A 54,802-nucleotide genomic window follows, 5' to 3' on the forward strand; every position below is an offset into this window, starting at 1 on the left:
AAGGCCGGAGGAACCCGCATGGATGCGGGTTCAGGGCGCGTTTTGCAGGGACGCTACCTCGCGCCCGCCCCGGTAGCCTGAAGGAATAAGCGGAGGGTATTGCGAAGCAACAATTTTCCTGCCGGGAGCGGGGATTGTTAAGGGGGCAAAGATAGCCCCCTTAACGCGTTCACGGGTGATGAAATTCCAGAGAACTGCTGAACCTAAAGTGAACGGAATCACGCGTCAGAATGAAATGTTCTCCGTAAAGATTTAACGGCAGGCATGACATACAAATTTACGCGATGGATTCCAGGCGCTGCACGCAATCGGCGGTCAGCGTGAACGGTGTCGGCGTGCAGACCGCCAGACTCAGGGTATCGAGCTGGCACTGGCTGACCGACAACGCCGAGTTGAGCGTGCTGTCCACGCTGACGATTTGCCAGGCGCTGCCGCCGCGCTGTTTTACGATAGCCTCTTTGCGCGTCCAGATGCGCCAGAACGCCGCCAGCTGTTGTTCGGGATGTTCGGCTTCTACTTCCGCATGTTCGCCAAGGCTGAACACCGCGTTGGCCAGCGACCGCCAGTTATCTCGCGGGCGGATCACTTCAATGTCGCAGCCGACTTCGCCCTCGTCGCTCAGCAGCAGGGCGATATCGTCCCCGCTATGACTCAGGTTAAACCAGAGCCGGGTGTCAGGAGAAAAAGCAGGTTTTCCCTGTTCGCCATACACAATCTCCGGCAATGGCGAAAGGGCATGGGAAAGCAGCACGCGACCGGCCAGCCAGCGCGCGCGGCGAGCGCCCTGTGGCGCCTGTGCGTACAGTGGCGACGGCAACGCGCCTGTGCTCAGTGTCGAAACTTTTCCCAGAACAATCCGGTACATATCAGGGCCAACGTTTAATAATGATAGAAGTATTGATGCCGCCAAACGCAAAGTTGTTGCTTTGCAAAAATTCACAATCAATCTTGCGGGCTTCACCCATGATGTAATCCAGCGCGCCACATTGGGTATCCGGCTGACTCAAGTTTAGCGTAGGTGCAAACCAACCTTCACGCATCATTTGCAGACTCATCCAGGCTTCCAGTGCCCCGCAGGCGCCAAGGGTATGCCCAAAGTAGCTTTTTAGCGAGGAGATCGGCACATTATCGCTATAAATTGCGGCCGTTGCCTGACTTTCTGCGATATCGCCCCGATCGGTCGCCGTGCCGTGGGCGGAAATGTACCCTATATCCCGTGCGCTTAAGCCTGCTATTTTCAGCGATTGTTCCATGCAAATCTGCATGGTTTCACGCTGTGGCTGGGTGATATGCGCGGCGTCGCAGTTAGTGGCAAAGCCGATGATTTCGCCGTAAATGGTCGCCCCTCGGGCTTTGGCATGTTCCAGCTCTTCGAGAATCAGCGTCCCTGCGCCTTCGCCAATCACCAGACCGTCGCGCTTTTCATCGAACGGCGAAGGCGTCGTTTTCGGTTCGTCATTGCGCTGGCTGGTGGCGAACAGCGTGTCAAAAACCGCCGCTTCAGACGGGCATAACTCTTCTGCGCCACCGGCGACCATCACCGTCTGGTAGCCGTGACAAATCGCTTCCCAGGCATAACCAATCGCCTGACTGCCGGAGGTGCAGGCGCTGGATGTCGGGATCACGCGACCCCGCAGGCCAAAGAACAGCCCGGTATTGACGGCGGTGGTGTGCGGCATCATCTGCACGTAAGTGGTGCCGGTGATGTTGTTGGTGTGTTTTTCCGTCAGCATGGTGGCGAATTCGCTCACCGGGCCGGTACTGCCGGTAGAAGAACCATAGGCAATTCCGGTTTCGCCGTTGGTCAGCACCGCATCGTCGATAAGCCCTGCCTGCTCCAGCGCCAGTTCGGTGGCGCGGGTGGACATGAGCGACACGCGGCCCATCGCCCGAATACGCTTGCGGGTATAGTGTGCCGGTAGGGTGAAATCATCGACTGGCGCGCCGAGCAGCGTATGCAGTCCGTCATAAACCTGCCATTCCGGCATCTGGCGCACGGCGTTTTCGTAAGCTTTCAGTCTGGTGGAAACGTCCTGCCAGTTCTCGCCAAACGCGGTGACGCCGCCCATGCCTGTAATCACAACGCGACGCGTCATAACATCCCTCCATTGATGGATATGACCTGGCGGGTAACGTAACCCGCAATATCCGACATTAAATAACTGGCCAGCCCTGCCACTTCATCTGCCTGGCCCATACGTTTCATTGGGATGATGGACATCGCCTCTTTCAGCGCGGCCTCTTCCATTGCGATCATGCCGGTGTCAATCAGCCCCGGCGCGATGCAGTTGACGGTGATTTTACGTTTTGCCAGCTCAATCGCCAGCGCTTTTGTCGCACCGATAATGCCCGCTTTTGCGGCGCTGTAGTTAACCTGACCACGGTTGCCCATCACGCCGGAAACGGATGACAGGGTAATGATCCGTCCACCCTGACGTGCGCTAATCATCGGCATGATGCACGGCTGAATCACATTGTAAAAGCTGTCGAGATTGGTGTGGATCACGGCATCCCAGTCGTCGTCGCTCAGCGCCGGAAAGGCAGCGTCGCGGGTGATCCCGGCGTTGCTGACTATGCCATACCACGGGCCATGCGCGTCGATATCCTGCTCCAGTACCTCGCGGCACTGCTCGCGACTGGCGACGTCAAAACTGAGCAGACGGCCTGCGCCGCCGACGGCGAGAATGGCATCCAGCGTTTCTTGCGCACCCTGTGCGTCACGGTGATAGTGAACCCCGACAACAAAGCCGTCAGCCGCCAGTTGACGGGCGATGGCGCGACCGATGCCTTTGCTGGCCCCGGTAACCAGAACGGAACGACTCATGTTGCAGCTCCCTGTTGAAATAGCGTGGTGAGTTCTTCCTGCGTGGGCTGGAACGTATTTACACGGCCTGTCGCCAGCGTGTCATCCCCCACGTCGATTGTGCATTCAAAGCTGCCGAAACGCTCATCCTGCATGAGTAATGTGGCCCTGATGGTCAGCGTTTCCCCGGCGGGGAGGGCGCCTGCGGCGCAGACGAGTTCACGCGCGCCGAGCACCATGCCCAAAGAGATGGCGCTCTGACCCTGTTGATGACGATGCCAGCCTGACCAGACACCGACGGTTTGCGCCATCAGTTCCAGCGCGAACCAGCCGGGCAGATTGCCCTGCGGGTCAAGAAACGGGGCCAGCACGCCGCCTGGCGCCACGGTGACGCGGCAGGCGGCGGACTCGTCCGTGACGCACTCGACGTCTTCGAGCAGCAACATGGGGGCGTCATGCGGCAGATACTCGCCGGGTGATAAATAGCGACTCATGAAACCCTCCCGAGCAGAATGCTGGCGTTGTTGCCGCCAAAGGCGAACGAGTTAGATAAGATCACCGGGCGTTCAAGCGCGCGCGGTTGTTCGATGATACCGCAGCGCGGCAACGCCGGGTCACGCGGCGAATCGCTGAAATCCTGCGGCGGCAGCGGCAAGTCGTGTTGCAGAATCAACATGCTGAGGGCGGCTTCGGTGATTCCTGCTGCGCCCAGCGTGTGCCCGGTCAGATGTTTGGTGGAGCTACAGGGCACATTCTCGCCAAACAGTTCACTCACGACTTTCGATTCGATCTGGTCGTTGAGCGGCGTGGCGGTGCCGTGCAGGTTGATATAACCCACCTGCGTCGGCGTGATGCCTGCGTCATCGAGCGCCTGGGTAATCGCGCGAATCGCGCCTTCACCTTGCGGATGCGGCGCGGAAATATGGTACGCGTCGCTGGACTCGCCGACGCCCAGCAGCGCGACAGGCTGCGGTTCGCGGGTCAGCAGCATCAGCGCGGCCCCTTCACCGATGGTAATGCCGCTGCGATCCCGGCCGAACGGCAGGCATCGTGTTGGAGAGAGCGACTCCAGGCTGTGGAAGCCGTTAATCGGCATCCGGCTTAAGGTGTCCGCGCCGCCGACAATCGCCACGTCCGCCAGACCGGCTTCGATCAGTCGGCGTCCGCTGATGATCGCTCTGGCGCTGGAGGAACAGGCGGTGGAAAGGGTGAACGCCGGGCCATCAAGCGCCAGCCAGTGGTTGAGAAAGCGCGACGGATCGCCCAGCTCCTGCTGCGGGTACTGCCAGGAGAGGCTTTCCTGGCCGTTTAGCGTCAGGTTGACATGGGCATCACCCTCGTCGAGGCCGGAGGTGCTGGTGCCGAGCACCACGGCGACGCGATCGCGGCCATACTGCGCGATGGCTTCATCCACCCGGGGCTGGATCTGCGCGAGCGCGGCCAGCAGCAGCTGATTGTTGCGCGAACGGTGAGCGGCAAAGTCATCGGGGATGGCGGGCAGTTCGCCGTCAACACCGGCGAGCACCGCCTGCGGATGCCCCTGTAGCCAGCCGGGGCGAGGGCGCATACCAGGCGCCACGCCGCGCGTCAGGTTCGTGGCGATCTCATCCGTATCGTTGCCCAGCGCGTTGATCATACCGATCGCAGAAATATAGATCATATCAGTCACCCAGATATTGAATGGTGATGTGGTATTTGAACACATGCTGCTCAATGCTGATCGGCTCGCGTTTGCCTTTGCGGTTCAGATAGATAATTTCCGTCACCAGCTTACCGCTGGCATTGCGCAGCTCGCGTTTGTCGCCGTTGTCGGTGAGCGTCCAGCCCGTCGGCAACTGCGGCTGCCAGGCGCTAATCGGCCAGTGGCTGAGCATTACGTCGGCCAGAACCTGGCTGGCGGGCGGCAACTGCGGCACCACGATGGACTGCTCGGTGTGCAACCCTTTCTCATCATAGGTGACCAGGAACAGGCGGATGCCAACCGACGACAGTCCGGCAAGGGTGATTTTTTGCTCGTCGGCATTGAGCATCACCAGCAGCGACTGGGTTTTGCCGTTAAAGCTGCCGGTGAGCAGTTGTTGCGAACTGACCGCCGGAGAGATGCCCGGCGCAGGCAGCGTGACGCGCGCGCCGGGTTCCAGCCACGCCTGCGGGCGGCCTTCCGGCGCTTTCTGCGAGTGGCTGCATCCGGTCAGAACGAGTGCCGCGGTCATCAGCAAAAACTGCCGGATGGCACTATGCTTATCCGGCCTGCGGTTTGTGCGCTGGCGTAGGCCGGATAAGGCAAAGCCGCCATCCGGCAAAAGGTGTCTCAACCAGCGCGCTGTTTGTTTGATCATCTTCTTTTTTTCTCTTTTTTACCGGGCATTGCCAGAGGCGATAACAGAAATGCGGTGAAAATCCCGCTGACCAGTACGATACCGAAACTGCTGATGGCCTGGGTGGCGCTAAAGACCAGCATGCCGAGGGTCAGCAGCGTGGTCATCATCGCCAGCGTAATCGCCAGCAGCGAGGTCAGCGGTGTTCCGCGTGGGTTGCTGAAAAACAGCGTATAGTTGATGCCAATCCCCAGCACCAGCACCAGTGCTAATAGCGAGAACAGATTGACCGCATGGCCGCTCAATGTCAGCGCCGCCAGACCGCAGCCCAGCGACAGCACTGACGGCACCAGGCTTACCAGCCCTTTGCGCCAGCCAAGCCTGATCATCGCGCCGCAGGCAATGACCGCCAGCGCCACAAACAGCAGTCCCGTCAGCACATTGCGATAGAGGGCGAACAGCGTGTCAAAGGTGCTTTTTCGGTCAACCCACGCCACGCCGGAATATTGCGTGGCGAGGGCGTTCAGCGCGGCGCTCCGCTTCACGCCGTCTACCGGCACCAGCACGCCGCTTTCGCCACTCTCCCGCGTCAGCCACAGCAGCCGCCAGCCTTCGCTGGCCGGGCTGGCAAGCCAGGCGTCCACCGTTACCGGCATGGCGTTCAGATCCGGGTTAACCGTGGAAAGCCCGGCATTCTGTAGCGCGCGGCTCACCGCCGGAGCGGCGTTTTTCAGTAGCTTCAGATCCTGCTGCTGACGGGCGAGCGAGTTGATCGGAAGCGTGCGATAGCCGCTGAGCAGCCCGTCACGCTTTGCCTGTTCCAGCGCTGGGGTAAAGGCTTCCAGCCGCTCCAGCGTTTGCTGTGCGGACTGACCGTAAACCACAAACCATTTCTGATCGACGCTCTGCCCGGTCAGGGCGGTGATCGCTTTTTCCTGCGCCAGTATTTGCTGCGGCAGCGCCTGTAGCTGTGAAATATCGTCATCCACATGCAGCGTTGCGATGCCCGCCAGCGAGAAGATCGCCAGCGCCACAGGCAGGCCGATGGACAGTTTTTTATTGCGCCGCCACGCCGCCAGCCAGCGCAACATCAGCACCATTGCCGGAACGGGGCGCACAGGCAGCCCGCGACACAGCCACGGATGCCAGAAAATGACCGTCAGGCAGGAGGCGCTTAATCCCACGGCGGCAAATACCGCCATCTGGCGAATGCCGGGGAAAGGGGCGAGCATCATGATCAGATACGCCGCGACGGTGGTCAGCAGCGCCAGCAGCAGGGCGTTACGCACTTTGGCGAGGCTCTGCCACGGCGACGCGTCGTTGCCGTGCACCATGCGCTCGGTCAGGTAATAAAGCGTATAGTCGGCCGAAATGCCGATGATGCTCATGCTCATCACCAGCGTCATCAGGTGCAGCTCGCCGAAAATCAGCAGGGTGACGACGGTTCCGGCCAGCGCGCCGACGCCAATTGATATCAGGCACAGCAGCAGCGGGCGCAGCGAGCGAAAGACCGCCACGATCAGCAGAATCACGCCCAGAACCGTCGCCACGCCAAGGGTGGAGATATCCTGTTTCGCCTGCTGGCTGGCGTAATCACTGTAAAAAACCGTACCGCGCGACAGCAGCTGCGCCTGTGGATAACGCGTTTTTAGTTCACCTTCCAGCGCGCTGAGCGTGGTGACGAGTTGGTGCGTTTGCTGCATATCAAACGACGAACCGGCCAGCTCGCCGTGCAGCAGATACCAGTAGTGCCCCTGCTCATCCTGAGTGACCAGCCAGCCGTCCATCAGCCGCAGACGCTGGCCGTTTTTCGCCATCGCCAGCTGCGAACCGCGCATCAGCATCAGCGGATCGTTTTGCAGCTCTTTACCGCTCACCCCGGAGAAGGCGGAATACAGCTGAGACAGAATCCACTGCGCCTGCGCGTCGCCGCCGTTTTGCAGACGAGTGCGGGTGGCCTCATCGATCAGGCCGTTGCGATGCTGCCAGAAAAAGGCGCCCCATGCCTGCTGGCTGTCGGCGTCCATCGGGCCTTTGACGTCCGACAGCGCGTGGGATTTTTGCAACAGCGCGAGCCAGTCGCGCGCCACCTGCGGATCGGCCTGTTTACCCGGGCTTACCAGCCAGACCAGCTGTTGGTCGAGGCGCTGCATGAAACCGTCGTTCAGGCCAGGCGGAATGTTCCCTAAAGCCTGTTTTGGCAGCATTGCCAGCACGCTGCTGTTCAGCCGTGACTGGGGCAGCAGCGTCAGCAATGCGCCCAACATAATCAGGCAGGCGACACCCCATAGCAGCGCGAGGCTTTTACGGTTATTGCGCGGTAAAACGTTGGCGTTCGTCATCGGTCAGTTGAGCGGGCGTCAGTTGGTGTTGAGTGAGTGCGATATCCGTGCGATCACCTTGTTTATCATTCAGTTGGATTGACTCCAGATACGTTTGTCCGGCCAGGTTAATCGTGGCGAAAATCTTGTCCAGCGGCGTGGTGATCGGCGTCAGCCGCAGCGCCCAGCGCCCCTCGCCTTTATCGGCGAAATCGACGCGGAAGTTCTGCTCCAGCACGCTGCGGTCAGCCTGGAACAGCGCGCGCAGCAGGTGGTTAAACTGGAACATCTGCGGGTTGTTTTCGGCGGTGATGACTTGCGGCGGCTGGCCGTTGATCACCTGTACCATCCGTTTGTCGTCCAGCAGCAGCTGCATCGGGAACGGGGCGGTTTGATCCCACAGCAGCCCCTGGTCGCGAGCGATCAGCATCCTGCCCTGGGATCGCAGCGGCTGCGGCAGATCCTTAATCGTCCGGGTTTGATCGAAGTGGGCGCGGACAACCGGCTGTTCGGTAAAGCGCTGTTGCAGATCGTCGAGCGTCAGAGCGCTCACGAACGGGCTGATGATCAGCGCCAGCAGCGGCAGGAATCTCATGGCGTTACTCCCATACGTTCAAACAAAATATCCGGGCTGACGAAGCACATCTCGCGGCTTTTCTCTTCTACCGCTACCTGGATGGTGTAACCCGTCGTGGCGCGTTTTCCCGTCTGCGCATCAAAAATTTCGTAGCCGATGCGCAGGCGGTTTTCGTACTCTTCAAGACGGGCGCGCACCCGAATGCGTTGTTCGAATGTCAGCGCGTTGCGGTACTTCACGCGGGTATCGACCACGGGCCACAGGTAGCCGGACGCTTTCATCTGGCGGTAGCCATAGTCGAACTGGTTGAGCAGCGCCTCACGGGCAATCTCGAAGTAGCGGAAATAGTTGCCGTGCCACGCGACGCCCATCATATCGACGTCGTGGAACGGAATGGTCAGCTCTACTTCAGCAGTAAAACGGGGATCGTTAAGCACCCTTTACTCCTTGTTTTTGGCATCCGGCAGTTGCCAGAAATCGAAAAAATTAAACCAGTCGAGCGGCGACTGTAGCGCGTAGTGCTCAAGGCGTTCGGCGTAGCGGTCGATGGCCTGCTGTAATGCCTGCTGGCGTTCGGCGCGCGGCAACAGCAGCGGGTCGGCGAACGGTTCACAGTGGATATGCCGTTTCCCGTTCTGGCGCAGAGCGAAAATAAGCTGAACCGGGCAGCGCAGGATGGAGGCCAGAATAAATGGCCCCTGCGGAAACGGCGCGGGCTGACCCATAAAACGACTCCAGCAGACGCGCCACTCGCCGCCACGCTGTGGGTTAACCGCAATACGGTCGCCAACAATGGCGATCCACTCGCCGCGTTCCAGCTTCTCTTTCAGCAGGATGGCGGTATCCGGGCCGATGTCGGTGACGGGCATCAGGTTCAGCCCGGCCTGCGGCGCCATCTCGTCCATGATCTGCTTAAAACGTTGGGCATTGTCGCTGAACACCAGAGCGTTGATGGTTTTGCTGCCCTGCAATTGCGCCAGCGCGCGGCAGGCTTCGACATCGCCCAGATGCGAGGCCAGCAACAGTTTGCCCGTTGGCGCCGTGATGTTGAGCGTCTCTTCTGCGCCCGGCGCAAAGACCACATCGCGGCCAAACTGTAGCTCCCCGCGCCAGCTGGCGATTTTATCCAGCATCGCCTCGCCAAAACGCAGAAAGTGGTGGAAGCTGGTCAGCCGGGACGGAACGGGGCGCTGGCGTGACGTCAGTTGCGTTCGCACGCGGGCTAGCCAGTGTTGCGACGCGTTGCGGGCGTGCGCTGCCGTCAGCCAGTAGACGCCGACCACCGGATAAAGCAGCAGCGAGAACGCCTTACGCCCAAGCAGACGCCAGACCAGCAGCATCAGACGCATTCCCCACAGCCCTTTAACTTCCTGCTGGCGCGCCCAGTGCGGCGACGAGCGGCGAAACAGCAAAGACGGGATGCGCGGCAGCATGCCGAAGAACAAACGGGTGTGCATCAGTGAAATTCGGCAGTTGTCTTTTAGCGCGTCAAAATGGGACAGTCCATCCAGCGGATAGGTCACGCGGGTCGGGAAAAAATAGCTGGTGTTGCCCTGCCAGTAGAGGCGCACCATGACTTCGGTGTCGAAGTCCATCCGTTTGCCGAGCGTGACGCGCTGCGCCAGTTGCAGCACAGGGGCGACCGGATACACGCGAAACCCGCACATGCTGTCTTTCAACTGGAATGAAAGCGTTTCAATCCATACCCAGACGTGGGTTATCCAGCGACCGTACAGGCGCGAACGGGGAATGGAATCGTCATAGATCGGCTGCCCGGAGATCAGCGCGGCTGGGTTTTCCTGCGCCAGTTCGAGCAGCTTCGGAATATCCTCAATGGCATGCTGGCCGTCGGCGTCCACCTGCACCGCGTGGGTAAATCCCGCGTCTGAGGCTGCCTGTAGCCCACGAATCACCGCAGCGCCTTTGCCCGCGTTTTCCGGCAGGCGGATCAGCGTCAGGTTCGGTTCCTGAGCCGCCAGCTGTGCTAATCGCTGACGTGTTGTTTCGTCACTGCCGTCATCCACCACAATGCAGGGCAGATTAAACGGCTGTAGCCGCGCCAGCACCCGCGCCATCATCGCGCCGTGGTTGTAGCAGGGGATGAGCACGCAGGGAGTGAAGGTCAACGGCATAACCGGATCTTCCCGCTGCTGGCGGTATGCCGCGCGTCGCCATCGTGGCGCTGATAGCTAAACGTCAGGAGCTGGCGGGTTTCCTGCCAGCTCAGGGTCAGCGTCACCGTGGTTTCAGGCAGCAGCGGCGCCTGGAATTTGACGTTCTGGATGCTGTGAAAACGCCAGCCGGGCGTGAGCAGCGTGGTGGCGTAATGCATCACCCAGTCCAGCTGCGCGACGCCAGGCAACAGCGGCTGCACGGTAAAGTGGCCGCTGAACCAGAACAGGGAAGGGTCGAGATGCAGGACGATCTCAAGCTGTTGGGGTTGTGCCTGATGGCGCTCAATTTCATGGGGTATCATGAAATAACTCCTGTAATTGCGCATAGACACGCTTGTTCATACTGTTGACCGGGATCTCGTCGATCACGCGCCAGTAGCGAGGTACGGCAACCGGCTCCAGCCACGGCAGCAGCGAACGACGCCAGGTCAGCTCCTGGGCTTTGCCGCCGCAGCGCTGCCATTGTTGGCGGGTTTCGTCATCCAGCACCAGCAGAACGCCAATGCCCTGGCGACCGCCGCGTGAAACAGGCAACGCGACCGCCTCGCGGATGCCCTTCAGCTCCAGCAGCCGCTGTTCAACTTCGCTGAGCGAGATCCGTTTCTCTTCAATTTTGACGACGCGCCCCCGGCGTCCCATCAGGCGGAACTGGCCGTTCTCATCAAACTGGAGGATATCGTCGAGCAACAGGCCGTCCTGCTGCACGATCAGCGGCGAAAAGGCGCGAAATGCTTCGCCCTCCGGCTGAAAATGTACGCCGGGGAAGGGGAGCCAGGCGATCTCCTCCTGCTGGCGGTAGCGCCAGGCGAGAATGCCGGTTTCGGTGCTGCCATAGATTTCATCCGGCCAGATATTGAGCCAGGCGGCGGTTTGCGTGACATCGCCCCAGGGCAGCATACCGCCTGCGGAAAGGATCATGTTGACCGGCGGCGGCGTGAGCCGGTGGTCGAGGCGTTTCAGGAACGCCGGACTGCTGATAAACGCATAGCGGTGGTCGTGGCTTAGCGCGGCAAGCTGCTCTGCGTAGTAGAGCATTGCGGCATGAAGCGGCAGGCCGAGCGCCATCGGCAGGAAAATACGGAAAGTCAGACCGTACAGATGCTGAGGAACGACTGACGCCACGACGCGACAGCCAGCCAGACGGTCGGCAAAACGCATCGCCAGCAGTTCGGCCTCGCAATCCAGCCGCGCGATGGGTTTGATGATGCGCTTGGGCTGACCGGTGGAGCCAGAGGTAAACAATTCAACGAAGGCATCGGCGGCAATATCGTCGAATGTGAAGGCTTCTGCGCTGAACTGTCGTGATGTATTGACCACCAGCAGCGGGCCGTGCCAGCCAGACGTCTTATCGCTGAGCACGCCGTTGAACAGCGCGCGCTGCTCATCCAGCAGAGAGACGCGGTTATGCCCCGGAATAACGGGCGTTTTTCCGCTATGCAGCGTTGCCAGCAGCGCAACAATAAACAGATAGCTGTTCTCAAAACACAGCGCCCAGCGCTCGCCCTCCTGCTGTTGCAGGTGTTTCACCAACTGCGCGACGTCATGGCGCAGGTGGCCCAGCGTCCAGGTGTCCTCACCCAGCCAGGCAACAGGCGTTTCATCCGGGCGTGGCGCGGTGAGCCAGCGGGAGAGCGGAAGGGTCTGCTTCATTGTGTTTCTCGTTTAATCACCTGGCGGCGCACCAGCCACTCGCCCGCCATCAACGCGCCCATCAGCAGATAGGCAATCATGCCGTTCCAGGCGGTCCATAGCGCCATGTCGCCGTGTAGCGCGGTAAAGAGCGCAATACCGCCGTTGCCGATGAAAAAGGCGCACCAGATTTGTGTTACGCGACGGGTGTAGCGCACTGCGGCTTCCGGCAGCGCAGGTTCACGCAGTCGCGCCAGACGTTCGACAATCGGCATGGATGTCCACAGCGAGCCGCCAAAAACGGCAAGCATGACGCCGTTAACAACGACCGGGTAAAACAGCAGCAGTTGATGTGTTTTAAGCAGATAGCTGGCGACGCAAAGCGCTATGCCCGCCACCGCCGCCACCTGAGTGACGACGCGCAGCGGCCCCGCCTGTCGCCGGGTCTGACGAAAGCGTAAAAAGAGCAGCAATGCCATCAGCGGCAGCAGCCAGTGGAGGCTGTTATGCGTCAGCCCAAACCAGATCAAAAATGGCCAGGCCAGCAGCATCAGGCCGGTCAGCAACTGAATACCCATACGCGCGTGAGCGCCTGACATGGCGTATTACGCTTCTTTCAGCAGGCGTTCTACGGCGTCGACGACATCCTGCACGGTACGCACCGCTTTGAACTCTTCCGGCTTGATTTTCTTACCGGTTTTCTTTTGCAGATGCACGATCATGTCGACGGCGTCGATGCTGTCCAGCTCCAGATCTTCATACAGGCGCGCCTCAGGTTTGATGTCCTGAGGGTCGATTTCAAACAGTTTGACCAGAAGCGCGGAGACTTCTTCATAAATGGCATGTTGTTCTGTCATAACGGACTCGCCTCAGGCTCGTTGAGCGTGAATGAAAGATGCCAGCGTGGCGACGGAAAAGAAGTGCTGACGCATCTCTTCGCTCTCTGCGGAGAGCACCACGCCATACTGGTTTTTCACCGCCAGCCCCAGCTCAAGGGCATCGATCGAATCCAGTCCTAAACCATCACCAAAGAGCGCTGCCTCGGTATCGATATCGTCAGCGGACAGCTCGTCCAGATTCAGCGTATTTATTATGAGATTTTTAATTTCAAGGTAGAGCGCTTGCATCATTAATTCCTGAAAGAGGTGTAGCACCTGGTTGTAATTGAAGCAAAAGATGCCGGTTCAACTGCCTTGCCGCCAGCGCCGGTTCTTGTAAATTTGCATCGTTAAACGGGTCGATCGCGATCCGCTCGCGCACCTCTACGGTAAACAGAGGTTTCGCGGGAGGCACGTCATACCATTTGCTCTGCTTATCCAGCAGATGCTCGCTACAGTGGATAGTCACTACGCGTAAATCGCTGCCGCAGCGCACGGCGATATTGGCCGCGCCGCGTTGCAGCGTCATTTTTTCACCGGGTCGCGTTCGCGTCCCTTCGGGGAAAATCAATATTGTGTCGCCCTGATCCAGACGCTGCTGGCAGGCCGGTAACAGCGCGTCGGCCTGGCTGTTGATCAGGTAATCCGCCGCGCGAATAACGCCGCTGACGAACGGGTTTTTCAGCAGTGCGCTCTTCACCAGGCAGTCGGTTTCGGGCATGACGGAAGCCAGCAGCACGTAATCGATAAGCGTGGGATGGTTCGCCACCACCAGACACCCTTTCTCCTGTCGCAGCACGTCGCTTCCCTCAATGCGGTAGTCCAGAACGCCAAGCGTTTTCGCTACCGTTAAAAAGGCGCGAAAACTGGCCGCAATGCTGCGACGGGCCAGGCGGCGGCGTCTGACGGGGTTCCATACCAATAGTAACAATAAGTTGAACCACACGACAGAAAGCAACAGCCCGCCGATGCCGAACAGGGCAAAACAAAAACCGGTCATCACCAGTCGCCATGCCCAATCCAGGCGCGCCAGAAGCGTATTCACGCGCGGCTCCACTGCCACTCTACCCGCTCGCCCGGTAGCGTAAAGGCGTCGGCGTTTTGTAAGTAACGCTGTAAAAACAGCAGGCTTTGCGGAAGCGGTGTTTCATCCTGAGGCGCGCCGGGACGCGTGGCGCAGGACAGCGAATTCCCCGCTTCAATGATAAAGGCGACGGCGTAAGGCCAGGTCGGCATCTGCGGTGGTAATCGCGGATGGTAAAACTCGGGCAGAAAGCCGTCGAAATCGACCATCAGTACCCGCTGATAACCCGCCTGAAGCAGGCACATCACTTCGCACAATCCTTGCTGGAAGGTGTCTCTCCCGGCGGAAAGCGAGGATGAGACAACTGGCTGTTTTGCGGCAATGGTCAGATTACCGACCGCGGAATTGTGTACTGACAGGGCGAAATCGGTGGGAGAGAGAGCCTGTTCCATCGCCAGCGCGTGCAGGATGCGGTAGTTACGCTCCAGTTCGCCGTGGCGGCTGGTATAGAGCACCGCGTCGATATCGTGGCGACGCAGCATGGCCAGCCCGCACTCTACCGCCAGTTTGCTGCCGGAACTGAGCCGCCGGGCGGTCATCATCGGGAGTTCGTGCAGTTTTGCCTGCGGCGCGGCGGGATCGATGGCGTACGGCTCCCGCGACCACTGCTGCCAGTGGGTCGCTTCGCTAAGTCCTGGGGCTCTGGCCTGCCAGTCTGTTATGTTTAGTGCAAATTTCATCAACGCGCGTCCGCGGTAATCCGGTGATACCAGTGACGTTTTTTTAACGTCACTTTGTTATTTTTTCTTTTGGCATATCAATAAAGTATGCCCAACGCCCAGGTTGTCATGGCGTTCATCCACCTGGAACCCTGCCATGTCCAGATAGTGATAAAACTTCTCTACGCTGTAGAAACGGCTGTTGCCATTTGCCATACAGGTAAAATAAAGCGAAGACGCATTCAGGCTAAAAGAGGCCGCTTCAAATTTCTGCGCATCCCAGAACAGCTCCATAATGCACAGCCTTGCGCCGGGTTTCATCACGCGGGCAACGTTACTGAGCATGGTGATAATCTGTTCCGGTGAAAAGCAGTCCAGAAATTGGCTCATCCACCAGATATCGGCCTCTCCAGGTAAAGGCGTATCACCCAGCATATCCACTGCATGGAAATCTATGCGATGAGATAATCCTGCATTTTCGATATTTTTACGGGCAAGTGCAATTTGTTGTGGCAAATCTAATAAAGTGACCGCGATATTTTCATCGTACTGGCAGCAGCGTAATGCCCATTTCCCGGTATTTCCGCCCACATCGTACAGGGTTGCCGGGCGACTGGCGAATACATAAGGCAGCGCGGCGTCAAATGCGCCGTCGGAATAGTAATGATCGAAGGCGAACCAACTGTCACGCGCCGCCTGCGGTAATTGCGACAGCGCGGGATAAATCGTTGGCCAGTCGCCGAATATTTTCAGTCCTGACGGTTTGCCTTCCTTTAGCGCATTTTCCAGATAAAACAGCCCCTGATAGCAAACATCCTGGGTGAAATCCATATTTATGCGGGTCATGGCGTCATGCAGAAGAAAATGCCCCACCTTCGCGAGATAATAATGCCCCTCTTTGTGAGTAATAATACGTCCGCTTAATCCCATATCCAGCAGTACGCTGGCGGCATATTCATTGATGCTGCTGTTTTCAGTGATATCGTCGAGCGTTGCGCCGCGTTTACCCTGCCGATCCAGATATGTCAGCACACCCGCGTTACGCAGACACAATGCGGCCTGGAAAAGCATGGGGGCGAAGGCGATACGTTGTGCTTCCGTGATGGCATCCAGTGCGCTGAGCGAGTCCTGTTCGTACATAATGGGGACAACCTGTTAAGAGGGGGTAAAAGCGAGTTATCGGGCCGTCTTCGACCCGACTTTAATAATCCGCGTCATCTTTCAGGCCGCCGCTTTTGACGCGTGAACGTTCAGCTCAATGCCACCTGAATGAAAGTGCGTACCGCCTGAATTACAGACCCGCGCCTGCGGACAAGTTAACCTGGATGTCTTTGTCCAGGTTATGTACCCAGCGGTTGTAGTTTTTGTGAATTTTGCCGCCGGAAGCCTGCAAATTGAGGCTGCTGTCGTATTTGATGTCGTAGCCGGTGGCGGAGTAGGTAATGCGCACTTCAGCGACGTGGTTGCGCGTCTGCTGACGTCCTTTGATAACGCCAGGCCCGACTTCAGACATGATCCATTGACGTTGAACGCCGGCCTTCAGAATGGCGTTTTTGACCTGCTCCTGAGTATGGCCCGCGCTCACGCTGGAGTGCACCTGATCGATAGGCGCAGTACGCGCGCAACCCGCCAGAGCACCCACAACCGCAATAGCGGCAAACCATTTAATGAATTGTTTCATGAAAACTCCCTATCAATTAACTAGTTGACTAATAATGTGCTTATTAATTTATTAATAACGAACGCCAGCCATAATGGCGTCGGTTTTTATTTTATGCATTTTTCATTTCACGCGAAAACCGACTGAATGCGGTATTGTTATATCTGTTTGAGTTAAGTCGCTTTATTCCGGTGAATGCTGTTTCTTATTTATTAAATAACGGGCGGCAGGACATATTTCATTTAAGGTAAACTGCCACATATATTTAAAACGCATGACAGTTTACCGGGCAGGTGCGTAGATAAAAACTACCCTGGTTGGTAGGTAAATTAATTATCCGGGCAACCGACTTTTCGGGCGACCCGGCCCCAGTAAAATCGCCAGCTTGCTGCCGCCTTTGGTGGTCTCCATCCAGATCTTACAGACGCTGGTAAGCGGAACGGAAAGCAGCATCCCTACCGGGCCTAATAACCATCCCCACACCAGTAAAGAGAGGAACACCACCAGCGTGGACATTCCCAGGCGGTGGCCCATCATGCGCGGTTCCAGGATATTGCCGATGATCATATGCACCACCAGAAAGAGCGCGCCGACCAGAACGCATTCGTAGAAACCGTTGAACAGCAGCGCCTGAATCATCGGCGGCACTGCTGAAATGACCGAACCAATATTAGGGACATAGTTGAGTAAAAACGCCAGCACGCCCCACATCAGCGCAAACTGGATGTCCATCAGCGCCAGCCCCAGCCAGACAATCACGCCGGTCCACAGGCTCAGCAGCGTTTTCAGCGCCAGATAGTGCGACACGCCTTTGAGCGCCCGGTGTAAACCCGCAATGTGAATTTGTGGGTTGTTCAGCGCGAAACGCAGTTTGTAGGGAACGTGGCGGACTTCGAACAGCATAAACACCACCGTCATCACCAGCAGGACTACGCTTGCCATCGCCCCGGAAAGGCCGGTCATCAGTGTGGTGGTGAAGGTCATCAGTTTATCGGAGTCGATGCGTTGTAGCAGGCGTTCCGGCGACATGTGCAGGTTGAGGAAGGGCAGCATCTCCTGCAAATGCAGAACCTTGCGCGTCAGCTCCTTGTTGTATTTCGGCAGCATGGCGACGAATTCATTGATTGACGCAGCCAGCACGCCGATCAGCGCCGTCAGTACGATAAGCATCACGACCACCACGAGGGTAATCGCCACCGGGCGGTTAACGCCGCGACGAATAAACCAGGTTACCAGCGGGTTGAGGACAATGGCGAAAAAGAGCGCCAGTAAGAGCTGCACAATAATATCTGCTGCGGCATGGAGCCCTGCCAGTATGACGACCAACGACGCCAGTTTGAGCAGAATATGCATCCCCGTTTTGTCGGGGTGAGGGGTTGTCATGTCATCTTCCTTTTTGCATTTTTTCTAAGTGTAGCGCCTGGTCTGAGACCAATATTCTTAATCTTGCTACTGATTTTCGCGACTCAGCATGATAAAAATGAAACACTGTTGTAAAAACGTGGTGACCTCCCATGCCCGAACCCGTCGCTGAACCGGCGCTTAGCGGATTGCGCCTCAATCTGCGTATCGTTTCTGTTGTGATTTTTAACTTCGCCAGTTATCTGACGATCGGTTTGCCGCTCGCAGTCCTGCCGGGCTATGTCCATGATGTGATGGGGTTTAGCGCCTTCTGGGCGGGGCTGGTCATAAGCTTACAATATTTTGCGACGCTCGTGAGCCGCCCTCATGCGGGGCGCTATGCTGACCTGCTGGGGCCGAAAAAGGTTGTCGTCTTTGGTTTGTGCGGCTGCTTTCTGAGCGGCCTGAGCTATCTCCTGGCGGGATTCGCCAGCGGCTGGCCGATTGCAAGCCTGCTGCTGTTATGCCTGGGGCGTGTCATTCTGGGTATTGGACAAAGCTTCGCCGGAACCGGATCAACGCTCTGGGGCGTAGGCGTGGTGGGGTCGCTGCATATTGGCCGGGTGATTTCGTGGAACGGTATTGTCACGTATGGCGCGATGGCGATGGGCGCCCCGCTTGGCGTGCTGTTTTACGCCTGGGGCGGGTTACAGGGGCTGGCGTTGACGATCATGGGCGTGGCGCTGCTGGCCGTGCTGTTTGCGCTCCCGCGCCCGGCGGTGAAAGCCAGTAAGGGCAAACCGCTGCCGTTTCGCGCTGTGCTTGGGCGCGTCTGGCTGTATGGAATGGCGCTGGCGCTGGCATCCGCGGGATTCGGCGTTATCGCCACCTTCATCACGCTGTTTTATGACGCGAAAGGGTGGGATGGCGCCGCCTTCGCGCTCACGCTGTTTAGCTGTGCGTTTGTGGGCGCCCGTTTATTGTTCCCCAATGGCATCAATCGGTTAGGCGGCTTAAACGTGGCGATGATCTGCTTTAGCGTGGAGATTATCGGGCTGCTGCTGGTGGGCGTTGCGCTGATGCCGTGGATGGCGAAAATTGGCGTGCTACTGGCGGGGGCGGGGTTCTCGCTGGTCTTCCCGGCGCTGGGCGTGGTAGCGGTAAAGGCGGTGCCGCAGCAGAATCAGGGGGCGGCGCTGGCGACCTATACGGTGTTTATGGATTTATCGTTGGGCGTGACCGGGCCGCTGGCGGGGCTGCTGATGACCTGGGCGGGCGTGCCGGTTATCTATCTGGCGGCGGCGGGTCTGGTGGCGATTGCGCTGTTGCTGACCTGGCGGTTAAAAAAACGGCCTCCGGCGGTATCGCAGGAGGCCGTGTCATCGTCTTAACCGTTACTGGATAACCAGCGTGTTAATGATGTTTTCAGCGGCGGTTTGCGCCTTCTGCTGATCGTCTGCTGGCAGCGTGATTTGCAGGGTCAGCAGTTGGTTATCCACTTTGCCCAGCAGTACGGAAGAGTACGCGGTCTGGCCTTTCGCAGAGATAATGCTGTCCAGCTGTTGCAGCGTGTGGCCTTTCAGCTCGATGGCTTTATTGGTCACGACCTGCAACTGCGGGTCGCGGCTGCGCTGTTGGTCTTCCAGACGTTTCGCCAGCACGGCGAGGTCTTCATTGGTGTTATCGCCAACAATCACGATCACCGCTTTCTGGCCTGTCGCGTCAGAGTAGACGTGCATATTATTGGCCTGAGTGCCCAGCTTGCCGCTCTGGTCGGTCATATCCGCTGGCAGTGAGAACGTCAGCTTACCGTCCAGCAGGCTGACAGGTTGTCCGGTTGCGTTGCTTTCCGTAGAGGTTCCCTCTGCCGGAGCATTGGTATCGTTGTTATCACAGGCCGCAAGCCCCATAACCAGCAGGCCAATACCGACATATTTAACCAGATTGCGCATTGACTTCTTCCTTTCGATAAACGGCCATAACGGCTCATTCATCCATCTTATCACAACTCGGAAAATGAACCTTTAACTCGTCTGCAATGCCGAGATTTCAGATTTATCTGCCAGCCTTTTCAGCAACATATTCAGCAATACGCCATACATCGGCAGGAAGAAAATAATGCTGATGAGCACCTTGAAGCAGTAATCGACAAGGGCGATTTCCATCCAGTGCTCGGCCATAAAGGCATCGGGGCTGCGCCAGAAAGCGATGAAGAAGAAGGCGAGGGTATCGCTGACGTTGCCAAACAGCGTGGAGGCCGTAGGAGCCATCCACCAGCGGCGGTTCTGGCGCAGACGGTTAAAGACGTGTACATCCAGAATCTGGCCCAGCGCATACGCCATAAAGCTGGCGGTGGCGATACGCGCGACAAACAGGTTGAAGTGCAGCAGCGCGCCAAATCCCTGCCAGGAACCCATATAAAACAGCGATGAGATGACATAGGAGATGAGCAGCGCCGGGATCATCACCGCAAAGATTATCCGTCGTGCCAGCGGCGCGCCAAAAATGCGCACGGTCAGGTCGGTCGCGAGAAAAATAAAGGGAAAGCTAAAGGCGCCCCACGTCGTGTGGAACCCGAAAACAGAGATCGGAAGCTGTACCAGATAGTTACTGGAGGTGATCACCAGTAAGTGGAATAGCGATAGCCAGAACAACGCTTTTACGCGCTGTATTTGAGTAAAGGAGTTCATATTGTACCTTTTTGATCGATATTTGGGGTGAGGGAACCCAATAAAACCGCCGCATCATACTGCTTTGAAAACGTATTGCAATGGTTGTTTTTCACGCAATCGTTAACTTGATTTGCTTACGGGCAAACAGGGCGTAAACTACAGCCGTTTTTTTAGTGAATGAGACGAAGATGACCGATCTGTTTTCCTCCCCCGACCATACGCTTGATGCCCAGGGGCTACGCTGCCCGGAACCGGTAATGATGGTGCGTAAAACCGTGCGTAACATGCAAACGGGCGAAACGCTGCTGATTATTGCCGACGATCCGGCGACAACCCGCGATATTCCTGGCTTTTGTACGTTTATGGAACATGAGCTGATGGCGAAAGAGACGGATTCGCTGCCGTATCGCTATTTGCTGCGTAAAAAGCATTGAGTCTCAGCCGGATAAAACCGGCGTGACCGCTGCGACATTTTTAAACCATCGTTTCAATTTTTCCTGCTTTTTTGTGAAGCACTTCACCTTCATCTTTCAGGGCATCGGCTACGGTTTAAGCGTAAAAACTAAAACAATGTTTTAACGCTACCCTCTCAACCTCTGGAGCTGACCCGATGAAAGTGACTCTCAAGCCGCTCGCGGCTTCCCTGTGCCTGGCTACCGCGTCAATACTGTTTTCCCATTCCGTTTTCGCGCAGGTCATTAAAGCGGCGGATGTCCATCCGCAGGGCTATCCGAATGTCGTCGCCGTGCAGAAAATGGGCGAAAAACTCAAACAACAAACCGACGGCAAACTGGAAATTAAAGTGTTCCCGGGCGGCGTGCTGGGCGATGAAAAACAGATGATCGAACAGGCGCAAATCGGCGCGATTGATATGATTCGCGTATCGATGGCGCCGGTGGCGGCTATTCTGCCGGATATCGAAGTCTTTACGCTGCCCTATGTGTTTCGCGACGAAGACCACATGCACAAAATTATTGATGGCGATATTGGGAAAAGCATTGGCGATAAGCTGACGAACAACCCGAAATCACGTCTGGTGTTTCTTGGCTGGATGGACTCCGGGACGCGCAACCTGATTACCAAAAACCCGGTGGAAAAGCCGGAAGATCTCCACGGTATGAAAATTCGCGTGCAGGGAAGCCCGGTGGCGCTGGATACGCTGAAAGACATGGGGGCGAACTCGGTGGCGATGGGGGTGAGCGAGGTGTTTAGCGGTATGCAGACCGGCGTGATTGACGGTGCGGAAAACAACCCGCCGACTTTTGTCGCGCATAACTACATGCCGGTTGCGAAGAATTACACCCTCAGCGGGCACTTTATCACCCCGGAAATGCTGCTCTATTCCAAAGTGAAGTGGGACAAACTGACTGCGGATGAGCAGCAGAAGATCCTGACGCTGGCGCGCGAAGCGCAGTTTGAGCAGCGTAAATTGTGGGATGCCTATAATCAGGAGGCATTAGCGAAGATGAAGGCTGGCGGCGTGCAGTTCCACGAAATTGATAAAGCGTATTTCGTGAAGGCCACCGAGCCGGTGCGTGCGCAGTATGGCGAAAAACACCAGGCGTTGATGAAGGCGATTGCCGACGTGCAGTAAGCGCCTTCGCTTCGCCGGATGAGCAGGCCTGCGTGGGTTCGTGCCATGATCCCCGTAGGCCTGATAAGCCTGGCGCCATCAGGCGACAATCTACCCTTTACGCAACAGCCGCAGCGCGTTGGCGGTCACCAGCACCGTCGCCCCGGTATCCGCCAGCACGGCCAGCCACAGACCGGTTATGCCGAGCAGCGTGGTGATGAGGAAGATCCCTTTCAGCCCCAGGGCAATCGCGATGTTCTGACGAATATTGGCGTGGGTGGCGCGCGCCAGCTGGATCATCTGTACCAGCCCGCGCAGGCGGTTATGCGTCAGAGCGGCGTCTGCCGTTTCCAGCGCGACATCCGTTCCGCTTCCCATCGCAATACCTATCGCGGCGGCTTTCATTGCGGGGGCGTCGTTAATGCCGTCACCCACCATCGCCAGCGGGGCGTGCTGATTGAGCGCCGTCACCGCCCGGACTTTATCTTCCGGCAGCAGGCCCGCTTTAAACGTCAGGCCCAGCTCTCCGGCAATGGCCGCTGCCGCGCGTGGGTTATCGCCGGTCAGGATCACGCCTTTCACCCCTAACTGATTAAGCTCGCCGATCGCGGCGCGGGCGTCATCGCGCAGCGTATCCTGTAGGGCGAGCACGCCGATTACGTCGTCGTTGCGCAGCACCAGCACGACCGTCTGTCCGGCGCTTTCCAGTTCGCTGATTTGCCCGGCAAAGGCTTCCGCCGGGCGTTTGCCTGCGGCGCAAATCAGGATGCGCTCGCCATTAACCTGAGCCTCGATACCCGAACCGACCAGCGCGCGCTGCTCCAGCGCTGGCGGAATGGTCAGTTCACGCGTCTGCGCTTCACGCACAATGGCCTGCGCCAGTGGGTGCGTCGCGCCTTGTTCCACCGCCGCCGCCAGCGCCAGCAGCTCCGCTTCGCCGATCCCGCTTGCCGGATGGATGGCGGTGACGCGCGGTTTCCCTACGGTCAGGGTGCCGGTTTTATCGAACGCCACCTGAGTGACTCTGCCTAGCTGCTCCAGCGCTGCGCCGCCTTTAATCAGCGCCCCGCGACGTGCCGCCGCCGCCAGCCCGGAGGTGATGGCCGCCGGAGTGGAAATGACCAGCGCACACGGGCAGCCAATCAGCAACAGCGTGAGTCCCTTATAAATCCACTCTTGCCAGGACGCGGCAAACAGTAACGGCGGCACCAGCGTGACCAGCAGCGCGACGGCCATAATCACCGGGGTGTAAATCCGGCTGAAGCGGTCAATAAAACGCTCAATGGGCGCACGGCGTTCTTCGGCTTCTTCAATCAGCTTCAGGATACGGTCAATCGCGCTGGCGCCCGGTTCTGACAGCACCTCCAGCGTGACGAGCCGATCCACGCTGGTGGCGCCGGCGGGGACTTTCTCGCCCGTTGAGCGCTCGACCGGAATCGACTCGCCGGTGAGCGCGCTCTCATCAAAACTGGCGAAACCGGAGACCAGCCTGCCGTCGGCGGGTAAGCGCCCACCTGCCGCCACTTCGATAATGTTGCCGGGTTGCAGGGTGTTGATCGCCACCTCTTCGCGCACGCCATCGCGCAGGCGCGTGGCGGTTTCCGGTTTGAGGGCCATCAGCGCGCTGACCCCTTTGCGGGCGCGGCTGGCGGCCCACCCTTCGAGGCGTTCGCCGATCAGAAATAACAGCAGCACCATCGCCGCTTCCGCCGTCGCGCCAATAAACAGCGCGCCAATCGCCGCCACGCTCATCAGCGTTTCGATGGCGAACCAGCTACCGGTTTTCATCAGGCGCAGCGCCTGACGGGCAATGGGATACAGGCCGACCAGCGTGGTGGCGATAAACGCCAGTTGGCCGAACGGATGGTTGAATTGTTCCAGCCCCCAGCTAATCACCATCATAATGATGAGCGTGATCAGCGGCAGGTTTTCTTGCAGCCGGGATTCGCGCGCCTCTGCTGTGGCCTGTTCATCACGCAGGGTATAACCCGCCTTTTGTACGGCGCGTTCAACGTGTTGGCGGATATCGGCATTCGCATCCACCACCAGTTTCTCGGTGGCGAACAGCACCTGTACCTGATTGACGCCCCCGACCTGGCGCACGGCGTTTTCGACTTTACGGGCGCAGGCGGCGCAGTCCATACCGGCGACTTTCCAGGTGTAACGCGTCCCTTCGATGGTGTCGGGGACGAGAGCCTCCGTTGCGCAGGTGCCCTCACAGCAGCAGTCATCTACCTTCCGGGGGGCTGGCGCCAGTTTGAAGGATGAAAATTGTGGGACTTTTTTGCCATCAGTATCGGGTGTCAACATGGCATCCTCCGGTTGATGATAATTTTCTCATTAACCGGAGGATACACTCTGGAGTCGACTCCAGAGTCAAGCGTTATTAAAGATAAAGTGAGCGGACAATCAGGAAGTGCCCGGCAAAGTAGCAGGCGGCGGAAATAGCGTTATCCGCGCGGAAGCGGCAGCGGTAATGGCTGCCCAGCCAGACGATGTTGCCGAGGAATAACAACGATGCGCCCATAAAAGCAGAGAGTGCCGGGGCGGTCGGGCGGAAGAACCACAGTTCACCGGCCAGCCAGACCATCATGAGCGTCATGGCGATAAAGGTGCATATCGGCCAGCGCAGCTCTTCCAGACGCGTCCAGATCACTGCAATCAGCAACCCGCCCAACACCAGCAGCACTAACGGCAATGGCCAGAAGAACGACAGCGTCATCTGGCTGGCGAAATAGAGGGTGTACAGCAGGTGCGACAGGAAGAATGCGCCAATGGCGTACAGCAGACGTTGGCGCGGCAACAGCGTCAACGCATCGCCCAGCAACGAGGCGCACAGGCCCGCCAGCACAAGGTAGCTGATCGCGTCGAACATCGGCGCTTGCCAGGCGAGTAAAAGAAGGAGAATCAGGGTGAGAGGTTTAAAGACCCAGCGCTGCCACGCTGGCCCACGATACGATGCGTCCACAAATAGCCATGCGGAAAGACAGACAGCGATAAACGACCAAAGCATCTTAGTTCCTTGAATTCGTTATTTTTTCGCGAGCGGTATGCTCACGGCCCTGTTGTCCAGTGTAGAGGTCGGCGCAGGCAGATGACAACACCATAACGGGCAGGGTATGCTTATTTCCGCATTTTCTGATGGGTTAAAATGATGAGTAAACCACCACTTTTTTTCATTGTTATCATTGGCTTGATTGTTATCGCCGCGTCGTTTCGCTTTGTTTCGCAGCGGCGAGAAAAAGCCGATAACGATGCCGCGCCATTGCAGCAAAAGCAGGTAGTGGTGAGCAATAAGCGCGAAAAGCCGATCAACGATCGGCGCTCGCGTCAGCAGCAGGTGACGCCAGCGGGCACCAGTATGCGCTATGAAGTTAGCTTTAAACCGCAGCGCGGCGGGCTTGAGCAGACGTTCCGGCTTGATGCCCAACAGTACCATGCGTTAACGGTCGGGGATAAAGGCACGCTGAACTACAAAGGTTCGCGGTTTGAGGGCTTTAAGCCTGGGCAATAACGCCGATCGGCACTGTGTTTATAGCGCCAGTGCCGACAATAAATTCAACTGAAATATATAATGCCTTTCAAATATGGCTGCTATTTATTTTTCTGTGGCAATACCTTTGGTGTTATATTTTTTTGTGTGACTAAAATATCGGTCATATCACTATTCTGCTATCCACTTTTCACTATCCTGCTATTGCAACGTTATCGCAGATATATATGAATATAATTTAAAAAGCTAAGGAATTTATATGGCGAATACAATGTGGTTGGCCTTGAATGGGCAGGCGCAGGGGTTGATTTCTGCTGGATGTGCCTCGGTAAATTCGATAGGAAATAAATCACAACCCGCCCATCGTGATCAGATAATGGTAATGACAGTTAATCATGGCATGAGCCGGGCACAAAATGTGAACCATCAATGTTTGACGTTTATTAAGCCAGTAGATAAATCCTCGCCGTTATTAGGGAAAGCCATAACTGACAATGAAACATTGAACTGTGAATTTAGCTTCTATCGCACGAGTCCGGCGGGTTTAAATGAGTGTTATTACGCGATAAAACTTATCAATGCCAGAATATCCAGCATCCATCTGCAAGTACCTCATACCATTGATGACTGCGCGGGTCAGCCAGAAGAAGTCATTGAGCTGTCGTATGAGTCTATTGCCTGGGAACACCTTATTGCTGGGACCAGCGCATACAGTATCTGGGATGAACGAATTTATTAAGGAGTAATGATGGAAAGGTATTATGACTGGATAGGGAGTCATCGTGAAGATATTCTTAGGGGAAATAACTGGCAACGTAATCAGCGTGTCGAGAATGAAATCAGAACGCTAAAAAATAACCTGAACAACAATCCTCAACACATCATGCTGCTGACGCCTGAGGAGGCTCAGGGCGTAATTGACGATTTGCTGGGCAGTAAACCCGTCAGTTTTTCGACGAATTATGCCGGTAACATTAAAGATACGGTTTCTGCTACTAAAAACCTGTCAAAGCTTTTTTCTTATCAGCAGGCCGGGAAGATTGTCTTCACCTTAAAAGGCCTTGGGATTAAAGCAACGCAGTATGCTTATCAGGGAAAGCTGTATGTGAAGATTACTGGTTACCCTTCTTTGCGACGCATCCTTAATGGAACCCGTTACCGGATTAATCATCCTAAGGTGCTTGAAGTAGGTATTGGCAGCGCCGGGTTTCGAAACGGCATTATGTCAGGGGCCAGATTCTGCATCTGGTTTTCCGCATGTTGGCGGTTGATTGAGTTGATCTTTAAATCCGACCATGACGTCGCCGCACTGCTGGGGAACGTGACGATGGATGTGGCGAAGGTGATTGTGAGTGTATTTACAGAAAAGTGTTTGGGACAATTTGCTTCATGGCTCACATCTCCATTTATTGCGAGTGCAGCTTTTCCGGTTTGGGGTGAAATCATCGGTGTTGTGGCGTTAGGTCTTTTCATAGCCTGGTCTCTGAATGAAGTGGACAAAAAATATGAGCTCTCAGACAAACTTATAGCGTTTATTCGTCAGGGACTTAAAGAACGGCAAAGAATTGAAGAGTGGAACGCCCAGCGCCTGGGGTACAGAAACTCCCTTTACGGCGGAATTTATTGATATGAACTTTAATATTAATCTGGAGAATATTAAAAAAAGATGTGGTTTGCTTCTGGGTATATTTGTTTTTGGAGGGGTTACCTGGGGGTTTTATCTTGCCAGTGTGCCGGACATCACCGATCTGATTGAATCCAGAAGCATCGTTTATTTTTTCTGGGGTTCATTTTGCCTGTTATTGATGTTTCCGGTGGGGTGTTGCTTTGTTTTAGCTATTGCCTACGTGACCTTTACGAAAAGCATGCAGCCGCCCAGGTTCTTCGACAGGGCTTTTACCATTGGTATCCATGTTGCGGGGGTAGGGTTTGTTGTTGGCAATATCCTCTCTTTTATTGTTCTTTTTTATCCCCTCGGCACTAATTATGTCTTATGTGAGCGCTCAGGCCCGACGTCTGGCACCTATTACACCCGGACCGAAGAGATTTGCGAGCAGGTGAAATATCTGCTCAAAACAAAATACAGCGATATTGAAAAACTGAACGACACACTGGACGGCAAACCAAAGCAGCAATAGCGTTTTTGGCCCGGCTCGCCACGCGCCGCCGGGCGAAAAGATCACGGTTACTTCTTCAACTGATCTTTAATCTTCTTCTGCCACACCAGCAGCTCAAACACGCCGAACAGGAAAATGCGGATTTTCTCGCCGGTGGTCATCTGCGGGCCATCTTTAGGCATGGTGCTTTTTAACAGCGCCAGCTGCATACCGTGCATCAGCACCATAAAGACCAGCGCGACGTTGACGAAAATATTCAGCGGGCGCGGGAAAGGCTGTACCAGATTAAGAATTAAAAACGCCCAGACGCAGAGCATCAGTAATCGACCCAGATTAATCAGCATCGCTTTCTCCTTGTGCTTCCCGTTGATACAGGCGGTATGCGACCTGTCCGGCCACTTTTTCACGATACAACGACCAGTTTGCCGGGACGGGCGGCAGACCGTTTTCGACTTCGCTTTCGACGTAAATATACGCGTCATCAGCCAGCCAGCCGTGCGTTTCCAGCAGGCTTAACGTCTCTTCCAGCAGCCCTTTGCGAAACGGGGGATCGACAAACACCACGCTGTGCGGCGTACCGGTCTGCGCCAGAAAGGCCAGCGTATTGGCGTTGACCACGCGGGCGTTGCCTGCCTTTAGCGTAGCAAGATTCTTTTGTAACTGCTGTGACACGGCGCGATCCATCTCCAGCAACGTCGCGCCCGCCGCATAGCGGGAAAGCGCTTCCAGCCCCAGCGCGCCGCTTCCGGCGAAACAATCCAGACAGTGGGCGTCTACCATGACCGGCGCCAGCCAGTTAAACAGCGTCTCGCGAACCCGGTCGGTTGTCGGGCGCAGCCCTGGGCTGTCGGGAACCGGAAGTTTACGGCCCCGCCATTGTCCGCCAATAATGCGGATTTGACCGCTGCCAGAGTGATTCGGTTTTTTCATTTCTATTGCTCAATCCGCTGCTGACGTGTCATTCCAGGCGGTGATGTGAATTAAGTTAAGTGGTAGACTATTTCATCATTTTTTTAGCTTCCATGTATATAGCGCCAGATATTAACCGCGAGGAGTACAGTCGCAGATGGCAAAACAGAAAAAACGTGGCTTCTTTTCCTGGCTGGGCTTTGGTGAAAAAGAGCAGGAACAGGAACAAAAAACCGAAGAACAACAGCGTGTTGAAGAACAGTTAGCGCCAGAGACGCCGGTTGAGACGGCGGCAGACGCCGACGCGGAAACGCACGCCCACGGCAAGGCGGAGACCGACGCTTTCGCCGAAGCCGTGGTGAACGTCACCGAACAGGTTCAGGAAAGCGAAAAACCGCAGCCGGTTGAGCCAGAGCCTGTCGTAGAGCCTGTTGTTGACCCCGTGGTTGAAGAAGACATCGTTGAGCCGCAGGCGGTGGTGGAACATGAAGAACTGCCGCTGCCGGAAGAGGTGAACGTCGAAGAGACGTCGCCTGAAGAGTGGCAGGCCGAAGTGGAAACGGTAGAGATCGTGGAGGCGGTAGAAGAAGAGGCGCAAAACGAACCGCAACTGACCGACGAAGAACGGGAAGCGCAGGCGCTGGCGGTGGAAGCGGCGGAAGACGCGGTGGTTGTTGTGCCGGCGGCGGAAGAAGAGACGCCGGTTGAGGAGGTGATTCAGGAGCAAGAGAAGCCGACAAAAGAGGGTTTCTTTGCGCGCCTGAAACGTAGTCTTCTGAAAACAAAAGAAAATCTCGGTTCAGGATTTATCAGTCTGTTCCGTGGTAAGAAAATCGACGATGATCTGTTTGAAGAACTGGAAGAGCAGTTGCTGATTGCCGATGTGGGCGTGGAAACCACCCGCAAGATCATCGCTAACCTGACAGAGGGCGCCAGCCGCAAACAGCTACATGACGCCGAAGCGCTGTATGGCCTGTTGAAAGACGAGATGGGCGATATCCTCGCAAAAGTTGACGAACCGCTTAATATTGAAGGCAAAACGCCATTTGTTATTCTGATGGTTGGCGTTAACGGCGTGGGGAAAACCACCACGATCGGTAAGCTGGCGCGTCAGTTCGAGCAGCAGGGCAAATCCGTGATGCTGGCGGCGGGGGATACCTTCCGTGCGGCGGCGGTAGAGCAGTTGCAGGTCTGGGGCCAGCGTAACAACATTCCGGTTATCGCCCAGCATACCGGCGCGGATTCCGCTTCCGTTATCTTTGACGCCATCCAGGCGGCGAAAGCGCGTAATGTGGATGTGCTGATTGCCGATACCGCGGGTCGCTTGCAGAACAAAGCGCACCTGATGGAAGAACTGAAAAAAATCGTTCGCGTGATGAAGAAACTCGACGAAGATGCGCCGCATGAAGTGATGCTGACCATCGACGCCAGCACCGGGCAGAATGCGATAAGCCAGGCCAAACTGTTCCATGAAGCGGTTGGCCTGACCGGTATCACCCTGACCAAGCTGGATGGCACGGCGAAGGGTGGGGTTATCTTCTCGGTTGCCGATCAGTTTGGCATTCCTATCCGCTATATTGGTGTGGGCGAACGTATCGAGGATTTACGTCCGTTTAAGGCGGACGATTTTATAGAGGCACTTTTTGCCCGAGAGGATTAACAATGATTCGCTTTGAACATGTCAGCAAGGCCTATCTCGGTGGGAGACAAGCGCTGCAAGGAGTCACATTCCACATGCAGCCAGGCGAGATGGCGTTTCTGACCGGCCACTCAGGCGCGGGGAAAAGTACCCTGCTGAAGCTTATCTGTGGGATTGAACGGCCGAGCGCCGGGAAAATCTTCTTCAGCGGGCATGACATTACGCGCCTGAAAAACCGTGAAGTGCCGTTTCTGCGTCGTCAGATCGGAATGATTTTCCAGGATCACCACCTGCTGATGGATCGTACGGTCTATGACAACGTGGCGATCCCGTTGATTATCGCTGGCGCTAGCGGGGACGACATCCGTCGTCGTGTGTCGGCGGCGCTGGATAAAGTCGGGCTGCTGGACAAAGCGAGGAATTTTCCCATTCAACTCTCTGGCGGTGAGCAGCAGCGCGTGGGGATTGCCCGTGCGGTGGTGAACAAGCCTGCGGTGCTGCTGGCGGATGAACCGACCGGGAACCTGGATGATGCCTTATCGGAAGGGATTTTACGTCTGTTTGAAGAGTTTAACCGCGTTGGGGTGACGGTATTGATGGCGACGCACGACATCGGGCTTATCTCCCGTCGTTCGTACCGTATGCTCACCCTGAGCGAAGGTCATTTGCATGGAGGCCTGGTCAGTGAATAAGCGTGACGCTATCAACCAAATCAGGCAGTTTGGCGGCAGACTGGACCGTTTTCGTAAATCTGGCGGTTCGTCCGGAGACGGCGGCCGCAATGCGCCGAGACGCGCAAAATCCTCGCCAAAGCCGAACTCGCGTAAAACCAACGTCTTTAACGAGCAGGTGCGCTATGCGTTCCAGGGCGCGTTACAGGATCTGAAAAGCAAGCCGCTGGCGACGTTTCTGACGGTGATGGTGATTGCCATCTCTCTGACGCTGCCAAGCGTCTGCTACATGGTCTATAAGAACGTCAACCAGGCGGCGACGCAGTACTATCCGTCCCCGCAGATCACCGTTTATCTGCAAAAGACGCTGGATGACGACGCGGCCGCCGGGGTGGTCGCACAGCTCCAGGCCGAGCAGGGGGTGGAGAAGGTCAACTATCTCTCCCGCGACGATGCATTGGGCGAGTTCCGCAACTGGTCTGGCTTTGGCGGCGCGCTGGACATGCTGGAAGAGAATCCGCTTCCGGCAGTGGCGGTGGTGATCCCGAAACTGGATTTCCAGGGAACGGAGTCGCTGAATACGCTACGCGATCGCATCTCGCAGATTAACGGCATTGATGAAGTGCGTATGGATGACAGCTGGTTTGCCCGTCTGGCGGCGCTGACCGGGCTGGTAGGGCGCGTTTCCGCGATGATCGGCGTGCTGATGGTGGCGGCGGTGTTCCTCGTCATCGGCAACAGCGTGCGCCTGAGCATTTTCGCCCGCCGTGACACCATCAACGTGCAGAAACTGATTGGCGCGACGGATGGATTTATCCTGCGACCATTCCTGTACGGCGGCGCGCTGCTCGGTTTTTCAGGGGCATTTCTTTCACTGATTTTGTCAGAAATTTTGGTGATGCGCTTGTCGTCAGCGGTGACGGAAGTGGCGCAGGTTTTCGGCACGAAGTTTGATATCAATGGCTTATCGTTCGATGAGTGCCTGTTGCTGCTGCTGGTGTGCTCGATGATCGGCTGGGTTGCGGCGTGGCTTGCCACTGTGCAACATTTACGTCACTTTACTCCCGATTAATAAAAGCGTGGTATACTCTTTCCCTGCAATGAGTTCCCGTTCGCAGGGAAAGAGCATCAAAACATCTCATTCCCCTGCCCACAGTGTTTTTTCATAGCGGTGTCACATTTTGTGCGTAATTTATTCACAACGTTGCATTGAACTTGTGGATAAAATCACTGTCTGATAAAAGAGTGAGTGCTATTCTCGTTGCTCATAAACGCTGGCACGTTTGTTGCTCATTTGCAGTGCCAGACGATATAAATTGAGAGGATTTGAATGACCAAAGAAATGCAAAATTTAGCTTTAGCCCCTGTTGGTAACCTGGAATCTTACATCCGGGCTGCAAACGCGTGGCCGATGTTATCGGCCGACGAAGAACGGGCACTGGCTGAAAAGCTGCATTACCAGGGCGATCTGGAAGCAGCTAAGACGCTGATTCTGTCTCACCTGCGCTTTGTTGTTCATGTTGCTCGTAACTATGCGGGCTATGGCCTGCCGCAGGCGGATCTGATTCAGGAAGGTAACATCGGCCTGATGAAAGCCGTGCGCCGTTTTAACCCGGAAGTGGGTGTGCGCCTGGTTTCTTTCGCCGTGCACTGGATCAAAGCGGAGATCCACGAATACGTATTGCGTAACTGGCGTATCGTTAAAGTCGCAACCACTAAAGCACAGCGTAAGCTGTTCTTTAACCTGCGTAAAACCAAGCAGCGTCTGGGCTGGTTTAATCAGGATGAAGTGGAAATGGTGGCGCGCGAACTGGGCGTAACCAGCAAAGACGTTCGCGAGATGGAATCCCGTATGGCGGCGCAGGACATGACGTTTGACATGTCTTCGGACGACGAGTCTGACAGTCAGCCGATGGCGCCAGTGCTGTATTTGCAGGATAAAACCTCTAACTTTGCCGACGGCATTGAAGAGGATAACTGGGACGATCAGGCGGCAAACAAACTGACCCACGCAATGGAAGGTCTGGACGAGCGTAGCCAGGACATCATTCGCGCCCGTTGGCTGGACGAAGACAATAAGTCCACGCTACAGGAACTGGCCGACCGCTATGGCGTTTCTGCTGAACGTGTACGTCAGCTTGAAAAGAACGCGATGAAGAAACTGCGCGCCGCTATCGAAGCGTAATTTCCGCGAAGTGCCCGAAAAACCCTGGATGAGAATCCGGGGTTTTTTGTTTTCCAGGCCGGATAAGGCACCGCCGCCATCCGGCAAACAGGCAAACATAAATGCCCGATGGCGCTTCGCTTATCGGACTACGGGGATAACGCTTTTTTTCTCCCCCACTCTGGCGAATTCTTCCCCCCTGGCAAACACTTACCGATGGGTTGTGCGCATCTTAGGGGGAGAAGGTGAAAAATAACGAACTGAATGAAAGACGGTTGCAGGCGACGCCGCGCGGCATCGGGGTGATGTGCGGTTTCTATGCCGACAGAGCGGAAAACGCCACGCTGTGGGATATTGAAGGCAATGAGGTGATTGATTTCGCCGCCGGAATTGCCGTGTTGAACACCGGGCACCGTCATCCAAAAGTCATCGCGGCAATTGAAAAACAGCTCCAGTCATTTACCCATACCGCGTATCAAATCGTGCCTTATGCAAGCTACGTTACGCTTGCCGAGCGTATTAACGAGCGCGTGCCGGTCAACGGCCCGGCGAAAACGGCTTTCTTCTCCACCGGCGCGGAGGCGGTCGAAAACGCGGTGAAAATTGCGCGCGCCTGTACCCGGCGACCGGGGCTGATTACCTTTGGTGGCGCGTTTCACGGGCGAACCTTTATGACGATGGCGCTCACCGGTAAGGTCGCGCCCTACAAAATTGGCTTTGGGCCGTTCCCGGGATCGGTCTATCACGCGCAATATCCGAATTCTTTGCATGGCGTTACCACGGCGGATGCGCTGAACAGTCTCGAACGGATTTTTAAAGCCGATATTGCGCCGGACCAGGTGGCGGCCATTATCCTGGAGCCGGTGCAGGGGGAAGGGGGCTTTAACGTCGCGCCAACGGATTTCATGCAGGCGCTGCGTACGTTATGCGATACCCACGGCATCTTGCTGATCGCCGATGAAGTGCAGACCGGTTTTGCCCGTACAGGCAAACTGTTTGCGATGGAGCACCACGGCGTTCAGCCGGATCTCATTACGATGGCCAAAAGTCTGGCCGGCGGTATGCCGCTGTCGGCGGTATCCGGTCGCGCCGAGGTGATGGATGCGCCTGCGCTGGGCGGTCTTGGCGGCACCTACGCCGGAAACCCGCTGGCGGTGGCCGCCGCGCATGCGGTGCTTGATGTGATTGAAGAAGACGATCTCTGCACTCGCGCCACGCAGCTTGGTCAGCATCTGGTTGAGGTGTTGAACAAAGCGAAAGCCGCCTGCCCGTCCATTGCCGAGATCCGCGCGCAGGGCTCGATGGTGGCGGTAGAGTTTACCGATCCGCAAACCGGCCAGCCGTCCCCTGAATTTACCCGGCAGGTGCAGGATCGCGCATTGCAGGAGGGTCTGCTGCTGCTCAGCTGCGGTGTTTACGGCAACGTGATCCGCTTCCTCTATCCGCTGACGATCCCCGATGCGCAGTTCCGTAAAGCGCTGGAGATCATTACGCGTTCGCTGACACGATAAACCGACGCCGCCCGTTGCGGCGGTGCCCCGTTTTGTCATCAACTTGTTATCTGACTGTCAAATTAGCTATTCCAAAATCATAAAAATCGGGTATGTTTTAGCAGAGTATGCTGCTAAAGCACGGGTGGCTTACCATTAATTGAAATAAAGTGCTGAACAACAACATCACAACATACGTAATAACCACAATAATGGGGATTCTCAGGATGAATATGAAGGGTAAAGCGTTATTGGCAGGATGTATCGCCCTGTCTTTGAGCAATATGGCGTTTGCTAAGGATATCAAAGTGGCCGTTGTCGGCGCGATGTCTGGCCCGGTAGCGCAGTACGGCGATCAGGAATTTACCGGCGCGGAGCAGGCGATTGCCGATATCAACGCGAAAGGCGGCATCAAGGGCGATAAGCTGGTTGCCGTGAAATATGATGATGCCTGCGACCCGAAACAAGCGGTAGCCGTAGCCAACAAAGTGGTCAACGACGGCATTAAATATGTTATCGGCCACCTGTGCTCCTCATCCACGCAGCCTGCGTCTGATATCTATGAAGACGAAGGCATTCTGATGATTACTCCGGCTGCGACCGCACCGGAACTGACCGCGCGCGGTTATCAGCTGATCCTGCGCACCACCGGTCTGGACTCCGATCAGGGGCCGACGGCGGCGAAATATATTCTGGAAAGCGTGAAGCCGCAGCGCATCGCCATTATTCACGATAAGCAGCAGTACGGTGAAGGCCTGGCGCGCGCGGTGCAGGATGGCCTGAAAAAAGGCAACGCCAACGTGGTGTTCTTCGACGGGATTACCGCCGGCGAGAAAGATTTCTCCACCCTGGTGGCGCGCCTGAAGAAAGAGAACATCGACTTTGTGTATTACGGCGGCTACCACCCTGAGATGGGGCAGATCCTGCGCCAGGCTCGCGCTGCTGGCCTGAAAACGAAGTTTATGGGGCCGGAAGGGGTAGCGAACGTGTCGCTGTCTAACATTGCCGGTGAGTCTGCCGAGGGGATGCTGGTCACCAAGCCGAAGAACTACGATCAGGTTCCGGCAAACAAACCGATTGTAGACGCGATCAAAGCGAAGAAACAGGACCCAAGCGGCGCGTTTGTGTGGACCACTTACGCGGCGTTGCAGTCATTGCAGGCGGGTCTGAATCAGTCCGACGATCCGGCTGAAATCGCCAAATACCTGAAAGCGAATACCGTAGAAACCGTTATGGGGCCGTTGTCCTGGGATGAGAAGGGCGATCTGAAAGGCTTTGAGTTCGGCGTCTTTACCTGGCATGCCGACGGTACGGCAACCGACGCCAGGTAATTGAGTGCCGGGTGGCGGCTTCGCCTTACCCCCTGGAAAATTGCGTGAGAGTTGCAAAACACGTAGGCCGGATAAGCGTCAGCGCCATCCGGCTTTTTTATTACCGTTTTTCCCAGCCGTCCGCCTGCGCCGTAAACCCTAATGCCTGCATAAACGCCGCCATTACGCCTCGCTCTTCGACGCCGACATCTGCCATCCACCAGGCTGAAACGCCCGGATTATTGCGGATCACCTCTTCCACCAGATACTGCCCCACGCCGCGACGACGCGTGATCTCGCGAACCCGCAATGAATCCAGCGCGCCTTGCGTACCGCTTAGCGTTACCCGCACAGCGCCCAACAGACGCTCATTAAAACGCGCTGCGTAGATCCGGTGAGTATCATCTACGCTTAAAGACGAGGCGGAGTATTCCGGCCAGATTTTACCCAGATCGATGAGATCCTGGGCGCTAAAGTTTTCTAAACGAACGATGGTCAGCTTCATCGACAGCATGTCCAAATCACCAAAGAGAGAACCAGTGTACCGAAATAATGTGTTCCGACACTTTCTCTTTTTTATTTCATTTACCAGGCGATTAGTTTTTTGGCAACGATAAGTACAGTTTGAAACATCAGAGAATGAAAAACAGGCAGGATAATCCCCTGGAAGGCAGCGTTTTATTCCGCCCTTTGTACCGTTATTTTATGCTGACAAGTGCGCTTTTTTTTGTTTATCTATAGCTGAAATCAGAATATTATCTTTTCTTAATCGACTGAAAAATAGAGTATTTGCTCTGATTTTGCATAAAAATCTGTGCTAAACCATTAATGCAACAGGTAAAAATAGCATAGTTCAAAAAAAGCACAGTCTGCTTTTTAACCACATAAATACAAAATATATACACAAAATCATTCAAGGTGCATCAAGGCGGCAAGAGCGTGAATCCCCAGGTGCTTACATAAGTTAGTGACTGGGGTGAACGCACGTAGCCAACACCGGGGCAGCGTGAAGGATGAAGTGTAATAACGTCACGAATGGGGATTCAGTAAATGAAACGGAATGCGAAAACGATCATCGCAGGAGTGGTTGCACTGGCGATGTCGCATACGGCAATGGCGGACGATATTAAAGTCGCCGTTGTCGGGGCGATGTCCGGCCCGGTAGCGCAGTGGGGCGATATGGAATTTAACGGCGCGCGTCAGGCCATTAAAGACATCAACGCCAAAGGCGGCATCAAAGGCGATAAGCTGGTGGGCGTTGAGTATGACGACGCCTGTGACCCGAAACAGGCTGTCGCGGTGGCGAACAAAATCGTCAACGACGGCATTCAGTACGTTATCGGCCACCTGTGCTCCTCTTCCACACAGCCCGCGTCTGATATCTATGAAGATGAAGGCATCCTGATGATCTCCCCGGGCGCCACAAACCCGGAACTGACGCAGCGCGGCTACGAACACATCATGCGTACGGCGGGCCTGGACTCCTCCCAGGGGCCAACGGCGGCGAAATACATTCTTGAGAAAGTGAAGCCGCAGCGTATCGCCATTATTCATGATAAGCAGCAGTACGGCGAAGGTCTGGCGCGTTCCGTACAGGACAGCCTGAAAGCGGGCAACGCCAATATCGTGTTCTTTGACGGGATTACCGCTGGCGAGAAAGACTTTTCCGCGCTGATTGCCCGCCTGCAAAAAGAGAATATCGACTTCGTTTATTACGGCGGTTACTACCCGGAAATGGGCCAGATGCTGCGCCAGGCGCGAGCTATCGGCCTGAAAACCCAGTTTATGGGGCCAGAGGGCGTGGGCAATGCCTCACTGTCCAACATTGCTGGCGCGGCGGCAGAAGGCATGCTGGTGACGATGCCAAAACGCTATGACCAGGACCCGGCGAACAAAGGCATTGTCGATGCCCTTAAAGCCGACAAAAAAGATCCTACCGGCCCTTACGTGTGGATCACCTACGCTGCGGTGCAGTCGCTGGCAACCGCAATGGATCGTACCGGCAGCAAAGCGCCGCTCGATCTGGTGAAAGATCTGAAAGCACACGGGGCTGATACCGTGATTGGGCCGCTGAACTGGGATGAAAAAGGCGATCTGAAGGGATTTGAGTTTGGTGTCTTCCAGTGGCATGCCGACGGCTCATCGACCGTTGCCAAATAACGCCTGAAGACAAGTTATCCCTCCGCCCGCGCAAAACGGGCGGGTTGAGAAAGGTTACCTTATGTCCGAGCAGTTTCTCTATTTCTTGCAGCAGATGTTTAACGGCGTCACGCTGGGAAGCACCTATGCGCTGATCGCTATCGGCTATACGATGGTTTACGGCATTATCGGCATGATCAACTTCGCCCACGGCGAGGTCTATATGATCGGCAGCTATGTCTCTTTCATGATCATCGCCGCGCTGATGATGATGGGCATTGATACCAGCTGGCTGCTGGTCGCCGCCGGGTTCGTCGGGGCTATCATTATCGCCAGCGCCTATGGCTGGAGTATTGAACGGGTGGCCTATCGGCCAGTGCGCAGTTCCAAGCGACTGATTGCGCTCATCTCCGCGATCGGGATGTCTATTTTCCTGCAAAACTACGTCAGTCTTACCGAAGGTTCGCGTGACGTGGCGCTCCCCAGTTTGTTTAACGGCCAGTGGATTATCGGCAGCAGCGAGAACTTCGCCGCCAGCATTACCACCATGCAGTTGGTCATCTGGATTGTCACTTTCCTGGCGATGCTGGCGCTGACGCTGTTCATCCGTTACTCCCGTATGGGACGCGCCTGCCGCGCCTGTGCGGAAGACCTGAAAATGGCGAGTCTGCTGGGCATTAATACCGACCGCGTGATTGCGCTGACCTTTGTGATTGGCGCGGCGATGGCGGCGGTGGCGGGCGTGCTGCTCGGTCAGTTCTATGGCGTTATCAACCCGTATATTGGCTTTATGGCCGGGATGAAGGCCTTCACCGCCGCGGTGCTTGGCGGCATCGGCAGCATTCCTGGCGCGATGATTGGCGGCCTGATTCTGGGCGTCGCCGAAGCGCTCTCCTCTGCGTACCTGAGTACCGAATATAAAGATGTGGTGTCGTTTGCGCTGCTGATTCTGGTGCTGCTGGTCATGCCGACCGGTATCCTGGGCCGCCCGGAGGTAGAGAAAGTATGAAACCGATGCATTTTGCGATGGCGCTGCTCTCTGCCGCCATGTTCTTCGTGCTGGCGGGCGTCTTTATGGGCGTTCAACTGGAACTCGATGGCACCAAACTGGTGGTGGGGACTGCTGCGGATATTCGCTGGCAGTGGGTGTTTATCGGTACTGCTGTGGTCTTTTTCTTCCAGTTGCTGCGACCGATTTTCCAGAAAAGCCTGAAGGGCATTTCCGGGCCTAAATTTGTTCTGCCAGCGATTGATGGCTCAACCGTGAAACAGAAGCTGTTCCTGATTGCGCTGCTGGTCATCGCCGTTGTGTGGCCGTTTATGGTGTCGCGCGGCACCGTTGATATCGCCACGCTGACCATGATTTATATCATCCTCGGTCTTGGGCTGAACGTGGTGGTGGGGTTGTCTGGTCTGCTGGTGCTGGGCTACGGCGGTTTCTACGCCATTGGCGCGTATACCTTCGCGTTGCTGAACCACTATTACGGTCTGGGGTTCTGGACCTGCCTGCCGCTGGCGGGGCTGGTTGCAGCGGCGGCGGGATTCCTGCTCGGCTTCCCGGTATTGCGCCTGCGCGGCGACTACCTGGCGATTGTGACCTTAGGCTTTGGCGAGATTGTGCGCATCCTGCTGCTCAATAACACCGAAGTGACCGGCGGGCCGAACGGTATCAGCCAGATCCCGAAACCGACATTCTTCGGCCTGGAGTTCAGCCGTACCGCCCGTGAAGGCGGCTGGGATACCTTCAGTAACTTCTTCGGCGTGAAATACGATCCATCCGACCGCGTGATTTGGCTCTACCTGGTGGCGTTGCTGCTGGTCGTCTTCTCGCTGTTTGTGATCAACCGTCTGCTGCGTATGCCGCTGGGGCGGGCATGGGAAGCGCTGCGTGAAGATGAAATTGCCTGCCGTTCATTAGGCTTAAGCCCGACGCGCATTAAGCTGACGGCGTTTACCATCAGCGCCGCGTTTGCGGGATTCGCCGGAACGCTGTTCGCCGCGCGCCAGGGCTTTGTCAGCCCGGAGTCGTTCACCTTCGCCGAATCCGCTTTTGTACTGGCGATTGTGGTGCTTGGCGGCATGGGGTCGCAGTTCGCGGTTATTCTCGCCGCTATTCTGCTGGTGGTATCGCGCGAGCTGATGCGTGACTTCAACGAATACAGCATGTTGATGCTCGGTGGTTTGATGGTACTGATGATGATCTGGCGTCCGCAGGGCTTGCTGCCGATGACCCGTCCGCAGTTGAAACTGAAAAACGGGGAAGCGAAAGGAGAGCAGGCATGAGTCAGCCATTATTATCCGTTAACGGCCTGATGATGCGCTTTGGCGGTCTGCTGGCGGTAAACAACGTTGAACTGGAGTTGCATCCACGCGAAATCGTCTCATTGATCGGGCCAAACGGCGCCGGGAAAACCACGGTCTTTAACTGCCTGACCGGTTTCTATAAACCGACCGGCGGCACCATTATGCTGCGCGATCAGCATCTGGAAGGGCTGCCGGGTCAGCAGATTGCCCGTATGGGCGTGGTGCGTACCTTCCAGCACGTCCGCCTGTTCCGTGAGATGACGGTGATTGAAAACCTGCTGGTGGCGCAACATCAGCAGTTGAAAACCGGCGTCTTTTCGGGTCTGTTGAAGACTCCGGCGTTCCGTCGGGCGCAGAGTGAAGCGCTCGATCGCGCCGCCACCTGGCTGGAGCGTATCGGCCTGCTGGAGCACGCCAATCGCCAGGCCAGCAACCTGGCCTACGGCGACCAGCGTCGTCTGGAGATCGCCCGCTGCATGGTGACGCAGCCGGAGATCCTGATGCTGGATGAACCGGCGGCGGGTCTGAACCCGAAAGAGACCAAAGAGCTGGACGAATTAATTGCGGAGCTGCGTAATCATCACAACACCACCATTCTGCTGATTGAGCATGATATGAAGCTGGTGATGGGGATTTCCGATCGCATTTACGTGGTGAACCAGGGAACGCCGCTGGCGAACGGGACGCCGGAAGAAGTTCGCAACAACCCGGACGTGATCCGCGCCTATTTAGGTGAAGCATAATGGTGGTGACGCATAAGATGGAAAAAGTCATGTTGTCCTTTGACAAAGTCAGTGCCCACTACGGCAAAATCCAGGCGCTGCACGAGGTGAGCCTGCATATTCGTCAGGGAGAAATCGTCACTCTGATTGGTGCCAACGGCGCGGGTAAAACCACGCTGCTCGGCACGTTATGCGGCGATCCGCGCGCCACCAGTGGTCGGATTGTGTTTGATGGTAAAGACATTACCGACTGGCAGACGGCGAAAATCATGCGTGAAGCGGTGGCGATTGTCCCGGAAGGGCGTCGCGTCTTTTCCCGTATGACGGTAGAAGAGAACCTGGCGATGGGCGGTTTTTTCGCCGAGCGCGACCAGTTTCAGGAGCGCATTAAGTGGGTTTACGCGCTGTTCCCGCGTTTGCATGAGCGTCGTATCCAGCGTGCGGGCACCATGTCCGGTGGTGAACAGCAGATGCTGGCGATTGGCCGCGCATTGATGAGCCAGCCGCGTTTGCTGCTGTTGGATGAGCCGTCCCTGGGTCTGGCACCGATCATTATCCAGCAGATTTTCGATACCATCGAACAGCTGCGCGAGCAGGGAATGACCATCTTCCTCGTCGAGCAGAACGCGAATCAGGCGCTGAAGCTGGCGGATCGCGGCTACGTGCTGGAAAACGGTCATGTGGTGCTGGAAGATACCGGCGATGCGTTGCTGGCCAACGAAGCGGTGCGCAGCGCATACCTCGGAGGCTGAACCGTCTGTGTGCCCGGTGGCGCTACGCTTACCGGGCCTACTCGATCCTGTAGGCCGGGTAAGGCGAAGCCGCCACCCGGCTTTTTGTTTTTTGTACGTTTTAGTTGTACAATTTATGCGTACTTAAAAGGAGGCTATATGCGTACAATGAACTATAGTGAGGTACGGCAGAACCTTGCCTCTGTGCTTGATTCTGCTGCCACGGGTACGCCGGTGACGATTACGCGTCGGGGGCATAAATCTGCGGTTATCATCAGCGCAGAGGAGTTTGAACGTTATCAGACAGCAAAACTGGATGCTGAATTTGATGCCATCATGGGCGTTCACGGCGACGAATTAAGGGAACTGGCCGATAAATGACACTTCAATTTATCTCAGCGGAAGAGATAATCCGTTTTCATGACAAATTATTGAGCGTAACGCCCGGCGTTCCGGGAATGCCGGACCCTGGGCGGGCTGAAGCGCTGTTGTACCGTGTTTTAAATAAATACGAATACGAAAGTATTACCGATGTCTGGATCCTTGCGGCGATGCATCTACTCGCTATTTCTCGTGGACATATTTTTAACGATGGTAATAAGAGAACAGCATTGTTCATCACATTGCTGTTTCTCAAACGTAACGGTATCTTTCTGGCTGCTAATCCCGATTATGTTGATATGACAGTCGAAGCTGCCGCAGGACGTCTGTCGCTAGAGGAAATTGTACAGCGTTTGCGTCGGTAGCCGTCGCCCGGTGGCGCTACGCTTACCGGGCCTACATATTATCTTCACCATTCCATCATCTTCTTATCATCCTGCTGACGTTTGGCTGTCATTTATTTGTAACTAAAAGGTTATTTTTCTGTCATTCGCGCATGTCATGTTACCTCGCGAGCATAAAACGCGTGATATCGCGCATCCGGCACAACAAGAGAGATAAGCGAATGACATCGTTACGACATACAGCGTTAGGACTGGCGTTAAGCCTGGCATTCGTGGGAAACGCCATGGCCGTTACCACCATTCCATTCTGGCATTCTATGGAAGGCGAGCTGGGGAAAGAGGTTGATTCTCTGGCGCAACGTTTCAATGCGGCCAATCCTGATTACAAGATTGTGCCGGTGTATAAGGGCAACTATGAACAGAGCCTGAGCGCGGGTATCGCCGCGTTTCGTACCGGCAACGCTCCGGCGCTGTTGCAGGTTTATGAAGTCGGCACCGCGACTATGATGGCGTCGAAAGCGATTAAACCGGTCTATGAAGTGTTCAGCGACGCGGGCATCAGTTTCGATGAGTCGCAGTTTGTACCGACGGTGTCCGGTTACTACACCGATTCCAAAAGCGGACATCTGTTGTCCCAGCCGTTTAACAGCTCCACGCCGGTGCTGTACTACAACAAAGACGCTTTCAAAAAGGCCGGTTTAGATCCAGAGCAGCCGCCGAAAACCTGGCAGGATCTGGCGGAGTACACCGCGAAGCTGAAGGCGGCGGGAATGAAGTGCGGCTACGCCAGCGGCTGGCAGGGCTGGATTCAGATTGAAAACTTCAGCGCCTGGCATGGTCTGCCGGTCGCCACTCAAAATAACGGCTTTGACGGTACTGACGCGGTGCTGGAATTTAACAAGCCGGAGCAGGTGAAACATATCGCGCTGCTGGAAGAACTGAACAAGAAGGGTGATTTCAGCTACTTCGGGCGTAAAGACGAATCCACTGAGAAGTTCTACAACGGCGATTTCGCCATCACCACCGCCTCTTCCGGTTCTCTGGCGGATATCCGCCACTACGCCAAATTTAATTACGGCGTAGGCATGATGCCTTATGACGCGGATGCCAAAGATGCGCCGCAAAACGCCATTATCGGCGGGGCGAGCCTGTGGGTGATGCAGGGTAAAGACAAAGAGACCTACACCGGCGTGGCGAAATTCCTCGACTTCCTGGCGAAGCCGGAAAATGCCGCTGAATGGCATCAGAAAACCGGCTATCTACCGATCACCAAAGCGGCTTACGACCTGACCCGCGAGCAGGGATTCTATGACAAGAACCCCGGTGCGGATATTGCCACGCGCCAGATGCTGAACAAGCCGCCGTTGCCGTTCACCAAAGGTCTGCGTCTGGGCAACATGCCGCAGATCCGCACCATTGTGGATGAGGAGCTGGAAAGCGTGTGGACCGGGAAGAAATCCCCGCAGCAGGCGCTGGATGCCGCCGTTGAGCGTGGTAATCAACTGCTGCGTCGCTTTGAGCAGTCAACGAAATCGTAACGCATGATATGCCCGGAGGCGCTGCGCTTACCGGGCCTACAAGACCGTAGGCCGGGTAAGGCGAAGCCGCCACCCGGCACTGTTCAGGAATCAAATCTTCATGTCATCATCCCGTCCGGTGTTTCGCTCGCGTTGGCTGCCGTATTTGCTGGTTGCGCCGCAACTGGCGATCACCGTCATTTTCTTTATCTGGCCTGCGGGCGAAGCGCTCTGGTATTCGCTGCAAAGCGTCGATCCGTTTGGGCTGTCCAGCCAGTTTGTCGGTCTGGATAACTTTGTCGCCTTATTCCATGACAGCTACTATCTCGACTCCTTCTGGACGACGATGAAATTCAGTGCGCTGGTGACGGTAAGCGGCCTGTTGGTCTCGCTGTTTTTCGCCGCGCTGGTGGATTACGTGGTACGCGCAAGCCGCCTGTATCAAACGCTGATGCTGCTGCCTTACGCCGTTGCGCCAGCGGTGGCCGCCGTACTGTGGATCTTCCTGTTCAACCCCGGGCGCGGGCTAATCACCCATTTTCTTGCCGGGTTCGGCTATGACTGGAACCATGCGCAACACAGCGGCCAGGCCATGTTTCTGGTGGTGTTCGCTTCAGTCTGGAAGCAGATTAGTTACAACTTCCTGTTCTTTTTTGCCGCGTTGCAATCCATTCCCCGCTCGCTGACGGAAGCGGCAGCGATTGATGGGGCGGGGCCGGTTCGGCGCTTCTTTAAACTTTCGCTACCGCTGATTGCGCCGGTGAGTTTCTTCCTGCTGGTGGTCAATCTGGTGTATGCCTTCTTCGACACCTTCCCGGTGATTGACGCCGCTACCGCAGGCGGACCGGTACAGGCGACGACCACGCTGATTTATAAGATTTACCGCGAAGGCTTTGCCGGGCTGGATCTCTCCGCCTCTGCCGCACAGTCGGTGGTGCTGATGTTCCTCGTCATCATTCTGACGGTTATCCAGTTCCGCTATGTGGAAAGTAAGGTGCGTTACCAATGATTGAGAACCGTCGCGGGCTGACGATATTCAGCCACACTATGTTGATTCTGGGGATTGTGGTGATCCTGTTTCCCTTGTACGTCGCCTTTGTGGCGGCGACGCTGGACAACAGCGCGGTGTTCGATACGCCGATGACGCTCATCCCCGGAACGCATCTGCTGGAAAACATGGCAACGATCTGGGTTAACGGCGTGGGCGTGAACAGCGCGCCGTTCTGGCTGATGATGCTTAACAGTTTCATCATGGCTTTTGGCATTACGGTGGGGAAAATTACCGTTTCTATGCTGTCGGCGTTTGCCATTGTCTGGTTTCGTTTTCCGCTGCGTAATCTGTTTTTCTGGATGATCTTTATCACCCTGATGCTGCCGGTTGAGGTGCGTATTTTCCCGACGGTAGAAGTGATCGCCAATCTGAAAATGCTCGACAGCTACGCGGGTCTGACCCTGCCGCTGATGGCCTCAGCGACTGCCACCTTTCTGTTTCGCCAGTTCTTTATGACGCTGCCGGACGAGCTGATTGAAGCGGCGCGCATTGACGGCGCTTCACCGATGCGCTTTTTCCGCGACATCGTGCTGCCGCTGTCGAAAACCAATCTCGCGGCGCTGTTCGTCATCACTTTCATCTACGGCTGGAACCAGTACCTGTGGCCGTTGCTGATTATTACCGACGTTGATCTCGGCACCGCCGTTGCGGGGATTAAAGGCATGATCGCCACCGGGGAAGGCACTACTCAGTGGAATCAGGTGATGGCGGCGATGCTGCTGACCCTGATTCCCCCCGTCGTTATCGTTTTAGCCATGCAGCGCGCGTTTGTACGCGGCCTGGTGGACAGTGAGAAGTAGGAAATTTTATGGCTGGTTTGAAATTACAGGCAGTAACCAAAAGCTGGGACGGCAAAACCCAGGTCATTCAGCCGTTAACGCTGGATGTGGCGGATGGCGAGTTTATTGTGATGGTTGGGCCGTCCGGCTGCGGTAAATCGACGCTGCTGCGTATGGTGGCCGGGCTTGAGCGGGTAACGAGCGGCGATATCTGGATTGACCGCCAGCGCGTTACGGAGATGGAGCCGAAAGACAGGGGCATTGCGATGGTGTTCCAGAACTACGCGCTCTACCCACACATGAGCGTAGAGGAGAACATGGCGTGGGGGCTGAAGATTCGCGGCATGGGCAAAGGGCATATTGCTGAACGGGTGAAAGAGGCGGCGCGGATTCTGGAGCTGGACGGTTTGCTCAAACGCCGTCCACGCGAGCTTTCCGGCGGCCAGCGCCAGCGTGTGGCAATGGGGCGTGCGATTGTGCGCGATCCGGCCGTCTTCCTGTTTGACGAGCCGTTGTCCAACCTTGACGCTAAATTGCGCGTCCAGATGCGCCTTGAGTTACAACATCTGCATCGCCGCCTGAAAACCACCTCGCTGTACGTGACGCACGATCAGGTCGAAGCGATGACGCTCGCCCAGCGGGTGATGGTGATGAACAAAGGCGTGGCGGAGCAAATCGGTACGCCGGTAGAGGTGTATGAGAAGCCCGCCAGCCGCTTTGTGGCGAGCTTTATCGGCAGCCCGGCGATGAACCTGCTGGAGGGGCGCATCAGCGCCGCAGGCACCCATTTTGAGCTGGAGAGCGGGATGGCGCTGCCCGTTAACTGGAACTATCGCCGCTATGCCGGGCGGAAAATGACGCTGGGTATCCGTCCTGAGCATATTGCGCTAAGCTCGCAGGCGGAAGGCGGCGTACCGCTGGTGATGGACACGCTGGAGATGCTGGGGGCGGATAACCTGGCGCACGGACGCTGGGGCGATCAAAAAATGGTCGTGCGGCTGGCGCATCAGCAACGCCCGACGGCAGGCGGCACGCTATGGCTGCATTTGCCGGAAAATCATCTGCATCTTTTCGATGGCGAAACAGGACAACGAGTATGAGTAACTGGCCTTATCCCCACATCGTCGCGCATCGCGGCGGCGGAAAACTCGCACCGGAAAACACGCTGGCGGCGATTGACGTGGGGGCGCGGTGCGGACACACGATGATTGAGTTTGACGTGAAGCTGTCGAAAGACGGCGAGATCTTTCTGCTGCATGACGACAACCTGGAGCGCACCAGTAACGGCTGGGGCGTGGCGGGGGAAGTCAACTGGCAGGATCTGCTGCGCGTTGATGCCGGGAGCTGGTTTAGCGGCAAGTTTAAAGGCGAGCCGTTGCCGCTGTTGTCTCAGGTAGCGGAACGCTGCCGCGAGCACGGCATGATGGCGAATATTGAAATTAAACCGACGACCGGCACCGGGCCATTGACGGGGAGAGTGGTGGCGCTGGCTGCGCGGGAGCTGTGGTCTGGAATGACCGCGCCTTTACTTTCATCGTTTGAAATTGATGCGCTGGAAGCGGCGCAACAGGCGGCGCCAGAGCTACCGCGCGGTTTACTGCTGGATGACTGGCGTGACGACTGGCATGCGCTGACGACCCGGCTGGGCTGCGTCTCTGTTCATCTCAACCATAAATTGCTCGATGAAGCGCGGGTAAAAGCGCTCAAGGCGGCGGGACTGCGCATTCTGGTTTACACCGTCAACAAACCCCAGCGCGCGGCGGAACTGCTGCGCTGGGGCGTGGACTGCATCTGTACCGATGCCATTGATGTGATTGGGCCGGATTTTACTGCGGCGAGTTATTGAGCATATCGCCACTCTGTCGCTGGGGCAGCAGATGTTGCTGACCGCTGCTCTGGCGGGTTCCACCGCTTAACATACCGCCATTGTTGTTTGGTAAAACCTGCTCACGCACCTGGCCCTGCTGGACCCGCTGCGCGTTATTGTTCATCTGCGTTTGCAGATGCTGTTGCTGAAGCTGGGTCTGCGTTTTTAACTGCTGGTTAAGCATTCCTTTCTGCTGGGTCTGCTGCGTCTGCATTTGGGTTTGCATCCGCTGTTGACTTGGGATCTGATACCCCGGCTGATTCGGGTTATTCATGGTGTTGATGGGCTGCGCAAAGCCGGAAAACGGCAGTAGCGCCGCTAAAATTAAGAGTCGTTTCATCGTCTTTCCTCCTCTGGGGGGATCTATTAAGTTTACTCCTTTCCCGTCGCAACGATGATTATTTCAGAGTTATGCACCAGGCTTAGTGGGGGGCTGACCCCGTATCTCTGGAGAATAACGATGATGAAACCGACGTTTTTGCGCCGGGTAGCCATTGCTGCTCTGCTCTCAGGAAGTTGTTTTAGTGTTGTTGCCGCGCCGCCTGCGCCACCTCCGGTGTCATACGGTGTTGAAGAGGATGTTTTCCACCCTGTTCGTGCGAAGCAGGGGATGGTGGCATCCGTGGATGCGATGGCGACCCAGGTCGGCGTCGATATCCTTAAGCAAGGGGGAAATGCCGTCGATGCGGCGGTTGCCGTTGGCTATGCGCTGGCGGTGACGCATCCGCAGGCGGGGAACCTCGGCGGCGGGGGTTTTATGCTGCTGCGCACCAAAGACGGGAATACCACGGCGATCGACTTCCGCGAAATGGCGCCAGCCAATGCCACCCGCGATATGTTCCTGGACGATCAGGGCAATCCTGACAGTAAAAAATCGCTGACGTCGCACCTGGCGACCGGTACGCCGGGCACCGTGGCCGGATTCTCGCTGGCGCTGGAGAAATACGGCACCCTGCCGCTCAACAAAGTGATACGCCCGGCGATGAAACTTGCGGATGAGGGATTCGTCGTCAACGATGCGCTGGCGGATGACCTGAAAACCTACGGTAGTGAGGTGCTGCCGAATTATGAAAACAGCAAGGCTATTTTCTGGAAAGACGGCGAACCGCTGAAGAAGGGCGACAAGCTGGTGCAGAAAAACCTGGCGAAAAGTCTGGAGATGATTGCTGAGAATGGCCCTGATGCCTTCTACAAAGGGGCAATAGCCGACCAGATCGCACAGGAGATGCAGAAGAACGGGGGGCTTATCACCAAAGAGGATCTGGCGGCTTACAAAGCGGTAGAACGTACGCCGATTAGCGGCGATTATCGCGGGTATCAGGTCTTTTCGATGCCGCCTCCGTCCTCCGGCGGCATTCATATCGTGCAGATCCTCAATATCCTTGAAAACTTCGACATGAAGAAATACGGGTTTGGCAGCGCCGATGCCATGCAGATAATGGCTGAAGCGGAGAAATATGCCTATGCCGATCGGTCGGAGTATCTCGGCGACCCGGATTTTGTGAAGGTGCCGTGGCAGGCGCTGACCAGTAAAGCGTATGCGAAATCCATCGCCGATCAGATAGATATCAATAAAGCCAAACCGTCCAGCGAGATTCGCCCCGGTAAACTGGCGCCGTACGAAAGCAATCAGACCACCCATTTCTCGGTGGTGGATAAAGACGGCAACGCGGTGGCCGTCACCTACACCCTGAACACCACGTTTGGCACCGGGATTGTGGCGGGAAACACCGGAATTCTGCTCAACAATGAGATGGATGACTTCTCCGCGAAACCTGGCGTACCAAACGTTTACGGTCTGGTGGGCGGCGATGCTAACGCCGTAGGGCCGAAGAAACGTCCGCTGTCGTCAATGTCGCCAACCATTGTGGTGAAAGACGGTAAAACCTGGCTGGTGACAGGCAGCCCTGGCGGTAGCCGGATTATTACCACCGTGCTGCAAATGGTGGTCAACAGCATCGATTTCGGGATGAATGTCGCTGAGGCGACCAACGCACCGCGTTTCCATCATCAGTGGCTGCCGGATGAGCTGCGCGTGGAAAAGGGCTTTAGCCCGGATACGCTGAAACTCCTGGAACAGCGTGGGCAAAAAGTCGCGCTGAAAGAAGCGATGGGCAGCACCCAGAGTATCATGGTCGGGCCGGATGGTTCGCTGTACGGCGCGTCTGACCCGCGCTCAGTCGATGATTTAACGGCGGGGTATTGAGGATAACGGCCCTCTTCGGTGGAAGGGGGCTTGACTTATTAGACATAATTTTGGGAAGGATTATAAAATTCAAGGCTAAAGAAGTTGTTGTTGATTTTTAAGGAAGTCAAAACCATTTTGGGAAACTCTGTAGCGTGGTCTTGATTTGTCCTTACCGTATACGACATCAACTAATCCGTGATTAACCAGAATAGTTACGATATTAGCAACGTTACTAAATCCAGGAATGTTTCTGGTAGTAAGGGTACGATCCAGAACCATCCAGTTCCAGTTAATGTCTTTTTCTGCCATAACTTTCAATACGTTAAACTCAATTATAGTTATTGTCATATATAACTATTTGATTTTTATTTATTGCTCTTTACCTTTTTAAAGGTGTTTTTTTGTGATGCATTAGATAATTCCTAATGATTCTGGAAGGTTTCTAACATATTCTGCTTTATCACTTGTATATTTTTTTGATAAATTTTTAAATATATTAGCCATGTTGTCTCTATCTTCATGGTTTAAGGATTGCAGTTCAGCTGAAATACCTTCCATTGCTTCTACAGCGCAGTCAGGATCAAGCAAATCAGGGCTGGTAAACTCCAAAAATATAGCCAGATCGACAATGATTTTTGCAAGTTTCACTTCACTGTTCTTTAACAATTTTCACCTCTATATTTTTGATTCCCAATTCATCAAACATCTTTTGTGCGCGACTTGCTTGAGTTTGATTTGGTACTTCCCAACGTCCTGTCATTTTGTTATTGTTCAATGCCTCGGACTGTCTTATTGCTTGATCTTTAGCTTTTTGAGTCGTAACTACAGATATCTTCCTGTCTATCATTACATTTCCATCAACTCCATCAAAGCGAACCGGCCTGCTATTATTTTTTGTATCGGTTCTATCTATGGTTGGTGCTTGACCTTTTTGAGTATTAATGTTTGAACGAGCACCAGTAGCTGAATCGTTATAATTTCTTGCTCTTTGACTCATTCCTGCATTTTCATCAACCCATTTAACCTTTTTTAATTCCTCTAACTGCCTGAGGTTGGGTTGTTTTCTTGCAAAGAGTATAGATGCAGCAGCAATACCCAGTCCAATTGTTTTTTCATTAAGCACCTGCTCGTAACCAGCAGATGCATCGCCACCTAATTTATCCGCAGTGGCCCTGAACGCCTCTATATTCCCGTTGTAAACGCCGCCTGCGGCAAGCAGTCGGCCGACAGCTTTACTGTTGAGGGTTTTCAATCCCGGATTGAGCGGGGGGATAAACAGGCGGTTGTAGTTCTCGGGCAAGGCCAGGTAGCTAAACTCAGTGTTGGCAATAAGGTGTTTGCAGAGGATATATTCATAGCTGATGGTTATTGTTTCTGTATCTAAATTATTTTCACTGAATTGGTGTTGAATACCTGATATAAATGCTCCCCGCAGTTGAATATAATAATACTTCTCCCATCTACCGAATCTATTGATGCGGTAGAAATAAAACTCCATATACAACTGCTCGTTGTTGTTAATAGCATTAACAAACAACGGTGTGCTTTTATCGATCAGTTTACAGAAACGCAGTCCGTGCAAATGAGAACCTTTGCCAGTATTGGTTATACTATTAGTGAGCGAAAAGGTAAAAATTTCTTCTTCATGGCCTATTTGCCAGCGGTTGCCCACGGATGCAATGGTTCCACATCCGTCAGAAATAGCACCCTGCTGTTGTCCTGAAACCGTCAGGTAGACGATATCACTCATTCCATTCAAATCCTTCTGTTACGTGCTGTCGTAAATAATGGCGTCGCTTGCTCCTTATCCATTTCTTTATTTACGCCTGATGACGTCGTTCGTATACAGAAGAAACAAAAACTTTCACTTTTAGACTAATGCTTTGAGGGTAATCTTATTGGAGGTGATATGCAGGATAAATATATCTGTATATATGATAAATTGTGGTGATTAGTATGGGATTTTCCTGGGGTTATTATTGCAATACTGGAGGGGGCTTATCGGGTCGTTCTGACTGCTGGCTCACTTTCGCTGGTGCTATCCGAATCGGTGTTCTGAACGGTTGCTATGGTGAGTTGCAGTCAGAACTAATATTATAAATTCTCTTTTTTTAGTAGCCTGTATCCTTGTTCAGAGACGTGGTAGTGAGGCATGGACTTATGCCCGCTATCTTCAATATTTACCAGACCCTCGCTAGCCAATTTATTCACAATATTAACGACATTGCTGAACCCCGGGATTCTTTTCATGGAAAGCGTGCGATCCAGATTCATCCAGTTCCAGTTAATATCTTTTTCGGCCATAACTTTTAGTACGTTAAGTTCAGTTTCAGTTATCATAGTTAATTGTATCCGGGTAAGCTTAGCTTCGTGCTTTTTTGCTCTCTTCGTAGTCTTTTAAATATTTCTCCAGCGGCCAGGTAGTACCTGAATCAAAGATTTCACCGCTATCTTTATCGATGATGAAAGGAGTGTTTCCTGCCAGACGGGAAGCGTTGTCTCCGGTTTTGAGATACTCCATTGATTCGAAACAAAAAAACAACTTTCTGTAAATCTTCCGTGGAGTGTGATGACGACAGGGGCATCTGTATCGTGAAGATACTTATTGGCTTTGTTTATAGCTTTTTTGTAAGTGATCATTAGCATTCCCCTTAAAGCGCATAACTTTATTATCTGGATTTCTACTTTTTCCGCTCAAGCCCAACATATTCAACAAAACCCTCTCCTGAATGAATATTCATTCTTATTCTAAGTATGTCGATTGTATCTTTTGCTAGCTCTTTAGGAATGAACAGCACAAAAACTCTGTCGTCACCATCAATAATTACTCCTGAAGCCAATTGTGAAAATATATTGTCTGGCAATATATAATCACCCAATGTCTTTCTGCTAATTTCTTTTGCTTTTTGTTCTAAAATGTCTAAAGGTATTTTTTTCATTCTATGGTCTCCATTCTGGGCTAATTAAATCGCCATCAGGTGAAAAGTTGAACCTGCGTCCATAAGGATCAGATATAGAACTCTTACTATTCAAATTGTGATCCTTAAATATCTTCAAAATCGCTCTATCACCAAGAGAAGATCTTAATGTTCCATCTGGATGAACATGGCTGGACCATCGCCAACCTTTAGCAGCAAGCTCTTCAGCTTCAACAATGCCTATTGGTACTCCGGTTGCATTTCCGCGAATAATCAATCTTCTACCACCTGTTGTAAACATTGCAAACTCGTCGCCTGTAGCTGCACTAAGCGCTGCTAAATCATTCTGCCCAAAGCCTTTGGTTACAATAATTCTTGAGCCCATTTTGGGCAATTGTGTCAGCGTTTTTGTTTGTGCAACACTCAAGTCTTCAGCACCAGCGGCAATTGCGCGGTAATTTTGTCCTGTTGTTGCAATGGTAGTGGTGTCAATGCTATCTGGAACTGATAGTGTCTTCCAGACTTTTGCCTGTCCGAACTTTTCCACCTCCGAAGCTAATCCTAACCGCCCCATACCAAAGACAGAAGCGATTGATGCTAAGGCTATTATGGTTCCTTTCGTTTGATCATTCAGGACGTGATCATATCCCTTAATCGCATCTCCTCCCAACTTTTCTGCCGTTTCCCTGAAACCTTCGATATTCCCGTTGTAGATACCTCCGGCGGCAAGCAATCTGCCAACCCCTTTGCTGTTTAACGTTTTGAGGCTGTTATCTGCGGGTGTTTTTGGACGGGGGATAAACAGGCGGTTGTAGTTCTCGGGCAACGCCAGGTAGCTAAACTCAGTGTTGGCAATAAGGTGTTTGCAGAGGATATATTCATAGCTGATGGTTATTGTTTCTGTATCTAAATTATTTTCGCTGAATTGGTGTTGGATACCTGATAGAAATGCTTCCCGCAGTTGAATATAATGATACTTCTCCCATCTACCGAATCTATTGATGCGGTAGAAATAAAACTCCATATACAACTATTGTCAGGTAGACAATATTCCCCATTATTACATTATCCTTTAATAACGGCATGCTAAATGTATTAACCGTGAATCCTTTCTTTATTATCTGTTTACGCTCTATTCTCAGATTCGTATACAGAATTAATAAATGTTTTCACTTTAGCCAAATATTATTGAGGATATTCTGAATTGGGCCGGACTACTTTTAATTACGGGATATTCCCCTCTCCTGGAGAGAGGGGAGGCGAAAATTACTTCACCCGCGCCATAAAGTATGCGTCGACATACTCACCGTTACGCAGTGCGTACTTCTTGCCGGTGCCTTCAATCTCAAAACCATGCTTCTTGTAGACCGCCACGGCGGGTTCATTATCGACAAATACCGTTAGCTCGATACGCTCCACGCGCAGCCAGTTATCGCACATGTCGATCATGGTACGGAGCAGCGCGCTGGCGACCCCACGGTTTTGCCACCGCGCATCAACGCTGATGCCAAAATCGGCGACATGGCTGCGGCGCGGACGCTGGATGACCGCAATGGTGAGATGCCCAACGACAGTATCGTCAATACAGGCGACCAGCTGTTTGATGCCGGGCTGGTCGGCTAACCGCTCCTGCCACATCGCACTGGAAGGATGAGGAACCTGTAGCGTGTTGTGATACACCTCCGGCTGGGCATGGATCTGACGAATTGCGTCGTAATCTTTTGGTTCCGCGTGGCGTATCACTATCTCGCTCATTTCTGTGTCCTTAGCAGGTTAAAAGTCCTTTTAAACATCATTGACTTTAAAAACGGAGTCAACTGCATTTTTTTGCAAAAAGTATTGGACAAGTGCGAATGAGAATGATTATTATTGCTCTGCGTTCAGGGAGACCCTTGCGGAGAACCTGAAAGCACGACATTGCTCACATTGCTTCCAGTATTACTTTAGCCAGCCGGGTGCTGGCTTTTTTTTTGAGCTGGGTGTTCGGCCTGGCTTACTTGTCATTTTGTCCCCGGGAAGTGCTCGTGCTCCTCACGTACATTTAGTACGCTCCGGGCCCTGCGCGCTTGCCGTGAACAAACTGACCGCGACGCCGACGACCGATCTTGAGGCTTCTTCTTTTGTAGGCCGGATAAGGCAACGCCGTCATCCGGCAATGGCTCTTGTGACGCCGGATGGCGCTTATGCTTATCCAGCCTACGATCGTTTCACCGCTATTTCCCACATGTTGTTTGCGCTATGGTGTATGCAATCACCTTTCAAAAAGGACACTCCCATGACCTTACACTGCGCATTTATTGGCTTTGGTAAAAGCACCACCCGCTACCATCTGCCGTATGTTCTTAACCGTAAAGGCAGCTGGCATGTTGCGCATATCTT

The 54,802-nt window shown here is 54.9% G+C and carries 61 protein-coding genes and 2 pseudogenes (1 of these 63 cut by a window edge); 27 read left to right on the forward strand and 36 right to left on the reverse strand.

Annotation, left to right across the window (positions count from 1 at the left end; genetic code table 11):
* Nucleotides 1-277: 277 nt before the first annotated feature.
* From acpT to OGV67_RS19795, 20 genes are all read right to left on the reverse strand, one after another.
* Nucleotides 278-865 carry a 4'-phosphopantetheinyl transferase AcpT gene (gene acpT, locus OGV67_RS19700; protein ID WP_115181016.1) on the reverse strand — a complete coding sequence of 196 codons (588 nt, stop codon included), beginning with the start codon at nt 863-865 and terminating at the stop codon, nt 278-280.
* Between the two features lies 1 nt (nt 866).
* The gene (locus OGV67_RS19705) at nt 867-2,096 is read right to left on the reverse strand and encodes a beta-ketoacyl-ACP synthase (protein WP_286465974.1); all 1,230 of its coding nucleotides are present in this window, start codon (nt 2,094-2,096) and stop codon (nt 867-869) included.
* The gene (locus tag OGV67_RS19710) at nt 2,093-2,824 is read right to left on the reverse strand and encodes a 3-ketoacyl-ACP reductase FabG2 (RefSeq protein ID WP_104868075.1); all 732 of its coding nucleotides are present in this window, start codon (nt 2,822-2,824) and stop codon (nt 2,093-2,095) included. Before OGV67_RS19710 ends, OGV67_RS19705 begins: the two co-directional genes overlap by 4 nt.
* Nucleotides 2,821-3,297: a hotdog family protein gene (locus tag OGV67_RS19715; RefSeq protein ID WP_023285755.1), complete on the reverse strand. Its 477-nt coding sequence runs from the start codon at nt 3,295-3,297 to the stop codon at nt 2,821-2,823. The genes OGV67_RS19710 and OGV67_RS19715 overlap by 4 nt, the downstream gene beginning before the upstream one ends.
* A complete protein-coding gene (locus tag OGV67_RS19720) occupies nt 3,294-4,463 on the reverse strand; it encodes a beta-ketoacyl-[acyl-carrier-protein] synthase family protein (RefSeq protein WP_115181018.1) in 1,170 nt (389 codons plus the stop codon). Before OGV67_RS19720 ends, OGV67_RS19715 begins: the two co-directional genes overlap by 4 nt.
* Nucleotide 4,464: 1 nt before the next feature.
* Nucleotides 4,465-5,016, reverse strand: a complete 552-nt coding sequence (locus OGV67_RS19725; protein WP_198448740.1) for a DUF3261 domain-containing protein — start codon at nt 5,014-5,016, stop codon at nt 4,465-4,467.
* A gap of 122 nt (nt 5,017-5,138) precedes the next feature.
* A complete protein-coding gene (locus OGV67_RS19730; protein WP_115614338.1) occupies nt 5,139-7,463 on the reverse strand; it encodes an MMPL family transporter in 2,325 nt (774 codons plus the stop codon).
* Nucleotides 7,432-8,037, reverse strand: a complete 606-nt coding sequence (locus OGV67_RS19735) for a LolA family protein (RefSeq protein WP_012135603.1) — start codon at nt 8,035-8,037, stop codon at nt 7,432-7,434. Before OGV67_RS19735 ends, OGV67_RS19730 begins: the two co-directional genes overlap by 32 nt.
* The gene (locus OGV67_RS19740) at nt 8,034-8,456 is read right to left on the reverse strand and encodes an acyl-CoA thioesterase (RefSeq protein ID WP_012135602.1); all 423 of its coding nucleotides are present in this window, start codon (nt 8,454-8,456) and stop codon (nt 8,034-8,036) included. Before OGV67_RS19740 ends, OGV67_RS19735 begins: the two co-directional genes overlap by 4 nt.
* 3 nt (nt 8,457-8,459) lie before the next feature.
* Entirely contained in the window at nt 8,460-10,151 is a 1,692-nt protein-coding gene (locus tag OGV67_RS19745; RefSeq protein ID WP_115614339.1) for a glycosyltransferase family 2 protein, read from the reverse strand.
* Nucleotides 10,142-10,495, reverse strand: coding sequence for an ApeI family dehydratase (locus OGV67_RS19750; RefSeq protein WP_049011356.1), 354 nt, complete (start codon nt 10,493-10,495; stop codon nt 10,142-10,144). Before OGV67_RS19750 ends, OGV67_RS19745 begins: the two co-directional genes overlap by 10 nt.
* Nucleotides 10,482-11,843 (reverse strand): class I adenylate-forming enzyme family protein, encoded by a 1,362-nt coding sequence (locus OGV67_RS19755; RefSeq protein ID WP_110493695.1) that lies wholly within the window; start codon nt 11,841-11,843, stop codon nt 10,482-10,484. Before OGV67_RS19755 ends, OGV67_RS19750 begins: the two co-directional genes overlap by 14 nt.
* Nucleotides 11,840-12,421, reverse strand: coding sequence for a COG4648 family protein (locus tag OGV67_RS19760; RefSeq protein ID WP_024131036.1), 582 nt, complete (start codon nt 12,419-12,421; stop codon nt 11,840-11,842). The genes OGV67_RS19755 and OGV67_RS19760 overlap by 4 nt, the downstream gene beginning before the upstream one ends.
* 6 nt (nt 12,422-12,427) lie before the next feature.
* Entirely contained in the window at nt 12,428-12,679 is a 252-nt protein-coding gene (locus OGV67_RS19765) for an acyl carrier protein (RefSeq protein WP_012135597.1), read from the reverse strand.
* 12 nt (nt 12,680-12,691) lie between these two features.
* On the reverse strand, nt 12,692-12,949 hold the full coding sequence (locus OGV67_RS19770; RefSeq protein ID WP_024131035.1) for a phosphopantetheine-binding protein: 258 nt from the start codon (nt 12,947-12,949) through the stop codon (nt 12,692-12,694).
* Nucleotides 12,930-13,700, reverse strand: coding sequence for a lysophospholipid acyltransferase family protein (locus tag OGV67_RS19775; protein WP_228096617.1), 771 nt, complete (start codon nt 13,698-13,700; stop codon nt 12,930-12,932). Before OGV67_RS19775 ends, OGV67_RS19770 begins: the two co-directional genes overlap by 20 nt.
* 41 nt (nt 13,701-13,741) lie before the next feature.
* Complete coding sequence (locus OGV67_RS19780) at nt 13,742-14,464, reverse strand: beta-ketoacyl synthase chain length factor (protein ID WP_110493698.1); 723 nt, start codon at nt 14,462-14,464, stop codon at nt 13,742-13,744.
* Nucleotides 14,465-14,521: 57 nt separating this feature from the next.
* The gene (locus OGV67_RS19785) at nt 14,522-15,583 is read right to left on the reverse strand and encodes a class I SAM-dependent methyltransferase (protein ID WP_012135593.1); all 1,062 of its coding nucleotides are present in this window, start codon (nt 15,581-15,583) and stop codon (nt 14,522-14,524) included.
* Nucleotides 15,584-15,734: 151 nt separating this feature from the next.
* Nucleotides 15,735-16,112, reverse strand: a complete 378-nt coding sequence (locus tag OGV67_RS19790; protein ID WP_125337100.1) for a hypothetical protein — start codon at nt 16,110-16,112, stop codon at nt 15,735-15,737.
* Nucleotides 16,113-16,436: 324 nt separating this feature from the next.
* Complete coding sequence (locus OGV67_RS19795) at nt 16,437-17,486, reverse strand: AI-2E family transporter (protein WP_012135589.1); 1,050 nt, start codon at nt 17,484-17,486, stop codon at nt 16,437-16,439.
* A gap of 131 nt (nt 17,487-17,617) precedes the next feature.
* Between OGV67_RS19795 and OGV67_RS19800 the strand changes: the two genes are divergently transcribed.
* On the forward strand, nt 17,618-18,835 hold the full coding sequence (locus tag OGV67_RS19800) for an MFS transporter (protein ID WP_012135588.1): 1,218 nt from the start codon (nt 17,618-17,620) through the stop codon (nt 18,833-18,835).
* A 3-nt stretch (nt 18,836-18,838) separates the two neighbouring features.
* Here the strand turns inward: OGV67_RS19800 and OGV67_RS19805 are convergent, their stop codons facing one another.
* Nucleotides 18,839-19,396 carry a DcrB family lipoprotein gene (locus tag OGV67_RS19805; protein WP_024131033.1) on the reverse strand — a complete coding sequence of 186 codons (558 nt, stop codon included), beginning with the start codon at nt 19,394-19,396 and terminating at the stop codon, nt 18,839-18,841.
* A 72-nt stretch (nt 19,397-19,468) separates the two neighbouring features.
* Nucleotides 19,469-20,134 carry a 7-cyano-7-deazaguanine/7-aminomethyl-7-deazaguanine transporter gene (locus tag OGV67_RS19810; protein WP_012135586.1) on the reverse strand — a complete coding sequence of 222 codons (666 nt, stop codon included), beginning with the start codon at nt 20,132-20,134 and terminating at the stop codon, nt 19,469-19,471.
* Between the two features lie 170 nt (nt 20,135-20,304).
* Between OGV67_RS19810 and tusA the strand changes: the two genes are divergently transcribed.
* Entirely contained in the window at nt 20,305-20,550 is a 246-nt protein-coding gene (gene tusA / locus OGV67_RS19815) for a sulfurtransferase TusA (RefSeq protein WP_012135585.1), read from the forward strand.
* A gap of 176 nt (nt 20,551-20,726) precedes the next feature.
* Complete coding sequence (locus OGV67_RS19820; RefSeq protein WP_012135584.1) at nt 20,727-21,710, forward strand: TRAP transporter substrate-binding protein; 984 nt, start codon at nt 20,727-20,729, stop codon at nt 21,708-21,710.
* 90 nt (nt 21,711-21,800) lie between these two features.
* Here OGV67_RS19820 and zntA read toward each other — a convergent pair whose 3' ends face one another.
* Nucleotides 21,801-23,999, reverse strand: a complete 2,199-nt coding sequence (zntA, locus tag OGV67_RS19825; RefSeq protein ID WP_115614340.1) for a Zn(II)/Cd(II)/Pb(II) translocating P-type ATPase ZntA — start codon at nt 23,997-23,999, stop codon at nt 21,801-21,803.
* Nucleotides 24,000-24,075: 76 nt separating this feature from the next.
* Nucleotides 24,076-24,702: a lysoplasmalogenase gene (locus tag OGV67_RS19830; RefSeq protein ID WP_012135582.1), complete on the reverse strand. Its 627-nt coding sequence runs from the start codon at nt 24,700-24,702 to the stop codon at nt 24,076-24,078.
* A gap of 141 nt (nt 24,703-24,843) precedes the next feature.
* Here OGV67_RS19830 and OGV67_RS19835 point away from each other — a divergent pair, with 141 nt between their 5' ends.
* From OGV67_RS19835 to OGV67_RS19850, 4 genes are all read left to right on the forward strand, one after another.
* Nucleotides 24,844-25,203: a DUF2500 domain-containing protein gene (locus tag OGV67_RS19835; RefSeq protein ID WP_115614341.1), complete on the forward strand. Its 360-nt coding sequence runs from the start codon at nt 24,844-24,846 to the stop codon at nt 25,201-25,203.
* Nucleotides 25,204-25,441: 238 nt separating this feature from the next.
* Entirely contained in the window at nt 25,442-25,921 is a 480-nt protein-coding gene (locus OGV67_RS19840) for an Hcp family type VI secretion system effector (RefSeq protein WP_115614342.1), read from the forward strand.
* A gap of 9 nt (nt 25,922-25,930) precedes the next feature.
* Nucleotides 25,931-26,809, forward strand: a complete 879-nt coding sequence (locus tag OGV67_RS19845) for a hypothetical protein (RefSeq protein WP_115614343.1) — start codon at nt 25,931-25,933, stop codon at nt 26,807-26,809.
* Nucleotide 26,810: 1 nt separating this feature from the next.
* The gene (locus OGV67_RS19850; RefSeq protein WP_049011344.1) at nt 26,811-27,320 is read left to right on the forward strand and encodes a DUF1240 domain-containing protein; all 510 of its coding nucleotides are present in this window, start codon (nt 26,811-26,813) and stop codon (nt 27,318-27,320) included.
* Between the two features lie 47 nt (nt 27,321-27,367).
* Here the strand turns inward: OGV67_RS19850 and OGV67_RS19855 are convergent, their stop codons facing one another.
* On the reverse strand, nt 27,368-27,643 hold the full coding sequence (locus OGV67_RS19855) for a DUF1145 family protein (RefSeq protein WP_115614344.1): 276 nt from the start codon (nt 27,641-27,643) through the stop codon (nt 27,368-27,370).
* The gene (gene rsmD, locus OGV67_RS19860) at nt 27,633-28,229 is read right to left on the reverse strand and encodes a 16S rRNA (guanine(966)-N(2))-methyltransferase (RefSeq protein ID WP_071259325.1); all 597 of its coding nucleotides are present in this window, start codon (nt 28,227-28,229) and stop codon (nt 27,633-27,635) included. Before rsmD ends, OGV67_RS19855 begins: the two co-directional genes overlap by 11 nt.
* Nucleotides 28,230-28,365: 136 nt before the next feature.
* Here rsmD and ftsY point away from each other — a divergent pair, with 136 nt between their 5' ends.
* From ftsY to livJ, 6 genes are all read left to right on the forward strand, one after another.
* Complete coding sequence (gene ftsY, locus OGV67_RS19865) at nt 28,366-29,868, forward strand: signal recognition particle-docking protein FtsY (RefSeq protein WP_115614345.1); 1,503 nt, start codon at nt 28,366-28,368, stop codon at nt 29,866-29,868.
* Nucleotides 29,869-29,870: 2 nt separating this feature from the next.
* Nucleotides 29,871-30,539, forward strand: coding sequence for a cell division ATP-binding protein FtsE (gene ftsE, locus OGV67_RS19870; RefSeq protein ID WP_012135575.1), 669 nt, complete (start codon nt 29,871-29,873; stop codon nt 30,537-30,539).
* The gene (gene ftsX / locus OGV67_RS19875; protein WP_115615313.1) at nt 30,532-31,590 is read left to right on the forward strand and encodes a permease-like cell division protein FtsX; all 1,059 of its coding nucleotides are present in this window, start codon (nt 30,532-30,534) and stop codon (nt 31,588-31,590) included. Before ftsE ends, ftsX begins: the two co-directional genes overlap by 8 nt.
* Nucleotides 31,591-31,848: 258 nt before the next feature.
* Nucleotides 31,849-32,703: an RNA polymerase sigma factor RpoH gene (gene rpoH / locus OGV67_RS19880; protein ID WP_115614346.1), complete on the forward strand. Its 855-nt coding sequence runs from the start codon at nt 31,849-31,851 to the stop codon at nt 32,701-32,703.
* Between the two features lie 224 nt (nt 32,704-32,927).
* Entirely contained in the window at nt 32,928-34,193 is a 1,266-nt protein-coding gene (locus OGV67_RS19885) for a 4-aminobutyrate--2-oxoglutarate transaminase (protein WP_115614347.1), read from the forward strand.
* A 206-nt stretch (nt 34,194-34,399) separates the two neighbouring features.
* The gene (gene livJ / locus OGV67_RS19890; RefSeq protein ID WP_024131030.1) at nt 34,400-35,503 is read left to right on the forward strand and encodes a branched chain amino acid ABC transporter substrate-binding protein LivJ; all 1,104 of its coding nucleotides are present in this window, start codon (nt 34,400-34,402) and stop codon (nt 35,501-35,503) included.
* A 100-nt stretch (nt 35,504-35,603) separates the two neighbouring features.
* On the opposite strand, the gene panM is transcribed toward livJ, so the two are convergent.
* On the reverse strand, nt 35,604-35,987 hold the full coding sequence (gene panM, locus OGV67_RS19895) for an aspartate 1-decarboxylase autocleavage activator PanM (protein ID WP_024131029.1): 384 nt from the start codon (nt 35,985-35,987) through the stop codon (nt 35,604-35,606).
* Between the two features lie 545 nt (nt 35,988-36,532).
* Here panM and livK point away from each other — a divergent pair.
* The 12 genes from livK to ugpQ all read left to right on the forward strand — a co-directional run bounded on the left by livK (nt 36,533) and on the right by ugpQ (nt 47,296).
* Entirely contained in the window at nt 36,533-37,642 is a 1,110-nt protein-coding gene (gene livK / locus OGV67_RS19900; protein WP_012135565.1) for a high-affinity branched-chain amino acid ABC transporter substrate-binding protein LivK, read from the forward strand.
* A gap of 61 nt (nt 37,643-37,703) precedes the next feature.
* Nucleotides 37,704-38,630 carry a high-affinity branched-chain amino acid ABC transporter permease LivH gene (gene livH / locus OGV67_RS19905; protein WP_012135564.1) on the forward strand — a complete coding sequence of 309 codons (927 nt, stop codon included), beginning with the start codon at nt 37,704-37,706 and terminating at the stop codon, nt 38,628-38,630.
* Complete coding sequence (livM, locus tag OGV67_RS19910) at nt 38,627-39,904, forward strand: branched chain amino acid ABC transporter permease LivM (protein WP_012135563.1); 1,278 nt, start codon at nt 38,627-38,629, stop codon at nt 39,902-39,904. The genes livH and livM overlap by 4 nt, the downstream gene beginning before the upstream one ends.
* On the forward strand, nt 39,901-40,668 hold the full coding sequence (gene livG / locus OGV67_RS19915; RefSeq protein ID WP_047460588.1) for a high-affinity branched-chain amino acid ABC transporter ATP-binding protein LivG: 768 nt from the start codon (nt 39,901-39,903) through the stop codon (nt 40,666-40,668). Before livM ends, livG begins: the two co-directional genes overlap by 4 nt.
* A 17-nt stretch (nt 40,669-40,685) precedes the next feature.
* Nucleotides 40,686-41,399 carry a high-affinity branched-chain amino acid ABC transporter ATP-binding protein LivF gene (gene livF / locus OGV67_RS19920; protein WP_047463875.1) on the forward strand — a complete coding sequence of 238 codons (714 nt, stop codon included), beginning with the start codon at nt 40,686-40,688 and terminating at the stop codon, nt 41,397-41,399.
* Nucleotides 41,400-41,537: 138 nt separating this feature from the next.
* Entirely contained in the window at nt 41,538-41,759 is a 222-nt protein-coding gene (locus OGV67_RS19925) for a type II toxin-antitoxin system Phd/YefM family antitoxin (RefSeq protein ID WP_047460592.1), read from the forward strand.
* Nucleotides 41,756-42,124, forward strand: a complete 369-nt coding sequence (locus OGV67_RS19930) for a type II toxin-antitoxin system death-on-curing family toxin (RefSeq protein WP_047460595.1) — start codon at nt 41,756-41,758, stop codon at nt 42,122-42,124. The genes OGV67_RS19925 and OGV67_RS19930 overlap by 4 nt, the downstream gene beginning before the upstream one ends.
* A gap of 200 nt (nt 42,125-42,324) precedes the next feature.
* Nucleotides 42,325-43,641 carry a sn-glycerol-3-phosphate ABC transporter substrate-binding protein UgpB gene (ugpB, locus tag OGV67_RS19935; RefSeq protein WP_286465988.1) on the forward strand — a complete coding sequence of 439 codons (1,317 nt, stop codon included), beginning with the start codon at nt 42,325-42,327 and terminating at the stop codon, nt 43,639-43,641.
* A 100-nt stretch (nt 43,642-43,741) separates the two neighbouring features.
* Nucleotides 43,742-44,629: a sn-glycerol-3-phosphate ABC transporter permease UgpA gene (gene ugpA, locus OGV67_RS19940; RefSeq protein ID WP_024131024.1), complete on the forward strand. Its 888-nt coding sequence runs from the start codon at nt 43,742-43,744 to the stop codon at nt 44,627-44,629.
* The gene (gene ugpE / locus OGV67_RS19945) at nt 44,626-45,471 is read left to right on the forward strand and encodes a sn-glycerol-3-phosphate ABC transporter permease UgpE (RefSeq protein ID WP_047460601.1); all 846 of its coding nucleotides are present in this window, start codon (nt 44,626-44,628) and stop codon (nt 45,469-45,471) included. Before ugpA ends, ugpE begins: the two co-directional genes overlap by 4 nt.
* 8 nt (nt 45,472-45,479) lie before the next feature.
* Nucleotides 45,480-46,550: a sn-glycerol-3-phosphate import ATP-binding protein UgpC gene (locus OGV67_RS19950; protein WP_012135556.1), complete on the forward strand. Its 1,071-nt coding sequence runs from the start codon at nt 45,480-45,482 to the stop codon at nt 46,548-46,550.
* The gene (gene ugpQ / locus OGV67_RS19955) at nt 46,547-47,296 is read left to right on the forward strand and encodes a glycerophosphodiester phosphodiesterase (protein WP_110493709.1); all 750 of its coding nucleotides are present in this window, start codon (nt 46,547-46,549) and stop codon (nt 47,294-47,296) included. The genes OGV67_RS19950 and ugpQ overlap by 4 nt, the downstream gene beginning before the upstream one ends.
* Here ugpQ and OGV67_RS19960 read toward each other — a convergent pair.
* On the reverse strand, nt 47,277-47,657 hold the full coding sequence (locus tag OGV67_RS19960; protein ID WP_012135554.1) for a DUF2756 family protein: 381 nt from the start codon (nt 47,655-47,657) through the stop codon (nt 47,277-47,279). The genes ugpQ and OGV67_RS19960 overlap by 20 nt on opposite strands.
* A gap of 120 nt (nt 47,658-47,777) precedes the next feature.
* Between OGV67_RS19960 and ggt the strand changes: the two genes are divergently transcribed.
* Entirely contained in the window at nt 47,778-49,523 is a 1,746-nt protein-coding gene (gene ggt / locus OGV67_RS19965) for a gamma-glutamyltransferase (RefSeq protein ID WP_049009224.1), read from the forward strand.
* A gap of 75 nt (nt 49,524-49,598) precedes the next feature.
* On the opposite strand, the gene OGV67_RS19970 is transcribed toward ggt, so the two are convergent.
* From OGV67_RS19970 to yhhY, 8 genes and pseudogenes are all read right to left on the reverse strand, one after another.
* Nucleotides 49,599-49,853, reverse strand: coding sequence for a hypothetical protein (locus OGV67_RS19970; protein ID WP_058668217.1), 255 nt, complete (start codon nt 49,851-49,853; stop codon nt 49,599-49,601).
* Between the two features lie 63 nt (nt 49,854-49,916).
* Nucleotides 49,917-50,153 carry a hypothetical protein gene (locus OGV67_RS19975; RefSeq protein ID WP_223849110.1) on the reverse strand — a complete coding sequence of 79 codons (237 nt, stop codon included), beginning with the start codon at nt 50,151-50,153 and terminating at the stop codon, nt 49,917-49,919.
* A 1-nt stretch (nt 50,154) separates the two neighbouring features.
* Nucleotides 50,155-51,255: a type VI secretion system tube protein TssD gene (gene tssD / locus OGV67_RS19980; protein ID WP_286465993.1), complete on the reverse strand. Its 1,101-nt coding sequence runs from the start codon at nt 51,253-51,255 to the stop codon at nt 50,155-50,157.
* 344 nt (nt 51,256-51,599) lie between these two features.
* A complete protein-coding gene (locus OGV67_RS19985) occupies nt 51,600-51,845 on the reverse strand; it encodes a MarR family transcriptional regulator (RefSeq protein WP_275055468.1) in 246 nt (81 codons plus the stop codon).
* 22 nt (nt 51,846-51,867) lie between these two features.
* Nucleotides 51,868-52,145, reverse strand: a pseudogene (locus tag OGV67_RS19990) (YrhB domain-containing protein).
* 41 nt (nt 52,146-52,186) lie between these two features.
* Entirely contained in the window at nt 52,187-52,444 is a 258-nt protein-coding gene (locus tag OGV67_RS19995; protein ID WP_275055470.1) for a hypothetical protein, read from the reverse strand.
* Nucleotide 52,445: 1 nt separating this feature from the next.
* A pseudogene (locus tag OGV67_RS20000) lies at nt 52,446-53,453 on the reverse strand (Hcp family type VI secretion system effector); the annotation flags it as partial.
* 236 nt (nt 53,454-53,689) lie between these two features.
* On the reverse strand, nt 53,690-54,178 hold the full coding sequence (gene yhhY / locus OGV67_RS20005; protein WP_110493712.1) for an N-acetyltransferase: 489 nt from the start codon (nt 54,176-54,178) through the stop codon (nt 53,690-53,692).
* Nucleotides 54,179-54,698: 520 nt separating this feature from the next.
* Between yhhY and OGV67_RS20010 the strand changes: the two genes are divergently transcribed.
* A protein-coding gene (locus OGV67_RS20010; RefSeq protein ID WP_049012101.1) for an oxidoreductase crosses the window boundary here: on the forward strand, nt 54,699-54,802 show its 5' portion. 934 nt of this gene lie beyond the right edge of the window; 104 of the gene's 1,038 nt are visible here — the first part of the coding sequence; it begins with the start codon at nt 54,699-54,701; its stop codon lies beyond the right edge, outside the window.

The sequence above is a fragment of the Citrobacter sp. CK188 genome (assembly GCF_030333525.1).
In the GTDB taxonomy this organism is placed as follows: Bacteria; Pseudomonadota; Gammaproteobacteria; order Enterobacterales; family Enterobacteriaceae; genus Citrobacter_B; species Citrobacter_B koseri.

What these genes read in the sequence shown, in the direction of transcription:
- acpT (WP_115181016.1), bottom strand. Translation starts at nt 865, where the DNA reads ATGTACCGGATTGTTCTGGGAAAAGTTTCGACACTGAGCACAGGCGCG.
- OGV67_RS19705 (WP_286465974.1), bottom strand. Translation starts at nt 2,096, where the DNA reads ATGACGCGTCGCGTTGTGATTACAGGCATGGGCGGCGTCACCGCGTTT.
- OGV67_RS19710 (WP_104868075.1), bottom strand. Translation starts at nt 2,824, where the DNA reads ATGAGTCGTTCCGTTCTGGTTACCGGGGCCAGCAAAGGCATCGGTCGC.
- OGV67_RS19715 (WP_023285755.1), bottom strand. Translation starts at nt 3,297, where the DNA reads ATGAGTCGCTATTTATCACCCGGCGAGTATCTGCCGCATGACGCCCCC.
- OGV67_RS19720 (WP_115181018.1), bottom strand. Translation starts at nt 4,463, where the DNA reads ATGATCTATATTTCTGCGATCGGTATGATCAACGCGCTGGGCAACGAT.
- OGV67_RS19725 (WP_198448740.1), bottom strand. Translation starts at nt 5,016, where the DNA reads ATGACCGCGGCACTCGTTCTGACCGGATGCAGCCACTCGCAGAAAGCG.
- OGV67_RS19730 (WP_115614338.1), bottom strand. Translation starts at nt 7,463, where the DNA reads ATGACGAACGCCAACGTTTTACCGCGCAATAACCGTAAAAGCCTCGCG.
- OGV67_RS19735 (WP_012135603.1), bottom strand. Translation starts at nt 8,037, where the DNA reads ATGAGATTCCTGCCGCTGCTGGCGCTGATCATCAGCCCGTTCGTGAGC.
- OGV67_RS19745 (WP_115614339.1), bottom strand. Translation starts at nt 10,151, where the DNA reads ATGCCGTTGACCTTCACTCCCTGCGTGCTCATCCCCTGCTACAACCAC.
- OGV67_RS19750 (WP_049011356.1), bottom strand. Translation starts at nt 10,495, where the DNA reads ATGATACCCCATGAAATTGAGCGCCATCAGGCACAACCCCAACAGCTT.
- OGV67_RS19755 (WP_110493695.1), bottom strand. Translation starts at nt 11,843, where the DNA reads ATGAAGCAGACCCTTCCGCTCTCCCGCTGGCTCACCGCGCCACGCCCG.
- OGV67_RS19760 (WP_024131036.1), bottom strand. Translation starts at nt 12,421, where the DNA reads ATGTCAGGCGCTCACGCGCGTATGGGTATTCAGTTGCTGACCGGCCTG.
- OGV67_RS19765 (WP_012135597.1), bottom strand. Translation starts at nt 12,679, where the DNA reads ATGACAGAACAACATGCCATTTATGAAGAAGTCTCCGCGCTTCTGGTC.
- OGV67_RS19770 (WP_024131035.1), bottom strand. Translation starts at nt 12,949, where the DNA reads ATGCAAGCGCTCTACCTTGAAATTAAAAATCTCATAATAAATACGCTG.
- OGV67_RS19775 (WP_228096617.1), bottom strand. Translation starts at nt 13,700, where the DNA reads ATGACCGGTTTTTGTTTTGCCCTGTTCGGCATCGGCGGGCTGTTGCTT.
- OGV67_RS19780 (WP_110493698.1), bottom strand. Translation starts at nt 14,464, where the DNA reads ATGAAATTTGCACTAAACATAACAGACTGGCAGGCCAGAGCCCCAGGA.
- OGV67_RS19785 (WP_012135593.1), bottom strand. Translation starts at nt 15,583, where the DNA reads ATGTACGAACAGGACTCGCTCAGCGCACTGGATGCCATCACGGAAGCA.
- OGV67_RS19795 (WP_012135589.1), bottom strand. Translation starts at nt 17,486, where the DNA reads ATGACAACCCCTCACCCCGACAAAACGGGGATGCATATTCTGCTCAAA.
- OGV67_RS19800 (WP_012135588.1), top strand. Translation starts at nt 17,618, where the DNA reads ATGCCCGAACCCGTCGCTGAACCGGCGCTTAGCGGATTGCGCCTCAAT.
- OGV67_RS19805 (WP_024131033.1), bottom strand. Translation starts at nt 19,396, where the DNA reads ATGCGCAATCTGGTTAAATATGTCGGTATTGGCCTGCTGGTTATGGGG.
- OGV67_RS19810 (WP_012135586.1), bottom strand. Translation starts at nt 20,134, where the DNA reads ATGAACTCCTTTACTCAAATACAGCGCGTAAAAGCGTTGTTCTGGCTA.
- tusA (WP_012135585.1), top strand. Translation starts at nt 20,305, where the DNA reads ATGACCGATCTGTTTTCCTCCCCCGACCATACGCTTGATGCCCAGGGG.
- OGV67_RS19820 (WP_012135584.1), top strand. Translation starts at nt 20,727, where the DNA reads ATGAAAGTGACTCTCAAGCCGCTCGCGGCTTCCCTGTGCCTGGCTACC.
- zntA (WP_115614340.1), bottom strand. Translation starts at nt 23,999, where the DNA reads ATGTTGACACCCGATACTGATGGCAAAAAAGTCCCACAATTTTCATCC.
- OGV67_RS19830 (WP_012135582.1), bottom strand. Translation starts at nt 24,702, where the DNA reads ATGCTTTGGTCGTTTATCGCTGTCTGTCTTTCCGCATGGCTATTTGTG.
- OGV67_RS19835 (WP_115614341.1), top strand. Translation starts at nt 24,844, where the DNA reads ATGAGTAAACCACCACTTTTTTTCATTGTTATCATTGGCTTGATTGTT.
- OGV67_RS19840 (WP_115614342.1), top strand. Translation starts at nt 25,442, where the DNA reads ATGGCGAATACAATGTGGTTGGCCTTGAATGGGCAGGCGCAGGGGTTG.
- OGV67_RS19845 (WP_115614343.1), top strand. Translation starts at nt 25,931, where the DNA reads ATGGAAAGGTATTATGACTGGATAGGGAGTCATCGTGAAGATATTCTT.
- OGV67_RS19850 (WP_049011344.1), top strand. Translation starts at nt 26,811, where the DNA reads ATGAACTTTAATATTAATCTGGAGAATATTAAAAAAAGATGTGGTTTG.
- OGV67_RS19855 (WP_115614344.1), bottom strand. Translation starts at nt 27,643, where the DNA reads ATGCTGATTAATCTGGGTCGATTACTGATGCTCTGCGTCTGGGCGTTT.
- rsmD (WP_071259325.1), bottom strand. Translation starts at nt 28,229, where the DNA reads ATGAAAAAACCGAATCACTCTGGCAGCGGTCAAATCCGCATTATTGGC.
- ftsY (WP_115614345.1), top strand. Translation starts at nt 28,366, where the DNA reads ATGGCAAAACAGAAAAAACGTGGCTTCTTTTCCTGGCTGGGCTTTGGT.
- ftsE (WP_012135575.1), top strand. Translation starts at nt 29,871, where the DNA reads ATGATTCGCTTTGAACATGTCAGCAAGGCCTATCTCGGTGGGAGACAA.
- rpoH (WP_115614346.1), top strand. Translation starts at nt 31,849, where the DNA reads ATGACCAAAGAAATGCAAAATTTAGCTTTAGCCCCTGTTGGTAACCTG.
- livJ (WP_024131030.1), top strand. Translation starts at nt 34,400, where the DNA reads ATGAATATGAAGGGTAAAGCGTTATTGGCAGGATGTATCGCCCTGTCT.
- panM (WP_024131029.1), bottom strand. Translation starts at nt 35,987, where the DNA reads ATGAAGCTGACCATCGTTCGTTTAGAAAACTTTAGCGCCCAGGATCTC.
- livK (WP_012135565.1), top strand. Translation starts at nt 36,533, where the DNA reads ATGAAACGGAATGCGAAAACGATCATCGCAGGAGTGGTTGCACTGGCG.
- livH (WP_012135564.1), top strand. Translation starts at nt 37,704, where the DNA reads ATGTCCGAGCAGTTTCTCTATTTCTTGCAGCAGATGTTTAACGGCGTC.
- livM (WP_012135563.1), top strand. Translation starts at nt 38,627, where the DNA reads ATGAAACCGATGCATTTTGCGATGGCGCTGCTCTCTGCCGCCATGTTC.
- livG (WP_047460588.1), top strand. Translation starts at nt 39,901, where the DNA reads ATGAGTCAGCCATTATTATCCGTTAACGGCCTGATGATGCGCTTTGGC.
- livF (WP_047463875.1), top strand. Translation starts at nt 40,686, where the DNA reads ATGGAAAAAGTCATGTTGTCCTTTGACAAAGTCAGTGCCCACTACGGC.
- OGV67_RS19925 (WP_047460592.1), top strand. Translation starts at nt 41,538, where the DNA reads ATGCGTACAATGAACTATAGTGAGGTACGGCAGAACCTTGCCTCTGTG.
- OGV67_RS19930 (WP_047460595.1), top strand. Translation starts at nt 41,756, where the DNA reads ATGACACTTCAATTTATCTCAGCGGAAGAGATAATCCGTTTTCATGAC.
- ugpB (WP_286465988.1), top strand. Translation starts at nt 42,325, where the DNA reads ATGACATCGTTACGACATACAGCGTTAGGACTGGCGTTAAGCCTGGCA.
- ugpA (WP_024131024.1), top strand. Translation starts at nt 43,742, where the DNA reads ATGTCATCATCCCGTCCGGTGTTTCGCTCGCGTTGGCTGCCGTATTTG.
- ugpE (WP_047460601.1), top strand. Translation starts at nt 44,626, where the DNA reads ATGATTGAGAACCGTCGCGGGCTGACGATATTCAGCCACACTATGTTG.
- OGV67_RS19950 (WP_012135556.1), top strand. Translation starts at nt 45,480, where the DNA reads ATGGCTGGTTTGAAATTACAGGCAGTAACCAAAAGCTGGGACGGCAAA.
- ugpQ (WP_110493709.1), top strand. Translation starts at nt 46,547, where the DNA reads ATGAGTAACTGGCCTTATCCCCACATCGTCGCGCATCGCGGCGGCGGA.
- OGV67_RS19960 (WP_012135554.1), bottom strand. Translation starts at nt 47,657, where the DNA reads ATGAAACGACTCTTAATTTTAGCGGCGCTACTGCCGTTTTCCGGCTTT.
- ggt (WP_049009224.1), top strand. Translation starts at nt 47,778, where the DNA reads ATGATGAAACCGACGTTTTTGCGCCGGGTAGCCATTGCTGCTCTGCTC.
- OGV67_RS19970 (WP_058668217.1), bottom strand. Translation starts at nt 49,853, where the DNA reads ATGACAATAACTATAATTGAGTTTAACGTATTGAAAGTTATGGCAGAA.
- tssD (WP_286465993.1), bottom strand. Translation starts at nt 51,255, where the DNA reads ATGAGTGATATCGTCTACCTGACGGTTTCAGGACAACAGCAGGGTGCT.
- OGV67_RS19985 (WP_275055468.1), bottom strand. Translation starts at nt 51,845, where the DNA reads ATGATAACTGAAACTGAACTTAACGTACTAAAAGTTATGGCCGAAAAA.
- OGV67_RS19995 (WP_275055470.1), bottom strand. Translation starts at nt 52,444, where the DNA reads ATGAAAAAAATACCTTTAGACATTTTAGAACAAAAAGCAAAAGAAATT.
- yhhY (WP_110493712.1), bottom strand. Translation starts at nt 54,178, where the DNA reads ATGAGCGAGATAGTGATACGCCACGCGGAACCAAAAGATTACGACGCA.